The 57,671-nt window shown below is 32.8% G+C and carries 46 protein-coding genes and 3 tRNA genes (1 of these 49 running past the window's edge); 27 read left to right on the top strand and 22 right to left on the bottom strand.

Annotated features, from left to right (window positions below):
• The 5 genes from FNW38_RS09710 to FNW38_RS09690 form a co-directional block, all read right to left on the bottom strand.
• Window positions 1–248, bottom strand: partial view of a (Fe-S)-binding protein gene (locus tag FNW38_RS09710; protein ID WP_143387840.1) — the start only. It extends 544 nt beyond the left edge of the window; the window shows 248 of its 792 coding nt (coding positions 1–248); its start codon is at window positions 246–248; its stop codon lies off the left edge, out of view.
• Between the two features lie 74 nt (window positions 249–322).
• The gene (locus FNW38_RS09705) at window positions 323–769 is read right to left on the bottom strand and encodes an LNS2 domain-containing protein (RefSeq protein WP_143387839.1); all 447 of its coding nucleotides are present in this window, start codon (window positions 767–769) and stop codon (window positions 323–325) included.
• 103 nt (window positions 770–872) lie between these two features.
• The gene (locus FNW38_RS09700; protein ID WP_143387838.1) at window positions 873–2,204 is read right to left on the bottom strand and encodes a (Fe-S)-binding protein; all 1,332 of its coding nucleotides are present in this window, start codon (window positions 2,202–2,204) and stop codon (window positions 873–875) included.
• Between the two features lie 4 nt (window positions 2,205–2,208).
• Window positions 2,209–3,174: an MlaD family protein gene (locus FNW38_RS09695; RefSeq protein ID WP_143387837.1), complete on the bottom strand. Its 966-nt coding sequence runs from the start codon at window positions 3,172–3,174 to the stop codon at window positions 2,209–2,211.
• Window positions 3,175–3,224: 50 nt separating this feature from the next.
• The gene (locus FNW38_RS09690) at window positions 3,225–4,391 is read right to left on the bottom strand and encodes an N-acetylmuramoyl-L-alanine amidase family protein (protein WP_144066683.1); all 1,167 of its coding nucleotides are present in this window, start codon (window positions 4,389–4,391) and stop codon (window positions 3,225–3,227) included.
• A gap of 83 nt (window positions 4,392–4,474) precedes the next feature.
• Between FNW38_RS09690 and FNW38_RS09685 the strand changes: the two genes are divergently transcribed.
• Window positions 4,475–7,219, top strand: a complete 2,745-nt coding sequence (locus FNW38_RS09685; protein WP_144066684.1) for a putative LPS assembly protein LptD — start codon at window positions 4,475–4,477, stop codon at window positions 7,217–7,219.
• Window positions 7,220–7,367: 148 nt separating this feature from the next.
• A complete protein-coding gene (locus tag FNW38_RS09680) occupies window positions 7,368–7,748 on the top strand; it encodes a RidA family protein (RefSeq protein ID WP_143387834.1) in 381 nt (126 codons plus the stop codon).
• On the opposite strand, the gene FNW38_RS09675 is transcribed toward FNW38_RS09680, so the two are convergent.
• The 5 genes from FNW38_RS09675 to FNW38_RS09655 form a co-directional block, all read right to left on the bottom strand.
• Window positions 7,729–8,103, bottom strand: a complete 375-nt coding sequence (locus tag FNW38_RS09675; protein WP_143387833.1) for a methylglyoxal synthase — start codon at window positions 8,101–8,103, stop codon at window positions 7,729–7,731. The two genes, FNW38_RS09680 and FNW38_RS09675, sit on opposite strands and share 20 nt — an antisense overlap.
• Window positions 8,104–8,108: 5 nt before the next feature.
• Window positions 8,109–8,960 carry an N-acetylglucosamine kinase gene (locus FNW38_RS09670; protein ID WP_143387832.1) on the bottom strand — a complete coding sequence of 284 codons (852 nt, stop codon included), beginning with the start codon at window positions 8,958–8,960 and terminating at the stop codon, window positions 8,109–8,111.
• Between the two features lie 134 nt (window positions 8,961–9,094).
• The gene (gene gap / locus FNW38_RS09665; protein ID WP_143387831.1) at window positions 9,095–10,099 is read right to left on the bottom strand and encodes a type I glyceraldehyde-3-phosphate dehydrogenase; all 1,005 of its coding nucleotides are present in this window, start codon (window positions 10,097–10,099) and stop codon (window positions 9,095–9,097) included.
• Window positions 10,100–10,165: 66 nt separating this feature from the next.
• Window positions 10,166–11,152: a 6-phosphofructokinase gene (gene pfkA / locus FNW38_RS09660; RefSeq protein ID WP_143387830.1), complete on the bottom strand. Its 987-nt coding sequence runs from the start codon at window positions 11,150–11,152 to the stop codon at window positions 10,166–10,168.
• Between the two features lie 373 nt (window positions 11,153–11,525).
• Window positions 11,526–15,953 carry a translocation/assembly module TamB domain-containing protein gene (locus tag FNW38_RS09655; RefSeq protein WP_143387859.1) on the bottom strand — a complete coding sequence of 1,476 codons (4,428 nt, stop codon included), beginning with the start codon at window positions 15,951–15,953 and terminating at the stop codon, window positions 11,526–11,528.
• A gap of 211 nt (window positions 15,954–16,164) precedes the next feature.
• On the opposite strand from FNW38_RS09655, the gene tsaD reads away from it, so the two are divergent.
• The 8 genes from tsaD to FNW38_RS09615 all read left to right on the top strand — a co-directional run bounded on the left by tsaD (window position 16,165) and on the right by FNW38_RS09615 (window position 23,098).
• Complete coding sequence (gene tsaD / locus FNW38_RS09650) at window positions 16,165–17,187, top strand: tRNA (adenosine(37)-N6)-threonylcarbamoyltransferase complex transferase subunit TsaD (RefSeq protein ID WP_143387829.1); 1,023 nt, start codon at window positions 16,165–16,167, stop codon at window positions 17,185–17,187.
• A 3-nt stretch (window positions 17,188–17,190) separates the two neighbouring features.
• Entirely contained in the window at window positions 17,191–17,898 is a 708-nt protein-coding gene (locus FNW38_RS09645) for a 16S rRNA (uracil(1498)-N(3))-methyltransferase (protein ID WP_143387828.1), read from the top strand.
• Window positions 17,899–17,923: 25 nt separating this feature from the next.
• A complete protein-coding gene (locus FNW38_RS09640; protein ID WP_143387827.1) occupies window positions 17,924–18,562 on the top strand; it encodes a DUF4159 domain-containing protein in 639 nt (212 codons plus the stop codon).
• Window positions 18,563–18,571: 9 nt separating this feature from the next.
• The gene (locus FNW38_RS09635) at window positions 18,572–19,072 is read left to right on the top strand and encodes a TrmH family RNA methyltransferase (protein WP_143387826.1); all 501 of its coding nucleotides are present in this window, start codon (window positions 18,572–18,574) and stop codon (window positions 19,070–19,072) included.
• 151 nt (window positions 19,073–19,223) lie between these two features.
• The gene (locus FNW38_RS09630) at window positions 19,224–20,174 is read left to right on the top strand and encodes a zinc metalloprotease (protein ID WP_143387825.1); all 951 of its coding nucleotides are present in this window, start codon (window positions 19,224–19,226) and stop codon (window positions 20,172–20,174) included.
• A 76-nt stretch (window positions 20,175–20,250) separates the two neighbouring features.
• Entirely contained in the window at window positions 20,251–21,342 is a 1,092-nt protein-coding gene (locus FNW38_RS09625) for an AI-2E family transporter (RefSeq protein ID WP_143387824.1), read from the top strand.
• 11 nt (window positions 21,343–21,353) lie between these two features.
• On the top strand, window positions 21,354–22,526 hold the full coding sequence (locus FNW38_RS09620; RefSeq protein WP_185963122.1) for a class I SAM-dependent methyltransferase: 1,173 nt from the start codon (window positions 21,354–21,356) through the stop codon (window positions 22,524–22,526).
• 2 nt (window positions 22,527–22,528) lie between these two features.
• Complete coding sequence (locus tag FNW38_RS09615; RefSeq protein ID WP_143387822.1) at window positions 22,529–23,098, top strand: hypothetical protein; 570 nt, start codon at window positions 22,529–22,531, stop codon at window positions 23,096–23,098.
• On the opposite strand, the gene FNW38_RS09610 is transcribed toward FNW38_RS09615, so the two are convergent.
• The 4 genes from FNW38_RS09610 to FNW38_RS09595 form a co-directional block, all read right to left on the bottom strand.
• A complete protein-coding gene (locus FNW38_RS09610; RefSeq protein ID WP_143387821.1) occupies window positions 23,095–23,754 on the bottom strand; it encodes a M15 family metallopeptidase in 660 nt (219 codons plus the stop codon). The genes FNW38_RS09615 and FNW38_RS09610 overlap by 4 nt on opposite strands.
• Before the next feature lie 92 nt (window positions 23,755–23,846).
• Window positions 23,847–23,920: transfer RNA gene (locus tag FNW38_RS09605), tRNA-Arg, on the bottom strand.
• Between the two features lie 22 nt (window positions 23,921–23,942).
• Window positions 23,943–24,017: transfer RNA gene (locus FNW38_RS09600), tRNA-Pro, on the bottom strand.
• 19 nt (window positions 24,018–24,036) lie between these two features.
• Window positions 24,037–24,120: transfer RNA gene (locus tag FNW38_RS09595), tRNA-Ser, on the bottom strand.
• A gap of 230 nt (window positions 24,121–24,350) precedes the next feature.
• Here FNW38_RS09595 and FNW38_RS09590 point away from each other — a divergent pair.
• Together FNW38_RS09590 and FNW38_RS09585 are read left to right on the top strand one after the other, a co-directional pair.
• On the top strand, window positions 24,351–25,529 hold the full coding sequence (locus FNW38_RS09590; protein ID WP_144064839.1) for an acetyl-CoA C-acyltransferase: 1,179 nt from the start codon (window positions 24,351–24,353) through the stop codon (window positions 25,527–25,529).
• A 70-nt stretch (window positions 25,530–25,599) separates the two neighbouring features.
• Window positions 25,600–26,361, top strand: coding sequence for a C40 family peptidase (locus FNW38_RS09585; RefSeq protein ID WP_143387819.1), 762 nt, complete (start codon window positions 25,600–25,602; stop codon window positions 26,359–26,361).
• Window positions 26,362–26,403: 42 nt separating this feature from the next.
• On the opposite strand, the gene FNW38_RS09580 is transcribed toward FNW38_RS09585, so the two are convergent.
• The 3 genes from FNW38_RS09580 to gyrA all read right to left on the bottom strand — a co-directional run bounded on the left by FNW38_RS09580 (window position 26,404) and on the right by gyrA (window position 31,758).
• Entirely contained in the window at window positions 26,404–27,468 is a 1,065-nt protein-coding gene (locus tag FNW38_RS09580; protein ID WP_143387818.1) for a tetratricopeptide repeat protein, read from the bottom strand.
• 348 nt (window positions 27,469–27,816) lie between these two features.
• Window positions 27,817–29,085 carry a tetratricopeptide repeat protein gene (locus FNW38_RS09575; protein ID WP_143387817.1) on the bottom strand — a complete coding sequence of 423 codons (1,269 nt, stop codon included), beginning with the start codon at window positions 29,083–29,085 and terminating at the stop codon, window positions 27,817–27,819.
• A 48-nt stretch (window positions 29,086–29,133) separates the two neighbouring features.
• Window positions 29,134–31,758, bottom strand: a complete 2,625-nt coding sequence (gene gyrA / locus FNW38_RS09570) for a DNA gyrase subunit A (RefSeq protein WP_143387816.1) — start codon at window positions 31,756–31,758, stop codon at window positions 29,134–29,136.
• 256 nt (window positions 31,759–32,014) lie between these two features.
• Here gyrA and FNW38_RS09565 point away from each other — a divergent pair, with 256 nt between their 5' ends.
• The 8 genes from FNW38_RS09565 (at window position 32,015) to FNW38_RS09530 (ending at window position 40,068) form a co-directional block, all read left to right on the top strand.
• On the top strand, window positions 32,015–34,561 hold the full coding sequence (locus tag FNW38_RS09565) for an ATP-dependent Clp protease ATP-binding subunit (protein ID WP_143387815.1): 2,547 nt from the start codon (window positions 32,015–32,017) through the stop codon (window positions 34,559–34,561).
• Window positions 34,562–34,699: 138 nt separating this feature from the next.
• Window positions 34,700–36,070 (top strand): 30S ribosomal protein S6--L-glutamate ligase, encoded by a 1,371-nt coding sequence (rimK, locus tag FNW38_RS09560; RefSeq protein ID WP_143387814.1) that lies wholly within the window; start codon window positions 34,700–34,702, stop codon window positions 36,068–36,070.
• An 83-nt stretch (window positions 36,071–36,153) separates the two neighbouring features.
• The gene (locus FNW38_RS09555) at window positions 36,154–36,669 is read left to right on the top strand and encodes a DUF421 domain-containing protein (RefSeq protein WP_143387813.1); all 516 of its coding nucleotides are present in this window, start codon (window positions 36,154–36,156) and stop codon (window positions 36,667–36,669) included.
• A gap of 56 nt (window positions 36,670–36,725) precedes the next feature.
• Window positions 36,726–37,322 (top strand): Crp/Fnr family transcriptional regulator, encoded by a 597-nt coding sequence (locus FNW38_RS09550; protein WP_394344757.1) that lies wholly within the window; start codon window positions 36,726–36,728, stop codon window positions 37,320–37,322.
• Window positions 37,323–37,411: 89 nt separating this feature from the next.
• Entirely contained in the window at window positions 37,412–38,290 is an 879-nt protein-coding gene (locus FNW38_RS09545; RefSeq protein WP_144064840.1) for a pirin family protein, read from the top strand.
• 211 nt (window positions 38,291–38,501) lie between these two features.
• Window positions 38,502–39,383 carry a pirin family protein gene (locus tag FNW38_RS09540; RefSeq protein ID WP_144064841.1) on the top strand — a complete coding sequence of 294 codons (882 nt, stop codon included), beginning with the start codon at window positions 38,502–38,504 and terminating at the stop codon, window positions 39,381–39,383.
• A gap of 5 nt (window positions 39,384–39,388) precedes the next feature.
• Window positions 39,389–39,781 carry an OsmC family protein gene (locus FNW38_RS09535; RefSeq protein WP_143387809.1) on the top strand — a complete coding sequence of 131 codons (393 nt, stop codon included), beginning with the start codon at window positions 39,389–39,391 and terminating at the stop codon, window positions 39,779–39,781.
• A gap of 5 nt (window positions 39,782–39,786) precedes the next feature.
• Entirely contained in the window at window positions 39,787–40,068 is a 282-nt protein-coding gene (locus FNW38_RS09530; protein WP_143387808.1) for a GNAT family N-acetyltransferase, read from the top strand.
• 102 nt (window positions 40,069–40,170) lie between these two features.
• Here the strand turns inward: FNW38_RS09530 and FNW38_RS09525 are convergent, their stop codons facing one another.
• From FNW38_RS09525 to hutH, 3 genes are read right to left on the bottom strand one after another with little or no spacing between them, the layout of a single operon-like run.
• Window positions 40,171–41,454, bottom strand: coding sequence for an inorganic phosphate transporter (locus FNW38_RS09525; RefSeq protein WP_144064842.1), 1,284 nt, complete (start codon window positions 41,452–41,454; stop codon window positions 40,171–40,173).
• A 31-nt stretch (window positions 41,455–41,485) separates the two neighbouring features.
• Window positions 41,486–42,130, bottom strand: a complete 645-nt coding sequence (locus FNW38_RS09520; protein WP_143387806.1) for a DUF47 domain-containing protein — start codon at window positions 42,128–42,130, stop codon at window positions 41,486–41,488.
• A gap of 49 nt (window positions 42,131–42,179) precedes the next feature.
• On the bottom strand, window positions 42,180–43,694 hold the full coding sequence (hutH, locus tag FNW38_RS09515) for a histidine ammonia-lyase (RefSeq protein WP_143387805.1): 1,515 nt from the start codon (window positions 43,692–43,694) through the stop codon (window positions 42,180–42,182).
• A 646-nt stretch (window positions 43,695–44,340) separates the two neighbouring features.
• On the opposite strand from hutH, the gene thrA reads away from it, so the two are divergent.
• From thrA to thrC, 3 genes are all read left to right on the top strand, one after another.
• Window positions 44,341–46,788, top strand: coding sequence for a bifunctional aspartate kinase/homoserine dehydrogenase I (gene thrA, locus FNW38_RS09510; RefSeq protein ID WP_143387804.1), 2,448 nt, complete (start codon window positions 44,341–44,343; stop codon window positions 46,786–46,788).
• A gap of 91 nt (window positions 46,789–46,879) precedes the next feature.
• Window positions 46,880–47,803 carry a homoserine kinase gene (locus tag FNW38_RS09505; protein WP_143387803.1) on the top strand — a complete coding sequence of 308 codons (924 nt, stop codon included), beginning with the start codon at window positions 46,880–46,882 and terminating at the stop codon, window positions 47,801–47,803.
• 40 nt (window positions 47,804–47,843) lie between these two features.
• Window positions 47,844–49,133: a threonine synthase gene (gene thrC, locus FNW38_RS09500; RefSeq protein ID WP_143387802.1), complete on the top strand. Its 1,290-nt coding sequence runs from the start codon at window positions 47,844–47,846 to the stop codon at window positions 49,131–49,133.
• A 232-nt stretch (window positions 49,134–49,365) separates the two neighbouring features.
• Here the strand turns inward: thrC and FNW38_RS09495 are convergent, their stop codons facing one another.
• Entirely contained in the window at window positions 49,366–50,655 is a 1,290-nt protein-coding gene (locus FNW38_RS09495) for an ATP-binding protein (RefSeq protein ID WP_143387801.1), read from the bottom strand.
• A 519-nt stretch (window positions 50,656–51,174) separates the two neighbouring features.
• Between FNW38_RS09495 and FNW38_RS09490 the strand changes: the two genes are divergently transcribed.
• Entirely contained in the window at window positions 51,175–51,831 is a 657-nt protein-coding gene (locus FNW38_RS09490; protein WP_185963121.1) for an ankyrin repeat domain-containing protein, read from the top strand.
• A gap of 289 nt (window positions 51,832–52,120) precedes the next feature.
• Here the strand turns inward: FNW38_RS09490 and FNW38_RS09485 are convergent, their stop codons facing one another.
• Window positions 52,121–52,660, bottom strand: coding sequence for a lipid-binding SYLF domain-containing protein (locus FNW38_RS09485; RefSeq protein ID WP_143387799.1), 540 nt, complete (start codon window positions 52,658–52,660; stop codon window positions 52,121–52,123).
• Between the two features lie 378 nt (window positions 52,661–53,038).
• Here FNW38_RS09485 and FNW38_RS09480 point away from each other — a divergent pair, with 378 nt between their 5' ends.
• The 3 genes from FNW38_RS09480 to FNW38_RS09470 all read left to right on the top strand — a co-directional run bounded on the left by FNW38_RS09480 (window position 53,039) and on the right by FNW38_RS09470 (window position 57,138).
• On the top strand, window positions 53,039–53,980 hold the full coding sequence (locus FNW38_RS09480; protein ID WP_143387798.1) for a class I SAM-dependent methyltransferase: 942 nt from the start codon (window positions 53,039–53,041) through the stop codon (window positions 53,978–53,980).
• 18 nt (window positions 53,981–53,998) lie between these two features.
• Entirely contained in the window at window positions 53,999–56,512 is a 2,514-nt protein-coding gene (locus FNW38_RS09475) for an FAD-binding protein (RefSeq protein WP_143387797.1), read from the top strand.
• A 116-nt stretch (window positions 56,513–56,628) separates the two neighbouring features.
• Entirely contained in the window at window positions 56,629–57,138 is a 510-nt protein-coding gene (locus tag FNW38_RS09470; protein ID WP_143387796.1) for a GNAT family N-acetyltransferase, read from the top strand.
• Window positions 57,139–57,671 lie beyond the last annotated feature (533 nt).

The following is a 57,671-nucleotide window of genomic DNA, read 5'->3' as shown; positions in this document are numbered from 1 at the left end:
ATCATGGCTTGCATTTGAAACAAGAACTCATTACCCGCTCTTTTGGCTGGATCGCCAGTACAACTTTCTTCTGTACCAAGCACTGCAAAAGAGACATTTGTACGATTTAAAATTCGTACAAATGCCTTGGTAATTTTTTTTGCTCTATCATCAAAACTTCCTGCACAACCTACCCAAAACAAAACTTCTGGTTGTTTACCTTGAGCTAACATTTCGGCCATAGTTGGCACTATCAAACTTTCTGACATATATTTTTGTTTAAAGTTTAAAGTTCAAAGTTTCAAGTTTTAAAATCTGAAATCTGAAATCTAACATCTGTGATCTATTCGTGTTGACCGTCGTCAAAAACTTGAATAGTAACCTCTTTATCAACCAAATCAGTAAATTTTCCTCTGTAACGAGTTGCTTTTACTAAATGGTTATCAATCCAATGGTAGTTTCCTCCTCTTGGTTTTCCCATTACCATTCCATGATATTTGAATCCAAATCTATTCAGCCATTCTTCAGTAACTTCTCTATGAGCTTCTGTTCTTGAAGTAAAAAAGAAAATAATATGACCTTCATCATACCATTTATTCAATGTAATTAATGCGTCAGGATATACTTCGGCAGTTGCCATTCTTTCTGGTTCTTCATTAGGAATATCATCACAAATTGTACCATCAATATCAATCAAATAATTTTTTACACCCTCTGGAAGTATTGGACTTATATGTTGTCCATTTTCTGTTGCTTCGACTAATTTTTTGTCTAAATCTTCTGTGTTCATCTTACGTTTTTTTCTAATTTATCTTTGTCTAAAAAATGATAAAAAAACTCCTAACCGCTTTATAGAAGCCTATTTATTTTAATCTAGACGTAATAAATAGCGTCTACTCGTTTTTCCAATTCAATCGGTCTTGCTGATTGTATTGCCAAGGTGCCCCGTTATTTTCTATATTGCTCATCATCGCATTTATTGGCATTGGAGCCGCACTTTGCTCCATTACTAAATAGCGTCGCATATCCATAATAATAGATAGAGGACTTATATTTACCGGACATTCCTCTACACATGCATTACAGGAAGTGCAAGCCCAAAGCTCTTCTGGTGTAATATAATCGTTCAATAATGATTTATTATCTGGTACAAAAATACCTTTATTGGCATCAATATTTCGTCCTACTTCTTCCAGTCTATCTCTTGTATCCATCATTATTTTACGAGGGGACAATTTTTTCCCTGTTATATTGGCAGGACAAGAAGAGGTACAACGACCACATTCAGTACAGGTATAAGCGTTCAATAATTGTACCCAATTTAAATCCTGAACATCACTTGCTCCAAACTTACCTGGTACTTCGTTTTCGTTAACTGGTGCTGCCGCAAATGGATCAGCGTTAGGATCCATCATCATTTTCACTTCTTTAGTAACTGATTCCAGATTATCAAATTGACCTTGTGGGTTTAAATTTGCAAAATAGGTATTAGGAAATGCCAATAATATATGTAAGTGTTTTGAAAAATACAGATAGTTCATAAAAATCAAAATACCCGTAATATGCAACCACCAAAATATTTCTGTAAGAAGCATCACTAATTCATTTGACATTCCGTTAAACAATGGTTCTATAAATTGACTTATTGGAAATGAACCTGCTTTGATAAAATGAGAAAAGCCACCGGGTATGTTTTGTAAGTGCAAATCGGAAGCATTCATTAATAAAAACAATACCATCAAAACAACTTCAAAATAAAGAATATAATTAGCATCCCTTTCTGGAGAACCTTTCAAATCCGTACTTGAAAATCGTTGCAATTTGATTATATTTCTTCTAATCCAAAAAGTAAAAACAGCTACTAAAACTAAAAGTGCCAATATTTCAAATGAGGCAATTAATACATTATATAAAGTCCCTAAAAAAGCAAAAACTCTATGAGTACCAAAAAGACCATCAATAATTATTTCCAACAACTCAATATTGATGATTACAAAACCTACATAAACAATAATATGAAGCACACCTGCAACAGGTTTTTTTACCATTTTAGATTGACCAAGTGCAATCATAGCCATGTTTTCCCAACGTGCTTTAGCGTTGTCTTTTCGGTTTATGGCTGCACCAAGATTTATATTTCGAATGATTTTTTTCACATTAATATAAAAATAACCAAACCCAATAGCTAATAATATGGCAAACAATATATTGTCTAAATAGCTCATTTTGTTAGTTTTTTTCTTTTATTATAGAATCATTTATCGGTGCAACATAAGGTTTATTTTTCTTTCCAAATAAAGAAACATTAACATACCTTGTTGGAGACAATCTTATATCTTGCAATAATAATTCTAATTCTCTGGTTGTTGCTTTTATATTTTCATAAAAAGCCTCATCGTTTAATAATTTACCCATAGAACCTTTTCCTGATTCCAAACCACTCATAATACCATCAACTCTAGCTAACGTTTTATTTAGATTTTTTACAGTTTTTCCTAGATCTGCTTTGCTCAATGAATCAGATATTTTAGAAAAGTCACCTGATATTTTATTAAAGTTCGTTACAGCTCCTTCTATTTTAGCTTTATTATCATCTAATAATGTATTAACACTTACGGTAGCTTTGTGAAATTGCTCAATAGTCTTACTTAACTCGGCTAAACTAACCTTCAAATTTTCTTGCCCGTTTTTATCCAAAACATTGTTAATACCTGATAATAGTTTATCTGTGTTAGCCATTATCTTTTCTAATTTTTCCTGAAGAGGAGCTAATTTATCCCCAACTTTATCAGTAAGTCCTAATTTTGTGGTTCCCTGTAATTTTTGACCATCAACAGCTAGGGTTTTATCATTAAAATTCGGATTGATTGCAATTTGTTTTCCACCAATAAATCCAGGCTCATAAATAGAAGCGGTACTGGATTTAGATATAGGGAAATCCGTTTTTAATTGTAATTCAACCAATAATATTCCTGTATTTTCATTTATTGTAATACTGTTTACTTTACCTATAACCAAGCCGTTTAGTGTTACAGGTGCCGATGTAGCTAATCCTTCTACACTTTCATATTCTACATAAAATGTTTTGTAATTTGTAAAAAGATCCCTTCCTTTTAAAAAACTGTAGCCCCAAATGAATAATAAAATAGATGCAATGACTAATATAGCAGTTTTAATTTCTCTTGTTATTTTCAAAATATAAATGTTTGTGCAAAATTAATATAAAATATTTTAACTTGTTATTATTATTTAAGTGCTTCTTGAATACTAATTTTTTCTCCATTTTTAAATGCAATTAAAAAAGCCGAATCATATCCTTTTTCTTTTGCTTCCTGCAATTGCTTTTTTGCCTCATCATAATCCGGAGTTTCTCCGTACATGTATTTGTAGACTCTGTTATCATATGCTACAGAAATATTTTTCAATCCTTTAAAATTTTTAGGCGCTAATTCCACTTTTCTAACACTGGCAGAAAGTTGCACTTTGAATAAAGCCGATGAATTATCTGCGTTTTTTATTGTTTTTTTAACTTCCGAAGAATTTAAATTTACTTTAGGCTTTACCGGAGATGAAGTATCTTTTATTGGCTTATCAATAATTTTCTGTGATGGTTTTTCATCAAAAATCTCAGTTTCTCCATTTCCATAATAATCGCTCTTATAACTTACAATAGCATCTGCAATGGCTTTAGCGATTTCATTTTGACCTTCCTCCGAATTTAAAGTATTTCCCTCAATAGAATTAGAAATAAATCCCATTTCTATTAATACTCTTGGCATATAGGCCTTATGAAGTACCATAAAAGGGGCTTGTTTAACTCCTCCTCCTCTAATTTTTTTACCTAAATCAGCAAACTCTTCTTCAATTTTACTTGCAAGAGAAATGCTGTTGTCTAAATATTCCTCTTGCATCAAAGTCATTCCTATCATCGTTTCTGGAGAGTTAGGATCGAATCCTTCGTATTTTTGTTTGTAATCTTTTTCCAAAGTAATTACAGAGTTCTCTTTTTTCGCGGCTTCAAGGTTAGAAGCTACTTTATTCATACCCATAACATAAGTTTCGGTACCATCAGCTGCAGTATTTCTGTTTGCATTACAGTGAATCGATACAAAAATATTAGCGTCAGATCTATTGGCTATATTTGCCCTTTCAATTAAATCAATAAATACGTCCGTTTTTCGCGTATATGTAACACTAATTTTAGGTGTAGCCTCTAATATCTTCCCCACTTTTAAAACTACAGCCAAAGCAATATTCTTTTCTACACGACCTTCATATACGGCACCAAAATCATGTGCTCCATGACCCGCATCTAAGGTTACTCTAAATATATTGGATTGGCTATACGTTGTAAAAGAAACTGTCGTTAGAAGTAGAATGAATATTATTTTTATTTTATATATGATACGCATAAATCTAAAAGTTAATTTTAATTAAAACACCAAGGTTATAAATTCTTTATTTGATTATTTTTGACAAAAAATTATATGTAAGTTTGACATCTCAAAAAACAGGCCATAATTTTACAAAAATAGCATTTAAACCTTTGCATACAAACTTATTTAATATCGTTTTTTTATCAATTTTCCTAACAATAGGATCTGCTAAATTATATTCACAAGATATAACAAAAAAAACAACAGCTATACCTACTAAAAAACAAACAGATAACACCAAAACTGTTGCTGGGGATCCTGAAAAATCAACTACAGATTTAAAAAAAGAAACAGATTCGATAAAAAAGGATACCGTAAAACCTAAAAAAGCATTTCTTGACGGTAAAGTAAAATACACGGCTGAAAACTATGCCAAAATTGATCAAAAGAAAAAACTCATCACCTTATATGATAAAGCAGAACTTTATTATCAAGATGTTGAATTGAAATCAGGGATTATAGTCATGGACTATGAAAAAAACGAAGTCTATGCTGGTCGAATAAAAGACTCCACAGGAGCATACACACAATATCCAAATTTCAAACAAGGTACCAATGTCATAGAACCAGATTCCATTCGTTTCAATTTTAAAACTAAAAAAGCTTTGATTTGGAATTCAAGATCGGATCAAGGAGAATTTAAAATAAAAGCAGCTGTTACTAAAAAAGAAAATGATTCAGTCTATTTTCTCAAAAAAGCAAAGTTCACGACTTCAAAAGATGTGGATAATCCAGAATATTATTTCCAAACCAATAAAGTCAAATTTATTCCTGGTAAAAAAGTAGTTACCGGCTTAACCTATATGGTTATTGCCAATGTGCCAACTCCTGTTGCTTTACCTTTTGCTTTTTTTCCAATGAGTAAAGAGACTAGCGTCTCCGGATTGATTTTACCTAGTTATAATGATTCTAATACAAGAGGTTTTTCTTTACAAAATGGAGGATATTATTTTGCCCTTAGCGATAATTATGATTTAACTGTTTTAGGAGATTATTATACTAATGGTAGTTACGGAATGCGTTTTGAATCGAGTTATGCGGAACGCTATAAATATCGTGGTAATTTGAATGTACGATTTGAAAATTTAATTACCAGTGAGAGAGGCTATCCTGATTATTCAAAACAGAAAATTTACAATATACAATGGTCGCATTCCAAAGATTCAAAATCGAATCCAAACTCAAGTTTTTCTGCTTCGGTAAATCTTGGAAGCAGTAAATATTTTAAGCAATCTATAAATCAGGCGAATATAGGTTCAAATCTTAATAATACATTAAGCTCATCCATCTCTTACAGCAAAACATTCAATTCAGTTCCACAGGTTAGAATGTCATTGACTGCAACACATTCTCAAAACACACAAACCGAGGAAATCAATATGACTTTACCGACACTGCAAGTAAGTGTGGATCGTTTGTATCCTTTTGTTGGAAAAGATGGTGTCAAAAAAGGTTTTTTTAAAAATATCAATCTACAGTATAATTTAAGCGGTAAAAATAGCATTGTAACCAACGATTCCTTATTCTTCAAACCTCAAATGTTTAGAGATACGAAAACGGGTATTGAACACACTATCCCGTTAAGTACAAATTTTAAATTATTCAAATATTTTAGTGCTTCATCATCTTTTAATTATAAAGAAGTTTGGTACACAAAAACTATTAATAGAAGTTATGATGCTGACCAAAGCAAAGTAGTCGATAATACTGTAAATGGATTTGATGCTTTTAGAACCTACTCTTTTTCATCAAGTTTAGGAACTACTATATACGGGACATTTAATTTTGGAGCCGATAAAAAAATAAAATCTATTCGACACGTCATGCGTCCATCGGTTTCGTATGGTTACACTCCAAGTTTTGAGAAATATTATGATACCTATGCCTCAGATGCAACTGGAACTATGATAAAACAATACTCCCGATTTGAAGGTGGAATTTTTGGAGCGCCAGGTATATCAAACTCAAATAATTTAGGTTTTGATTTAAGCAATACTTTTGAAGCTAAAGTCACTGATAAAGACAGTACTAAGATTGAACCAAAAAAAATAATGCTGCTTAATAATTTAAATCTTTCAACTAGTTATAATCTTAATGCTGACGGGGTAACTTCTCTTGCTTTTTCACCCGTTAGAGTCAGTGGAGGAACTCAACTTTTTGCCAACAAAATGAATGTGAATTTTGGTGCAACTTTAGATCCTTATGCTATTGATAATTCAGGCACCAGAATTAATGTTTTCAATATAGATAATGGAGGAAGTTTATTTAGAATGACAAGTGCTAATATGACTTTAAATTATGCTATTTCGAGCAAAGAAAAAGATAAAACCAAGAAAGACAAAAACGTTCAAAGTGAGAGAAATGGTGGCAGGGAAGATGATTTATTTGGAACAAATACTGATTTAAGCGATAATAGAAAAAGTCAATTTGACGAAAATGGAGAAGGTGAAGATGTTATTTCAGAATTTTTCAGCTCAAAACTGCCATGGGATATGACTTTTGCCTATTCCCTCACTTATGGAAACAACAACAGAGAGAAAAAAATTATTGGAAATTCCATAATGATTTCTGCTAATGCAGACATAACTCCTAAATGGAAAGCAGGTGTATCAACAGGTTATGATTTTGTACAAAAAGGAGTTACATTCACCCAACTTCGTTTCGAAAGAGATTTATTAAGTTGGAGAATGGATTTCAATTGGACACCATTTGGTACAAATGCCAATTGGGGTTTCTTCATTGGTATAAAATCTGGTGTATTAAGTGATATAAAATTCGACAAACGAAGTAGCACAAATAGATAATTACCTGTTAACCAGTCTTGAACAAACTAAATATTCAAAATTTTAATTCTATTTAATAGAACCCATTTTAAGAAGACTAAAACAAAAAATTGATACATATAATTTTATAATTATTCCATTCAAACAATAAATTAATACATCCATTTTTATGAAAAAGATAATTTTTACCGAAAATGCTCCTGCACCAATTGGTCCATACAATCAGGCTGTTCTTAAAGTAAACACGCTTTATACATCTGGTCAAATTGCAATAAACCCAACAACTGGAGAATTAGTTACCGCTACCATTGAAGCCGAAACCGAACAAGTGATGCAAAACATGAAAGCAGTTTTAGAAGCTGCAGGAATGACGTTTGAAAGCGTAGTAAAAACTACAATATTCATAATGGATATGAATGATTTTGGAAAAATAAATACTATATATGGTTCTTATTTTAACGAAAAAACCGCTCCAGCTCGTGAAACGGTTCAAGTGGCTTGTTTGCCAAAAAATGTAAATGTAGAAATTTCTATGATTGCAATGCTATAGCATTTAACAGTAATTGTGCCGTTGCCTCATTAGTAGCCAATGGCACATTATGTACGTCACAAACACGAATAAGCATATTGATATCAGCTTCATGAGGGTGGCTTGACAATGGATCTTTAAAAAAGAAAACCATTTGAGTTTTACCTTCCGCAACTCTGGCTGCAATTTGAGCATCACCTCCTAAAGGACCTGAAAGCATTTTAGCTACTTTGAAACCCGAATTTTCAGCTTTGCCCCCAGTTGTACCAGTTGCAATCAACTGTATTTTTTCTTCTTGTAAAATAGCTTTGTTTTTTTCCAAAAATTGAACCAAGTCAGCTTTTTTACCATCATGTGCAATAATTGCAATTTCCATAAAAATTATTTATTAGCTATATGATACGCAATAAGTCCATCAATTGGTCTTCTCAATACGTTCCCTAATCTTAATTCATATTTATCAAAAGTCTCTTGCAGTTCTTCTTTCAAATAAAATGCAATTGAGCCTACAAAGTGAACGGGAACCTCTTTGCAATTATCATATTGTTTAATATAATTTTTTACAAAAGATTTCATTCCTTTGAATATTATTTTTCTACAAAACTCAGTCTCTTTATGTTGAATTAAGAACTTGGCAAATGTTGCTAAATAAGCATTTGGATTTGGTTCTTTGTATAATTTACTTTTAACGTAGTCTGGATCTAAATCGTACTCTTTTTCAAATTCTAATGCCAATTCTTTTGGCATTTTATTGAAATAATACTTTCTGATTAATTCTTTTCCAAAAACATTACCGCTACAATCATCCATAACTATGTAACCCAATGATTGTACTTTTTGATGCAATTCTTTTCCATCAAAATAGCTACAGTTAGATCCGGTTCCTAAAATACTAACAATCGCTTTTTCACCTTTAGGTGTTGTAGCATATACAGCTGCATAAGTATCTTCTTCCACTACAATAATTGCATTTGGAAAATAGTTTTGAAAAATTTGTGAAAGTGAAATTTTCATTCTTTCGGTTCCACAACCAGCACCATAGAAAAATAAATGGGTGGCTTCTTTTTTATTTTGTAAAATATCAAAACGATCATTTAAACGTTCGATAATTTCGTCTCCATCTAAAATTTCTGGATTCAACCCTAATGTTTGTGTTGTGAACAATACTTTTCCGGCATCGTCTATCGCAATCCAATCGGCTTTGGTAGAACCACTATCAACTAATAATCTCATTTTTTTGGTTTTTTTGGTTTTGTGTATGTTATACTTATTTAAAATGTGTGCAGTATAAAATTTACATTAAAAAAAGTGAACAAAAAATAAAATCCCGTTACTATTACTATAACGGGATTTGTAAATATAAAGAATTATTTTAAACCTGCAATGTGTACAGATAAATCAATCAATTTGCTAGAATAACCATATTCATTATCATACCAAGAGATGATTTTGAAGAAAGTAGAGTTCAATCCAATTCCAGCATTAGCATCAATGATAGATGTTCTTGAATCAGAAACGAAATCTTGAGAAACAACTAAATCTTCAGTATATCCTAAGATACCTTTCATTGTAGTTTCAGAAGCATTTTTCAATACAGCCATAATTTCTTCGTAAGTAGTTTCTTTTTCAACTTTTACAGTTAAATCAACTACAGAAACATCAGTTGTAGGAACACGCATTGACATACCTGTTAATTTTCCGTTCAATGAAGGAATAACTTTCCCTACTGCTTTAGCGGCACCTGTAGAAGATGGGATGATGTTACATGAAGCAGCACGTCCACCTCTCCAGTCTTTTCTAGAAGGACCATCAGTAGTCATTTGAGTTGAAGTTGTTGCGTGAACAGTAGTCATTAAAGCTTCAACAATTCCAAAGTTATCATTAATAACTTTAGCTAATGGAGCCAAACAGTTTGTAGTACAAGATGCATTTGAAACAACTGTATCAGTTGCCAAAGCTTTGTCATGGTTTACTCCCATTACAAACATTGGAGCATCAGCAGAAGGAGCCGAAATAATTACTTTTTTAGCACCACCTTTGATGTGCTCGTTTGCAGTTTCAATAGTTGTAAAGAAACCTGTACATTCAGCAACAACATCAACCTCTACTTCATTCCATTTTAAGTCTGCAGGATTTCTTTCAGCCGTAATACGGATGTTTTTTCCGTTTACATAAAGTTTTCCTTCTTTTACTTCAACAGTTCCATTGAAACGACCGTGAACTGAATCATATTTTAATAAGTAAGCTAAATGATCCACTTCTAATAAATCGTTGATAGCTACAACTTCTACATTATCTCTGTTGAAAGACTCTCTGAATACAATTCTTCCAATTCTTCCAAAACCATTTATTCCTAATTTTACTTTTGACATTTTATTTTAATTTTTGTTTGTATTTATTTTATTTATATAAAGTCTAATTTTAAACTTCAACCAATTCTATGTTGACATTATATCTGAAACTCTTAATAACTCTCTATCAATTTCTGTTTTTCCTTTTATAGCTTGTTCTAATGGCGTCAAGGTAACTTTATCACTTTGTAAACCAACCATATAACTTGATTTCCCTTCCAATAATGATTCTACAGCTTTCACTCCTAATCTACTGGCCAAAACCCTATCAAAACATGATGGTGAACCACCACGCTGCATATGACCCAAAACAGAAACTCTCACATCATACTCAGGCAAATTAGCTTCAACATAATCTTTTAATTCGAATACGTTTTTACCAATTTTATCACCTTCTGCGATAACTACTATACTGGATGATTTTCCTGAAGCTTTACTTTTTTGTAATGATTCTAATAATCTTTCCAATCCTAAATCTTCTTCTGGGATTAGAATTTCCTCTGCTCCAGCTCCAATTCCTGCATTTAAAGCAATATGACCGGCATCTCTTCCCATTACCTCTACAAAGAATAAACGGTTATGAGAACTTGCAGTATCCCTAATTTTATCAATTACATCTACTACAGTATTTAATGCGGTATCATATCCCAAAGTATGGCTTGTACCAAAAATATCATTATCAATAGTACCTGGAATTCCCATAACTGGAAAGTCAAATTCATTATTAAATATCAAACCTCCTGTAAAGGTTCCGTCACCTCCTATTACAACTAAGGCATCAATCCCAGCTTTTACAAGATGTTCATGTGCTCTCTTTCTGCCTTCAGGGGTTCTGAATTCTGTAGAACGAGCCGATTTTAAAATCGTCCCTCCTTTATTTACAATGTTGTTTACACTACGAGGGCCCATTTCTTTGAAGTCACCTTCAATCATTCCTTGATACCCTCTGTATATTCCTATGCATTCTATATTATGATAAGCACATGTTCGAACAACTGAGCGTATTGCTGCATTCATTCCTGGTGAATCTCCACCCGAGGTTAGAACACCAACCTTTTTTATTGTTTTTGGCATTATTTAAGTATTAAAGTGTAAAATTAGCAAACATTCAGCACTTTTAAAGCTGCATTTTTTATAAATTAGTAAAGCGCCCTAAATTCAAACGTTTTCGTTAATAAGTTTTTAAAAAACCAAAATAAAACCTATTTTATTTAACAAAATTAAAAAAAAATCAATTATTATTTGATAATTAACAATTAATAAGATTTTTATCCCCAAAATCGGGATTAGTTTTAGGTAGCTATAACTATCAGTAATAATATATTTTAGTTAAAGCGTTATCATAATTTATTCAAGAAAATTACAAAATAATTATATAAGTATTTATAAAGTAGTTCTTATATATCTTCTTTATAATTCAGGCATTTAAAACATTAGACAAAAAGTATTAATCCTCTTTAGGAATTACAGCTTCCTGATTTGCTTTTTGTTTTTTTTTAGTTGTTTTTTTAGATTTCAAAAAATTAATATAATCCGGAGATAAATTAGAATCTTGATCTTCTGCTGCTGATTCAGTCTGAATTTCGAGTTTATGTTTTTTAAATATTTTATTTACCAGTTCTTTAAAAGTATCAAAATCTACTTCATAAGAAACCCCTAAACCTTGCGTATATCCTATTCCCTGACCGATGTAATTAATATCGTTTTCTTTATTAAAAAGACGTAAATTCATGGTTCCATCTTCATTAACTCTATAAAGCACCTCTAAATCGCCTACAATTGCGGATTCATTTATTCCTCCAAAAGGAACCCCAACTTTACCATTAATTGTAATCCTTTCATTAATCTTTGATGAAATAGTCGCCACAAATCTTCCGTCAGTTTCTCTTCCTATTCTTTTATCTGCAGAAACAAAATTAATCCCTACTTTGAATTTTTCATTATCCGTTTGAATTATCCCCCCTAATAAGCTTGTTGCCGTTTCAAATAAACTTGCCGAAAAATCAGATTGATTTACTCCTTCAGGACTTAAAAAGCCACCAGATGACAATAAATACAATGCCTGGGTTTGCCTAACATCCTTATCATTTAACTTGTATTGAATTTCTGATTTCAAAACATTACTAACCGTTGGAAATTCTATGTTAAAATCAGGCTCAGGACTTGTTAAATCGCCACGAAGACCTATAATTACTTCAACAGGAACTTTAGTGTTAAAGGAAGAATTTTCTAATAATACCGCAGGATTTGCAGTAGTTTTATAGACAGCCTCCAAGTTTAATTGCGCTTTCATAGGATTCCCTTCCCAAGAAATTGAACCTCCTTTTTTTACAGCAAACTTTTTATCAATAAATCCCCCGTATTTAAAGTTATAGGTTCCTTCATAAGCCTGAAAATCGCCCCACATATTGAACTTGCCTAATGTGTTTATCTTAAATAATAAGGATCCGAAACCTTTCCCTTTCATTCCGTGCCCCGTATTTCTATCTAAAATAACTTCCACTTCAGCATTTGGTGTAATATCAAAATCAAACTCTAATTCAAGCCCATTATAATTTCTGGTATTCTCAAAAATACCTTTTTCGATATTATACTTCTCTTTAACGGTCACAAAATGAATAAATTTATTATCACTTACACTTTCAGCATTATTAATTGGGATTTTTATAGCAGTTCCTTTTTCTGATTTCGCATCAACTTTAATAAATAAAGAATTTGTCGGTCCTTTTATCGTTGCGGTACCATCAATAAAAGCGGTACCATAATAAGCGGCATCGTCACTGTCTTTTGTATCTAAAGCTAAAAGTCTTTTCGAATTAATAGTTAAATCTAATTTCCAATCAGAAAAATTATTATGTTCGACACTTCCATTCAAAGTTCCTTTGGTTCCGTATTTTGTATCTGTTAATATATTATTTCTAAACAAAAACTTTTCATCGGCCAAATCAATGATTGTTTTGTCTTTCAATTCATAATCCACATTCAAATATGGAACAGTCACTCCTGCATTATCAACAAAAAGACGTCCATTAATTTCAGGCTTTTTAAGGTTTCCTTGAATAACCGAATTCCCTGATACTGATCCTCTAATATTCGATAAAACTTCACCACCCAGTGAGCTCAATGTTCCCAAATTGAATTTTTCGAATTTTAGTTTTAAATCCAGAATTGTTTCCTTATTTACGATTTCAAAACTTCCATTGGCATTAAAAGATTCTAAATTTTCATTTTCGATATTGGAATTTATTGTAAATTTTCTGAAGTTTTCGTCTCCTTCGATATTAAAATTCAAAATACCTAAATCCGTATTATTTACATTCAAATGATCAATTACAATGGAAGAAGTTGGCTGGTAAACATTTTTATCTTGCTTATAATTTACTTCCCCATTTATATTTCCTTTAAAAACAAACTTGTCGTTATCAGGTGTAATTTTATTTAGATCAACATCTTTAAAACTCAGTTTTAAATCTTTATAGGAAGTATCTTTTAAGTCCCCCATCAGTGAAATTTCCTGGTCTTCATGGGACAATATGATATTATCAATATTAAAATTTTTAAATGCCTTATCAAAAACTATTTGATTATCAGGCGTCTCTTTTGCATTCAAAAACCATAAATAATCCTTAAATTTAACTTCAGATTTACTAATTCCAACAACATTTTTATTGGCTGCATTTATGGTATGATATAAATTTAAATTATAATAATCTTCCCCATTCGCACCTCCTTTAAATTCAGAACGAAAGTACAATGTATCTTTCATAGTTACATTTATCAAACTAAAATCTCGAACTTTATAATATTTAGTTTTTATACTATCCAACTCTATATAAGCATTATAAAGCGGGTTTTTATTATCGACTGAAATTCTGATATTATCAAAAGTATTATCCGATGCAATGATTTTAGGCGAATTAAAATTGAGTTTGAATTCTTGATTATCCGAGTTTATACTTCCTTTGACTATGGTATTTGATCCAATAGAAATTTGAGGATAAAATATTTCAATAATTTTATTATAAATAGTAAAATCAAATTTAAGAAACTGCCCTTTTTTTACCTTAGTTGGTTTGTAATTTGTATAAAGACTTCCCAAAGAATTAGTAATTATGTTTTTCAACTGACTGAATTCATATTTACCTACAATCTCACCCTGAACAATATCAGGAGAATTTACGGTTATGGTTCGTATTCTATTTTGATCAAAAGTTGAACTTATGGCAAAATCATCAAAATTATAAGTTCCTTTTACATTTTGATAAGAGGTTTTATTGATGTAAACATTTCCCTGAAAATTTTCTATAGTATTTCCTGAAGCCTGAACCACAACATCACCTTTAAAAACAGAAACGGAATCTTTTACTAACTTTAATTTAGATAAATCTGCATTTTCAACATTAATATGAAAATCATATCGGCTGTCTTTTTTACTTAAATCTAATAAACCGTCAAAAGTCATACTCAAATTGGGGTCATTTATAGAAACCTGACCTTTGTAATTCGGCAATTTGAAAGTACCATTTACAACAACATTTGTGTAGGTATAATTATTATAATCTATTTTGCTGATATCACCTTTAATAGCGGTGTCTAAATATTTTTGTTTAAACCCTTTTCCATCAACATCAATATTCAAAGTTACCCTGCCAAGTTCTTTTCTTTCGAATAAAGTGCCGACATCAAAATTTTCTAAAACAACATTACCTATATAAGAAGCTTTATCAATTACATCTATATTTTGTATTTCTAAGTTAGAAGTTACTTTTCCTAATGCGGTGATCATAGAAAAATCAGCTTCAACCGCAGTGGTTGAAACACTTGAAGTTCCTGAAGCTGAAAATCTACCTAATTTTTTTAAAGAGGTAGGCAATTTATTTCCTAAAATATTGGGCAATATGACTATCAAATTCTCGTAGCTGGAGGTTAACTTATCAAACTTAGCATACATGGAGAATTTTTGACCCTTTTTGGCAAACAGATTTTTAAAATTGATATCACCGTTGATTTGTGTCTTTCTGTCATCAACTAATTCTAAGTTTTTAAATTCCAAATCATTAAGAGTTCCTTTAATACTTGTCTTAGTATAGAAATGTTGGTTTTTACCTAATTCTTTATAAAAATAGCGAATATCATTTGAAGCTATGGAAGCCGAATTCAATTTGATATCAAACTGTACTTTATCCGTAAAATTAGAGAAATCTTCAATTTTATAATTTAATACGACAGTCCCATTTAATGTTGATTCCTTTGTTAACAAATCAAGCTTTTCCAGTTTTATATTTTTTTTGGAATAGCTGAATTTTGAGCTTAAATTTTTTACATACAAACCGCGAAAGTCTAAAAATGACATCTTGTTTATGTTGGTAGTCACATCTGGTCCGAATATTAAAAAATCAGTTACAGAAGCGTTAAGTTTAGTAAAATCGAGATCTTTTGGATTTTCCCGATTATCATCTGTCAAAATAAAATGTCCGTCGTAAATTTGCAGCTTATTCGCTTTCAGCAAAAACTTCTTAGTTGATGGTTTACCAGTTTCAAAGGCAATGATAAATTTGTCTAGGTTGGATTCTTTTTCATTTTTATAAGTTCTCAAATTAAAAAGTAATCCATGCAAATCCAAATCATCAAAAATTAAATCACCATCTAACATTTTTTTTCCTTCCAAAATTGTAGTTTTTATTCTATCCGCATAAATAAGAGTGTCTTTATGATGGTCACTTATCAATACTTTTTTGAATTTCACACCACCAAAAACAGATACCGAAACTCCATCAATAGCGATATGGGTTCCAAAATCTTTATTTATACTTCGAACAAAATATTGAGCAATTTTTGTTTGAACATAAGGCGTAGAAAGTGCTATACCAAGCACCAATAAAAGTAGGATAAGTCCAAGTAGAGAACGAAATACTATTTTTTTAAACTTTTTGATACTTATTTATTTGTTTAATTTTTTTATAAAATTTTATTTTGCTTTTGGAAACAACAGTAGCTTTAATAAAAATTCTTTAATTTTGGCTTTTATGTAAAAAGAACGTTTTTACATAGGATTGTCAAATATAATTCAAAATTTGTGCCTTTTTATGCAAAATCCCGAGGTTTTTATTCTTGCTATCGAAAGTTCTTGCGATGATACTGCAGCAGCTGTTTTACAAAAGGACAAAGTATTGTCAAACATAGTAGCTAATCAACTGATTCACAATCAATATGGCGGTGTAGTTCCTGAACTTGCCTCTCGAGCACACCAACAAAATATAGTTCCCGTTATTGATGCGGCCCTTCAAAAAGCAAATATACAAAAAGAACAGTTGTCAGCAATTGCTTTTACCCAAGGCCCGGGATTGATGGGCTCACTTTTGGTAGGAAGTTCATTTGCCAAATCATTGGCATTAGCTCTGAAAATCCCTTTGATTGCCGTGAATCATATGCATGCCCATATTTTAGCGCATTTTATTCATGAAGAAGGATTTGAAAAGCCTACCTTTCCCTTTTTGGCGTTGACCATAAGTGGCGGGCATACCCAGATTGTGAAAGTGAACGATTTCTTTGATATGACAATTATAGGAGAAACCACTGATGATGCCGTAGGAGAAGCTTTTGACAAAAGTGCAAAAATACTTGGACTTCCTTATCCTGGTGGACCTTTGATAGATAAATACGCTCAATTAGGGAATCCTAAAGCTTTTGCTTTTACAAAACCAAAAGTTCCTGGGTTAGATTTTAGTTTTTCAGGTTTAAAAACCGCTATTTTATATTTTATTCAAAAGAAAAAATTAGAGAATCCAAATTTTATTGACGAAAACCTAAATGATATTTGTGCCTCAATTCAATACACAATTATTGAGATTCTGATGGATAAGTTGAAATTAGCCGTAAAGGAAACAGGAATAAAACAAATAGCAATTGGCGGAGGAGTTTCGGCTAATTCAGGAATAAGAAACGCTTTGGCGGAAGCCAAAAACAAATACGGCTGGAAAACATTTGTTCCTAAATTTGAGTACACAACGGATAATGCTGCAATGATTGGAATTGTAGGTTACCAAAAATTTTTAACTGGAAATTTTGAAACTTCATCTGTAGTTTCTAAAGCAAGAATACAATTCTAAATTATGCAATTATTTTATAATCCAAATATCAACGAAACCACTGAAAACTTTTCTTTTGACAAAGAAGAAAGCAAACACATCATTAAAGTATTACGTAAAAAAGATAGTGATATTTTATATGTTACCAATGGTTTAGGGTATTTATTCAAAACTGAAATCACTTTAGCTTCTGACAATAAATGTACCGTGAAAATCATTTCTTTCGAAAAGTCGGCACCTTCAAAATTTCATTTGCATTTAGCCGTTGCTCCTACTAAAATGAATGATCGTTTTGAATGGTTTTTGGAAAAAGCCACTGAAATTGGCATCCATGAAATCACACCAATTATTTGTGATCGTTCCGAACGAAAAGTTATTAATAACGAAAGATTTGATAAAATTATATTGGCTGCAATGAAGCAATCGAATGAATTGTTTCTACCAAAATTGAATGAAGCGATATCTTTCAAAGAGTTTGTAAAGCAAAAACAGGAAGGCTTAAATTTTATTGCTCATTGTGAGGAAACCAATAAAAAAACATTAAAATCCGTTTTAAAGCCAAGTAAAAACATTACGTTACTAATAGGACCTGAAGGCGATTTTACAGAAAAAGAAATCGAATTGGCACTTGATACTAATTATATTCCGGTGTCTTTAGGCAATACGAGATTGCGAACAGAAACTGCAGCAATTGTAGCGTGCCATAGCGTAGTTTTTGTTAATGAAGAGTAAGAATTAATGATTCTGAATTATAGTTATGAAAAAAATATATTATTTATTGCTATTAATTTCTGTTACCTCATTTTCGCAGGAAATCGCTTTATTAAAATATAGTGGTGGCGGTGATTGGTATGCCAATCCTACTTCATTACCTAATTTAATCAAATATTGCAATGCAAATATCAATACCAAAATAAAACTCAAACCCGGAACTGTAGAGCCAGGAAGTCCGGATTTACTTTCCTATCCATTCGTTCATATGACTGGTCACGGAAATGTTGTTTTTAGTGATGCTGATGCAATCAATCTTAGAAATTATTTGCTGGCGGGAGGTTTTCTTCACATTGACGATAATTATGGCATGGATCAATACATTAGAAAGGAAATAAAGAAAATATTTCCAAATAATGATTTAGTCGAAATTCCTTCCAATCATGCTATTTTTCAAAAACCATATCTTTTCCCCAATGGATTACCAAAAATACATGAGCATGATGGCAAACGGCCGCAAGCTTTTGGAATATTTATAGAAAATAAATTAGTGCTTCTTTACACTTTCGAATCTGATTTAGGCGATGGTTGGGAAGACCCTGAAGTAAATAATGATCCAATTGATGTTCGCGAAAAAGCACTAAAAATGGGTGCTAATATTATCCATTATATCTTTAATAATTAATCTGAATCCGTGCAACTGGAACATAAAGATATCCCTTTTGATAAAAAGACATTTCCCATTACATTAGTATGTGATAATATTTATTTCCAACAGAATATCGGCTCACTATTTAGAATTAGTGAAGCATTTGGAGTTGAAAATATCATTTTTATTGGAAAAAATATTCCATTGAATTTAAAAAAAATAAACAAAACCTCTCGTAGTACACATTTACATATTCCTTATTTAGTAATTGAGGATACCAAAGATATAATTGCTTATTTACTGGAAAATAATTACGAAATTATCTCATTAGAAATCACCAATACCAGTAAACCACTTAAAGAAGTATATATTCCTCCCTCAAAAAAAATAGCTTTAGCAATAGGAAGCGAAATAAATGGCATTTCTAATGAAATTTTAACTATCTCAAATCAGACAGTTCATATTAATATGTTTGGGAAAAATAGTAGCATGAATGTCGTACAAGCTACAAGTATCGCCTTGTATGAACTTACAAATAAAAAGTAATTTATAAAAAAACTTCTTAAAGGCCGTCAACTACAACGTTATAGTTAATTGTTTATTTTTTTCATAAAATTTTTTTTATTGAAAAATTTGTTATAAAATTGCAACATTATTAACAAAAACCAATATTTTATAACAAAACCCCCAAATTATTATGAAAAAAATTCTTTTAACTGCAACAGCATTTTTGATGCTTTTCTCATGTCAAAATGACCAAACAGAATCAACTGACTCTGCAACCAATGCAGTTGCGCAACGAGGTTGTGCTTCTCAAGAAGTACTTGAAGCACAATTAAAAGCTGACCCTACATTAGCTTTAAGAATGAACCAAATTGAAGCTTTTACAGAAAAAGCAATGTTAACTGGTCGTTTAGTAAACGGTAAAGTTGAAATTCCAGTTGTAGTGAATGTATTATACAAAACTGCTGCAGAAAATATTTCTGATGCTCAAATACAATCTCAAATTGATGTATTAAATCAAGATTTTAATGCAACAAACTCCGATTTCAATACTGTTCCAGCTCTATTCTCAGGAGTTGCTGCAAATGTGGGTATCACTTTTGTTTTAGAAACAATTAACAGAAAATCTACTACTAAAACATCTTGGGGTACCAGAGATGCTATGAAAAAAACAAAACAAGGAGGTTTAGATCCTACTTCACCAACCACAAAATTAAACATGTGGGCATGTACTATCGGTGGAGGAATTTTAGGTTACGCACAATTTCCTGGTGGAAGTACTGCTACCGATGGAGTTGTAATTGACTCAAAATATTTTGGATTATCAGGTTCAGGTGCCTATCCTTACAATTTAGGAAGAACTGCAACTCACGAAGTGGGTCACTGGATGAACTTACGTCATATCTGGGGTGATGCAACTTGTGGAAGCGATTTAGTTACTGACACACCTACACACAACACCGCTAATTATGGTGTTCCTGCTTATCCTCATTACAGCACTTGTACTGGAACTCCAGTAGAAATGACTATGAACTACATGGATTACACAGATGATAGAGGAATGTACATGTTCTCTAACGGACAAAAATCAAGAATGGATGCTATCTTTGTTTCAGGTGGAGCTAGAGCGAGTTTCGGAATATAATTTTTTTAGTTTTTAGAATTCAAAACTCGCTACTTGTTAGCGAGTTTTTTTTATCTTTATAACCTAAAATAAAGACATGAATACATCAAAAACCCTTTCAAATGGTATTCTTCGAGCATTATTGACAATCGTTGTTAGCGGTTTAATTTTGTTCTTTTTTTATCAAATTCAATCCGTGCTGATTTATCTTGTTGTATCTTTTATACTTACATTAATTGGAAATCCTATTTTAGACTTTTTCAAAAAACGATTAAAATTCAATCACATTTTTGCGACAATAGTAACTTTGCTTATTTTCATGTTAATCATATTCGGTTTCATAATGATGTTTATTCCTTTGATTTTATCCCAAGGACAAAACTTATCGCTTCTTAACACATCAGCAATCGAAAATAATATAGTCCAGTTGATAAATCAAATTTCCGTATTCTTAGAAAGTCATCATATTGATTCCTCACAAATACTAAAGGAAGCAAACATTACTTCTAAAATAAATTTCAATATTATCCCTAATTTTTTAAATGCAATCCTTGATACAATCAGTAGTTTTGGGATAGGATTAGGTGCAGTACTATTTATTACTTTTTTCTTTCTAAAAGATCAATTAAAATTCATACTAGGAGCAAAAAAATTAATTCCAGATAGTCATGAAGACCAAATTCTGAACTCTTTAGAAAAAATAAACCACTTACTGTCCCGTTATTTCATTGGATTATTACTTCAATTATTTATAGTATTCTTATTATATCTGATTGTTTTAGTGATTTTTGGAGTTCCAAATGCTCTTGTTATTGCCTTTTTATGTGCGGTCTTAAATATCATTCCCTATATTGGTCCGCTAATCGCATCCATTTTAGCTGCAATTTTGACAATGATGAGTAATCTAGGAAGTGATTTTCAATCTGAAATTTTGCCAACCACTATCTATGTATTAATTGGTTTTTGGATTGTTCAGATTATTGATAACAATTTATCTCAACCTATTATTTTTTCTAAAAGTGTAAGTTCACATCCTTTGGAAATATTTCTTGTCATCTTAATTGCGGGTTTTCTTTTTGGTATATTAGGAATGATAGTAGCAGTTCCTTTATATACCATAATTAAAGTAATGGGTAAAGAATTCTTCCCGGAGAACAAAATTATTGTACTATTAACTAAAGATATTTAATTTTGGATTTAATGATTCTAGATCCCAAAATTCAACAATTTATCAATGCAAATATTGGTAGAAGCATCTCTAAATTAGCACTTCAAAAAAATCCGTTTCCAGATGTTGACTGGATTTCTATTTTGAACCAAATTGAAGCCAAGACAAAAGCAAAAGACAAATTGCCTAATTGGTTTACAGCCAAAAATATCATTTATCCAAGTAAAATCTCAATAGAACAAACTTCATCCGAAAAAACGGCTTCCTATAAAGCCTCAATTGTTTCGGGTGAAAATTTAATTGATTTGACAGGAGGTTTGGGAGTTGACGATTATTTTTTTGCAAAACAAATAAAAACGGTTGTGCATTGCGAAATTAATCCAGAATTATCAAACATTGTAAAACACAATTTTGAGCAATTGAATGTTCCCAATATTACTTGCTATGCCGGAGATAGTTTAGCAACTTTGATTTCTTTAAATACAAAATGGGACTGGATTTATATTGATCCCTCCAGAAGAAATGATGCGAAAGGAAAGGTATTTATGCTCAGAGATTGTTTGCCCAATGTTCCTGAAAATCTAAACTTTTATTTCAATAATTCGAATGCTATTCTGATAAAAACTGCTCCTCTACTCGATATTTCGGCTGGATTATTGGAATTACAAAATGTTAAAACGATTCATATCGTAGCTCTCGAAAATGAAGTTAAAGAACTATTATGGGAATTATACAAAGGCTATTCTGGAAATATAACTATAAAAACAGTAAATCTTTTAAAAGACAAGAACGAAACATTCAACTTTGTTTTGGACGACCAGACTAAATTGCCGGTTTTTGGTTTCCCTCAAAAATATTTGTACGAGCCCAATAGCGCCATAATGAAATCAGGTGGATTTGATGAAGTGAGTTCATTTTATAACCTAAACAAACTACACAAACATTCCCATTTATATACTTCCGAAAATTTAATTCCCTTTCCGGGACGGGTTTTTGAAATTCAAAATGCAATTCCTTACAGTAAAACGGAAATGAAAACATATTTAGAAAATACCCAAGCCAATATTACGACCCGAAATTTTCCTGATAGTGTAGAAAGCATTCGAAAAAAATGGAAAATAAAAGACGGCGGAAATCTATATTGTTTTTTTACAACTGATGAAAATAATCATAAAATAGTTTTAATTTGCACCAAAATAAAATAAAAATGAAATCTATAATTACTAGTCTACTATTCTTATTCAACCTTAACTTATTTGCCCAAAAAACATGTGATTATAGCGTAAACGTAACCGATTCTATAGGAACATATAAATCAACTAAAGAATACATGATTTCCGAGAAAAATTTTGCTGGGAATTCCAGTTATACTTTCTATTCCTTAGCATTAACAGATGGTTTGCCAACATTGAATGTACAATTGATTCAAAAAAGCAAAGGATTTATGAAAGCGAATTGCTTTGATAAAAATTCAAAATTATTTTTACAGTTAAACAATGGAAAAATAATAACATTGCTTCACATAAATCAGGAGAATTGCGGCACTATGATTCGGGACGACAAAGATTTTGACAATAGAATAATTTCCGGTTCATTTATGTTTATGAAAGATAGCTTTGAAGATTTAAAAAGTTCTCCCGTATCCATGATGAGAATTAAATATCTAACGGATACTGAAGATTATGTTCTTAAAAAAGAATTTAAATCGGAGTTAAACAATGAGGTTTATGAACCTGAAACGTATTTCATTAACAACCTGCATTGCGTAGAAAACTAATTACAATCCCATTTAGCATTAGAAACCCGATCATTCAAACCCGATTTTAAATTATAATGCCACCATTCGGAATCAAAAGAATTGAAATTACTGCTAATCATTATTGTTTTTAATAATTTTCTATTTTCTTTTACTTGTTCCGAAACATTAGGATAGTCATGACTGGCTTCGATTCCAAAAAAATCAAAAGAAGTCCCCATGTCCAGTTCTTTTCCGTTATTGTCGACTAGAGTAATATCTACCGCTCCCCCTCTATTATGAATAGAACCTTTAGCAGGATTGGCAACATACTCTGGGTTAGGAACGATTTCCCACATTTTTTTTTGAATATCTAAAGGTCGGTAACAATCGAAAATTTTGATTCTATAGCCTTTTTCAATGAATTTTTTATTGGCTTCTACAAGTCCATTAACGGTTTTTAAGCGTAAAAAACATTCCGCGCAATCGTACACTTTTGCTTTTAGAAAATTATCTATTGTTGCATACTTCATATCAAACACAAAATCTTGGCTGTACTCTTTTAAATTTACAAAAGTAGTGTCATTGATAATTGGACTGTTTTTCTCTTCAATAGTAGAAATAGCAGCTTGCGATTTACAGGAAACAATCCAAAAAAGAGAACAAAAGATTAACAATGATTTGAAGTAGCAAGTCATAAATACTATTTTTTATAAAAATAAGATAAATTAAGGATTTACAATAGATATAAAAACAGAAAAACCGATACTAATTAAAGTATCGGTTTTTGTGAAGGCAGAAGGATTCGAACCTTCGACCGCCTGCTTAGAAGGCAGGTGCTCTATCCAGCTGAGCTATGCCTCCATTGCTCATGTAAAAAATCTAGTCGGGGTGGCAGGATTCGAACCTGCGGCCTCCTGCTCCCAAAGCAGGCGCGATAACCGAGCTACGCTACACCCCGAAGTACAAAAATTATTAAGCGGAGGGACAGGGACTCGAACCCTGGCATCGATTGCTCGATGACAGTTTAGCAAACTGCTCCATTACCACTCTGGCACCCCTCCAAGCTCAAAGAAACGTGTCCTGTTTTGCGGTTGCAAATTTAAGACATCTTTAGACTTCTCACAACTATTTGAGGTATTTTTTTTTAATCTTTTTTGTCATTTTCACAAAAACACTTCACAATCAAACATATAGAATGAAAATAAATTTAAAAAAAGATAATGACATAATCTAAATTTGAAATTGTTTAAAAAAGATTAAATTTGCTTCATAAACCAACATTTTATAAGTTATGAACAAAAGAGTTGTTATCGTTTCTGCCGTTAGGACACCTATCGGAAGTTTTATGGGGGGATTATCTACAGTTACTGCTCCAAGATTAGGTGCGGTCGCAATAAAAGGTGCTTTGGAAAAAATAAAATTAGATCCAAATTTAGTTGACGAAGTATTTATGGGCAATGTAGTTCAGGCTGGTGTAGGACAAGCTCCTGCTCGTCAGGCAGCTCTATTTGCTGGCTTACCAAATACCGTTGCTTGCACCACAATTAATAAAGTTTGTGCTTCTGGAATGAAAGCTGTTATGTTGGGTGCGCAAGCAATCCAATGCGGAGATGCTGAAATTGTAGTAGCCGGAGGAATGGAGAATATGAGTTTAATTCCACATTATATGCATTTGAGAAACGGAACTAAATTTGGTCCTGCAACCATGATTGACGGAATGCAGAAAGACGGACTGACTGACGCATACGATAACAGCGCTATGGGACTGTGTGCTGACTTATGTGCCGCAGAATATAAATTTACCCGTGAAGATCAAGATAACTTCGCTATTCAATCGTATGAGCGTAGTGCAAAAGCTTGGGATTCTGGAAAATTTGATAATGAAATAGTTCCTGTAGCTGTTCCACAAAGAAAAGGAGATCCTATTATAGTTTCCAAAGACGAAGAATACACTAATGTGAAATTAGATAAAATACCGTCATTAAACCCTGTCTTTACCAAAGATGGAACTGTAACTGCAGCGAATGCTTCAACGATAAATGATGGTGCAGCAGCAGTAGTATTAATGACCGAAGAAAAAGCAATAGCTTTAGGACTAAAACCGTTAGCTTATATTAGAAGCTATGCTGATTATGCTCAAGAACCAAAGTGGTTTACCACAAGCCCTTCAAAAGCCCTTCCTAAAGCATTAAAAAAAGCAGGATTATCGATAGATGATGTTGATTATTTTGAATTCAACGAAGCTTTTGCTGTTGTTGGTCTTGCTAATGCAAAAATCCTAGAATTAGAAGACGATAAAATAAATGTAAATGGTGGTGCAGTATCTTTAGGACATCCGTTAGGTTGCTCTGGAGTAAGAATCATTGTTACTTTATTGAATGTTTTAGAACAAAATAATGGCAAAATCGGCGCTGCTGCAATTTGCAATGGTGGTGGTGGTGCTTCGGCAATTGTTATTGAAAAAGCCTAAATAATTATAAGTCATGAGTTACAAGTCTTGAAACTTGTAACTCATGATTCTTAACCATAAATTGACCTAAATGTTTGGAATTTGCAATCTAGCCATAATACCACTTCGCTTTGAACCAAGTGACAGAAGCGAAATCGTTTCTCAAGTTTTGTTTGGTGAACATTTTGAAATTTTAGAACAGCTAAAACAATGGTCTCGAATCAAAATGCAATATGATGATTATGAAGGCTGGATAGATTCTAAACAATTCCAACTGATTTCCGAGTCAAGTTTCAATCAATTGTCTGAAGACGCAATCATTCTGAACGCTGATTTAATAGAATACATTACAGCACCAAATAATCTTTTAATCCCAATTCCATTAGGTTCATCTATATCATTTTTAAATTACAATGATATCAACACTTCAAATTTTGATTTTGAAGGAACTAAAATCAGCGGTATCAAACCCAAAGAAGGTTTAATCAATACCGCTTTTTTGTATCTAAATGCTCCTTATCTATGGGGTGGAAAAACGCCTTTTGGTATTGATTGTTCCGGTTTTACACAAATGGTTTATAAACTCAACGGATATAAATTATTACGCGATGCGTCACAACAAGCAACCCAAGGAGAGCCTTTGAGTTTTATCGAAGAAAGTGAACCCGGAGATTTAGCTTTTTTTGATAACGAAGAGGGCAATATCATACATGTTGGAATCATCATGGAAGACAACTACATCATTCACGCTAGCGGAAAAGTACGGATTGACAGATTAGATCATCTAGGGATTTATAATGCCGAAATAAATAAACACACTCATAAACTTCGAGTGATTAAAAAAATTATATAAAAAAACCTATCTCGAATTAATTCTTGATAGGCTTTTTTTAAATTAAATCCTCGCTTTTAACGCATTATACTCTGTTGTTAAATCTAAAGCTCGATACAAGTTTAATAACAGTTTTGTAACATCAGTATCTTTAGGATTAATACGATTTCCTTTTTCAAGATAAGAAACAGCATTTTTCAATACCTGATCCTTTTTTATCTTTAGTTCATCGTAAATTTTCATATCCTTTGGAGAAGTCCCGAGAACACTCATTTCATCAACTAATTTTTTTTTCTTATCAAGGTATAAATAAGCTAAATTAGTATATGCATCAATACATTGAGGATCAAAATCAATGATCATTTTATAATAATCTTCTGCTGTGTTCAAATCGTCTTTTTCAGAATAAATAAAAGCTATGTTTTTATATATCTCCGTTTTTTTTGAAGGGGAAATAAAATTCCTTGGTTTCTCATGTAAACCCGCTTTTATATTCAAATCTCTTTCTTTTGGGGAAGAAAATTCTTCTTCAATTTTACTTTTTTTATTTATTCCATAGTAACTGATTCCCTTTCCTGAATAATTTAATGCTTTCAGCTCTTTATAACTTTTTAATGCTAAATCATATTCTTTGGCAATCATAAAGTAAGATGCCGAATTAAACAGATTCAAAGTATCCTTCTTATCCATTAAATATAAATGATACATTTTATTGGCACCATCTAAATGTTTATTGTTTTTGACATCTTCATAAGCGCTATTCGATAAATTATTTTTAATGTCTTTTATAGATGCTTTTGCTTGAACTGCATATTTTAAATTACCTGAAGCTACTTCTTCAGTTATTAACTCCTGGTAGACAGAAACAGCAAGGGAAAGATTTTTAACTGTTTCTATATTTTTGTCTGCCAAATTAGTCAGTACTTTGGCTTTTAAATTATAGAATTCCGATTTATCATCATCTTTTGCATTCACAATTAAATATTCAGAAGCTTTCAAAACGGTTAAAGCTTCTTGTAAATTACCATTATTAAATTGACTCTGAGCATACTTAATTTCGTTTTTTTGAGCTAGTGCTGCAATTGAAATAAATAATGACAAAGTAGGTGTTAAAAATTTATTCTTCATAATATTTAGGTTTGTTTGGGGCAGGTTAGTGATTTAGGGGTTTTTACTATTTTTTCATTTTTTTGAATATAATTTATTGATTATTTTAACTGGCAAAATAAATCATTATTTTTATTTATCAAATTAATTTAAAATAAAGTTTAATTTTATGTTACTATTTATTACGGATTAAATAATAAATGAGCATAAAAAATAATTTAACCGACTATTTAACAATATCAAATAATTTTTTAATTTGTCAAATGTTTTTACAACAAAAAAAATCCTGATCACCATATGTAGTAATCAGGATTGTAATTATTATTCCTAAATTTAATTTTAGAAAAGCTAAAAAATATAATTCAATTATTACATTTTAGCTTTCAATGCTTTTTTCTTTTCAGTCATTTCTAATGCTCCATAAACGTTCAACAAAGTAGCTTTAACCTCATTATTTGATGGATCCAATTCACTCGCTTTTTCTAAATACGGTAAAGCATCCATAAATACCGCTTCTCGTTGTTTTTTAAGAACTAAATAACGCTTATTATCTTTTTCTGAGTTTCCTAATTTATTCATTTCCTCAAAAAGCTTTTTGTCAGCATCTAGTTTTAAAATCGCTAAATTAAGGTAAGCATTTACATAATCTGGTTTTATTTCAATGGCTCTTTTATAATATTTCTCAGCTTCAACGGTGTTATTAGCAGTAGTACTTATAACTCCTAAATTAAAAACCAAATCAGCATCATTAGGATTTTTTTCTAATACTTCAGAGATTAATTTTTTATAAGTATCAAAATCTTTTGTTTCTAAATACAAGTTAGCTTCTGTCAAAATCAACGAAGTGTCATCAGGATTTGCAACTCTAGCCTCAGCAATAGCTTTTTTAGCTTCTTCAGTTTTTCCATTTTGAACCAAAATAAGAGCCATATTTTTATATATCTCTCCTCTTTTTGAAGGAATAGCCTCAGTTCTCGGTTTTTCATGAGTTCCTAGTTTCACCATTCTGTCTCTTTCTTGAGCTGTTGCAAAAACATCTTCTTCACTTGATAATTTATTCACCGCAAAATAACTCGTTCCCTTTCCAGAATAATTTAAGTTTTTCAACTCTTCATATAACTTAAGAGCCGAATCATATTCTTTAGCATTCACATAAGTAGAAGCTGCATAGTATAAATTAAGAGTATCTTTTTTATCTAACAAATAAGCATCATATAATTTTTTAGCGCTATCCGAGTGTTTCTCTATTTTTGAATCTGCTATCGCACTATTAATTAATTTAAATTTTATCTGTGTAATTGATGTAGCTGCTTGAGTAGAATACTTAACTTTTCCAGAAGTCTGTTCAACAGCAATCAAATCTTGATATGCTTTTGCAGCAAGAGAAAGATTCGTATTAGTATCAACATTTTTATTTGCTAAGTCTAATAAAGCATTTCCTTTTACAAAGAAAAATTGTGCTTTTTCAGCATCTGTAGCATTAGTAATCAAAGATTCAGCTCCTTGCAAAATTGTTGCAGCTTCTTGAGAATTTCCGCCTTTCAATGCTTTTTCGGCAGCTTTAATTTGATCTTTTTGAGCAAAAGTAGCTACTGATATCAATAATGCTGATGCAAGTATTACATATTTACTTTTCATAATATTCTTGTTTTTGTTTAATAATTATTCTTGTTTACATTCTTATTTTTATGCTTCATCATCAGAATCGTCGTCTTCAGCATCTTCTTCAGCCTCTTCACTCTCTTCAGAATCTTCCTCATCATCTTCTTCCTCAGTTCCTTCATCTTCAAGAACTTCTAATACTGGCTTAACTCTTTCGATAGCTTCAGATTCAATAACATTTCCGTCTTCATCAACCACCACTTCAGCTACATCATCTTTCATTACTTTTGTAACAGCAGCTATAGAATCATTTCCTTTGATGTTAATCAACTTCACTCCTTGCGTAGCACGTCCCATAACTCTCAAATCTTCGACAGCCATTCTGATAGTCAATCCAGATTTGTTGATAATCATTAAATCATCAGCATCTGTAACTGCATTTATCGAAATCAGTTTACCTGTTTTCTCAGTAATATTTAAGGTTTTAACTCCTTTACCACCACGATTTGTAATTCTGTATTCGTCAAGGCTAGAACGTTTTCCGTATCCGTTTTCGGCAACAACTAAAATTTCGCTGCTCATATCATTTACAGTAACCATGCCAATAACTTCGTCAGTATCATCTTTAAGGGTAATTCCACGAACTCCAGAAGCTGTTCTTCCCATTGGACGGGTTTTAGTTTCTTCAAAACGAACTAATTTACCAGATTTCACAGCCAAAATAATTTGACTTTCTCCATTAGTTAATTTTGCTTCTAATAATTCATCGCCTTCCTTAATAGTGATTGCCGCAACTCCATTTACCCTTGGTTTAGAATATTTCTCTAAAGATGTTTTCTTAACCTGACCTTTTTTGGTCACCATAATAAGGTTATGGCTGTTGATATACTCTTTGTCTTTTAAATCTTGGGTACAGATAAATGCTTTTACTTTATCGTCACTTTCAATATTCACTAAATTCTGAATCGCTCTACCTTTAGCGGTTTTACTTCCTTCTGGTATTTCATAAACACGCATCCAGAAACATTTTCCTTTTTGGGTAAAGAACATCATATATTGGTGATTCGTTGCCACAAACATGTGTTCTAAGAAATCTTGGTCTCTTGTTCCAGCACTTTTTTGACCAACTCCTCCTCTATTCTGCGTTTTGTACTCAGATAAATTAGTACGTTTAATATACCCCGCATGAGAAATCGTAATTACCACATTTTCATCGGCAATTAAATCCTCAATACTTACATCTCCTCCTGAATATTCGATTACAGAACGACGCTCATCTCCATATTTTTCACGAATTTCAGTCAATTCTTCTTTAATTAAAGCAATTCTCAAGTTTATGTCTGCTAATAAAGCTTTCAAATGCTCGATTAACTTCATGATTTCATCATATTCTGTTCTTAACTTATCTTGTTCCAGACCTGTTAATTGTCGCAAACGCATTTCTACAATTGCACGAGATTGAATATCGGATAATTTGAATCTTTCGATTAATTTTTCTCTTGCTTCTTCTGTACTTTTTGAAGCTTTGATTAAAGCAATTACTTCATCAATATTATCAGAAGCAATAATTAATCCTTCTAATATATGCGCTCTTGCTTCCGCTTTTTTCAATTCAAATTGCGTTCTGCGTGTCACCACATCATGACGGTGTTCGATAAAATAATGAATCAAATCTTTTAGATTCAACATTTGCGGACGCCCTTTTACAATTGCAATATTGTTTACACTAAACGAAGATTGTAATTGTGTAAACTTATAAAGTGTGTTTAAAACCACGTTTGGTGTCGCATCACGTTTTAAAATATAAACGATACGCATCCCGTTTCTATCCGATTCATCTCGGATATTTGCAATTCCATCAATTTTTTTATCATTTACCAAATCAGCCGTACGCTTAATCATATCGGCTTTATTGACTTGATAAGGAATTTCGGTAACGATAATACATTCTCTTCCGTCAACTTCTTCAAAACCTACTTTAGCACGCATTACAATACGTCCTCTACCGGTTTTGAATGCTTCACGAACTCCTTCATAACCATATATTATACCACCAGTAGGAAAATCCGGTGCTTTGATATGCGTCATCAACTCGTCAACTTCAATATCATTATTATCCATGTAAGCCAATGTACCATTGATTACCTCGGTTAAGTTGTGAGGTGGCATATTTGTTGCCATACCTACTGCAATTCCTGTTGCACCATTTATTAATAAGGTAGGAACACGAGTTGGCATAACTGTTGGCTCTTCTAGTGTATCATCAAAATTCAATTTAAAATCAACCGTTTCTTTATCTATATCCGCCAAGATTTCTTCCGAAATTTTACGCATTCTAGCCTCTGTATAACGCATCGCTGCAGGACTATCGCCATCTACAGAACCAAAATTACCCTGACCGTCAATCAATAAATAACGCATACTCCATTCTTGTGCCATACGAACCATAGCATCATAAACAGAGGTATCACCGTGTGGGTGGTATTTTCCAAGAACTTCCCCGACAATTCTTGCGGACTTTTTGTGGGCAGATCTGGAGTTAACTCCTAAATCATGCATTCCAAATAATACTCTTCGATGTACTGGTTTCAAGCCATCTCTAACATCTGGAAGTGCTCTGGATACAATTACAGACATCGAATAATCGATGTAAGCTGTTTTCATTTCATCTTCAATGTTAATAGGAATTAACTTTTCTCCTTCAGACATAAGTTGTTATATTAAAAAATTATATTAGTTTCAAAACGTGCCAATATACGGCTTTTTGAAATTTTTAAACCTATTTTAACCTACTTATTTCAATGATTTATTAACAAATTTTACTTTGGTTTTAGTTAATAAAATAAGTGGCTTTTTGCCTATATTCCCCATATTTTTTTGTCTATTAGCTGACAGCACTTGTTAAGGGAATGATTTTTGTTTTTCAATTACTAATTCACTAAATTTACGATATCAAATATATATTATGGATGATAATTTTTCACCAAGAGTAAAAGATGTTATTACCTATAGCAAAGAAGAAGCTTTGCGATTGGGTCATGACTTTATAGGAACTGAACACTTGATGCTGGGTATTTTAAGGGATGGAAATGGAAAAGCAATTCAAATACTGAATAACCTATCTGTCGATTTAGATCATTTACGCAGAAAAGTAGAAATCCTAAGCCCCGCAAGTCCAAGCGTAGACGTTAATGTTGAAAAGAAAAACTTACACTTGACACGCCAGGCAGAACGAGCGTTGAAAACCACTTTTCTTGAAGCAAAAGTATTTCATAGTTCGTCAATTAGTACAGCACATTTATTGTTATGTATTTTAAGAAATGAAAACGATCCAACAACCAAGCTATTGAATAAACTTAAAATTGATTATGACGTAGCTAAAGAACAATACTTAAATATGACTCCAAGCGAAGAAGAATTTTTAGAAAACTTGCCAAGAAGCGAATCGTATAATGACGATTCAGGACAAGATGACAGTCTTAAAGAAGGTGCTTTTAACAATCCTGCTAATAAATCAAACAAAAAATCTAAAACACCTGTTTTAGATAATTTCGGTAGAGATTTAACTGAAATGGCCGAAGAAGGAAAGTTAGATCCTGTTGTAGGACGTGAAAAAGAAATTGAACGTGTTTCTCAAATTTTGAGCCGTCGCAAAAAAAATAATCCACTACTTATAGGGGAACCTGGAGTGGGAAAATCAGCTATTGCTGAAGGTTTAGCTCTGCGAATCATCCAAAAGAAAGTATCACGAATCTTATTCAACAAACGCGTTGTAACATTAGATTTGGCGAGTCTTGTTGCTGGAACAAAATACCGAGGACAGTTTGAAGAGCGCATGAAAGCAGTGATGAACGAATTAGAAAAGAATGATGACATTATTCTTTTTATAGATGAAATTCATACTATTGTTGGAGCTGGTGGCGCAACGGGTTCATTAGATGCATCTAATATGTTCAAACCTGCTTTAGCAAGAGGTGAAATTCAATGTATTGGTGCTACAACACTAGATGAATACCGTCAATATATTGAGAAAGATGGCGCATTAGAAAGACGTTTTCAAAAAATAATTGTGGAACCAACATCTGTTGCTGAAACCATTACGATTTTGAATAATATCAAAAATAAATATGAAGATCACCACAACGTTACTTATACACAAGAAGCAATTGAAGCTTGTGTGAAATTAACCGACAGATATATGTCTGAACGTTTCTTGCCGGACAAGGCTATTGATGCATTAGACGAAGCAGGTTCAAGAGTTCACATTACCAATATTGAAGTTCCAAAACAGATTTTAGATCTGGAACGTCAATTAGAAGATGTTCGAGAATTGAAAAACGTTGTTGTTAAAAAACAAAAATACGAAGAGGCCGCTAAGCTTCGTGATGACGAAAAAAAGATCGAAAAAGATTTAGCAATTGCTCAGGAACAATGGGAAGAAGACGCTAAAAATAATCGAATTGAAGTTACCGAAGACAATGTTGCCGATGTGGTTTCCATGATGACTGGAATTCCGGTAAATCGTATTGCACAAACTGAAAGCAATAAATTAGCTAAACTACCGGAACTTATTGAAGGAAAAGTTATTGGACAAAAAGAAGCGGTAATGAAAATTGCCCGTTCCATCCAAAGAAATCGTGCTGGATTAAAAGATCCAAACCGACCAATTGGTTCCTTTATTTTCTTGGGGCAAACTGGTGTTGGTAAAACGCAATTAGCGAAAGTATTGGCAAAAGAATTATTCGATTCAGAAGATGCATTGATTCGTATTGACATGAGTGAATACATGGAGAAATTTGCAATTTCTCGTTTAGTTGGTGCGCCTCCGGGATACGTTGGATATGAAGAAGGTGGTCAATTAACAGAGAAAGTAAGAAGAAAACCATATTGTGTTGTATTATTGGATGAGATAGAAAAAGCGCATCCTGATGTTTTCAATATGTTATTGCAAGTTCTTGATGACGGTTATTTAACGGATAGTTTAGGCCGAAAAATTGACTTTAAAAACACTATAATTATTATGACTTCCAATGTTGGAGCCAGACAATTAAAAGATTTTGGTCAAGGTGTTGGTTTTGGTACCGCCGCTAAAGTAGCTCAAGCAGATGACAATTCGAAAAGTATCATTGAAAATGCATTGAAAAAAACGTTTGCACCGGAATTCCTTAACAGAATTGATGATGTAATTGTGTTTAATGCTTTAGAAAAACATGATATTGATTTGATTATAGAAATCGAATTGAAAAAATTATATGCCCGTGTTGCTGAATTGGGTTACCAATTAAACCTTTCGGATAAAGCCAAAGCTTTTATCGCTGAAAAAGGATTTGATAGACAATTTGGTGCAAGACCATTAAAAAGAGCTATTCAGAAATATGTTGAAGATGCACTTGCCGAAGAAATTATTACTTCAAAAATTACTTCAGGAGACGAAATTTTCATGGATATAGAGGATGGAGCACAAGAACTGACTGTGCAAGTTCATAAAGCTGGCGAACCAACGAATCCATAAATACTTCTAGTATAACACGAACTAAACCCGTTACGTTTTTATAACATAACGGGTTTATTCTTTATACAAATTCAACATTTTTTAAAAACAAATATTTACATTTGATTTTTAAAAAAAATGGTTAAATAAAATCAGTTTATGTCTCAAAACAAAGTTATCCTGGGTAGCGAAGAATGGTGTTCATTTCCAGAATTAGGAATTCCAACTATTAAAGCGCGCGTTGATTCAGGTGCAAAAACATCTGCATTACACGCAATAAATATTGCCCCTTTTATCAAGGATGATGCAAATTGGGTAAGGTTTGATATCAATCCTATTCAGAATAATCTAAAAACGGTAATTCATTGTGAGGCACCTTTAGTTGATAAGCGTTTTGTAAAAAGTTCCAGCGGATTTAGAGAACAACGCTATGTTATTCAAAGTAATCTAAAAATTGGAGACTCTAAATGGCCTATTGAAATGACATTGACCAATAGAGATTCCATGGGTTTTAGAATGCTTTTAGGTCGTGAGGCGATGAGTGGAAGAGTTCTTGTAGACCCGGAACAGAAATATCTTTTGGGACAACCAACCTCCGACAGTTTGAAAGAACTATATAAAAATTCTGAAAAAGCCAGCTCTGGTTTACGCATTGGTCTTTTAGCCAGTAACCCAGAATTATACAGTAACAAACGTATTATGGAAGCGGGTGAAATGCGCGGTCACGAAATGCATTTTCTAAACATCAAAGAATGTTATATGAAGTTGGATGCAAAAACACCGGAAATTCATTATCGTGGAGGAAAAATATTAAATCAATTTGATGCTATTATTCCAAGAATTAGGCCAAGCATTACCTTTTACGGATGTGCATTAACACGTCAATTTGAGGCATTAAAAGTATTTTGTTTAAATTCTTCAAATGCAATTACCCAATCACGTGATAAATTATATTCTTTGCAATTACTTTTAAATCATGGTGTGGAAATTCCTACTACAGGATTTGCAAATTCACCTTTAGATACGGATGATTTGATAAAAATGGTTGGAGGTTCTCCTTTAATTGTAAAATTACTCGAAGGGACTCAAGGTAAAGGTGTTGTATTAGCCGAAACCAAAAAAGCAGCAGAGAGTGTAATTAATGCTTTCAAAAGTTTAAATGCAAATATATTAGTTCAGGAATTTATCAAAGAAGCCAATGGTAAAGACATTCGTTGTTTTGTAATTGACGGAAAAGTAGTTGCTGCTATTCAACGGGAAGCGATGCCAGGCGAATTTAGAGCCAACATCCATCTTGGAGGAACAGCTTCAGTAATAAAAGTGACAGCTGAAGAAAAACGTATAGCGATAAAAGCTGCAAAAGCGATGGATTTAAAAGTAGCTGGTGTTGATATTATTCGTTCTTCAAAAGGACCATTATTGTTAGAAGTAAATTCTTCGCCTGGATTGGAAGGAATTGAAGGAGCTACTAATAAAGATATTGCGGGCGAAATGATAAAAGCCATCGAGAAAAACTTTAAACTGAAATAGTTTTAAGAGTGTTCAGTCGCAGTCGCAGTTTACAGTCTGCTATGTAACTGAAAACTGAGACTAAAAACTGAAAACTAAAAACAATGAATCCATATCTTGATATCATCATTCGCAGTGCCGCCGTTTATTTTTTTATGGTTATAGCTTTAAGACTTTTTGGAAAAAAAGAATTATCGCAACTCAATACTGCCGATGTCATTCTAATATTATTAATTAGCAACTCCGTTCAAAATGCTATGGTTGGTAACAATACTAGTCTTTACGGCGGCATGGCTGCAGCATCAGTACTTTTTACCATTAATTTCATCTTGAAGAAATTGATGTATAAGTACCAGAAGTTTAGTGATTTTATGCAGGAAAAACCAGAGATTTTAATTCACGATGGAAATCTGGATTTTAAAGCATTAAGCAAATTAAACATTTCTTCTGATGAATTAAAAGAAGCGATGCGCGAACATGGAGTTGAGTTTTTTAAAGATGTAAAACTCGCTATGCTTGAAATTGATGGAAATATCAGTATTATTTCTGATTTAGAAAATCTTCGCCAAACCCATTATAAACGAAGACGTATTCATAAAAATTTAGCTGGAATAAACTAGCTATAAACGAACTCAAAAATATTTTTTACATAAGTATTTCTGCAATTCTGAAAATAATTATGCTTGATTCATTCAAAACATACTTTCAATCCAAAACCAATCTAACGGAGGAGCAATTTCTTTCGATTACCGGGACGTTGCAATCCAAAAAAGTAGAAAAAGGTGCTATCCTACTTCATCAGGGAGCTATTTGCCATCATTCCTTTTTTGTTTCTAAAGGATTATTGCGTTCCTATACGATTGACGAAACAGGAAAGGAACATATCATTCAATTTGCGCCTGAGAATTGGATTATTTCGGACAGAAGCAGTTCTTATTTCAATGAGCCTTCTGAATTGTTTATTGATGCTATAGAAGAAACGGAAATTGTTTTTATCGATAAAAACTTCATTAATGCAGCCGCTGAGATTAGTGTTTCTTTTCGACAACAGGACAATATTGCTTTGCACAATCACATTCGTCAACTTCAAAAACGGGTAAACCTCTTATTGGGAGCTACAGCAGAACAACGCTATTTGGATTTTATAACTATTTACCCGAAGCTTACCTTGCGTATTCCACAATGGATGATTGCTTCCTATTTAGGTATTACACCTGAAACATTAAGCAGGGTTCGCAAGGAGTTAGCTAAAAGAAATTTTAAGCGGTATTAATTCCTTACCCATTCATTTCTTATTCTACATCAATGCATCTGATTTTAATCCATAGTAAATTTGTACTATAATTTAAATAAGATACAAAAATGAAAACAAAAAACGTCGAACTTGTATTGGCACCACCTCCTCCACACATGGTTGGTGACGGATTTAGAGTACATAACTTTATCCCGAGTGGATATCATTTGGATATGAAAAGAATGAGTCCGTTCATCATGATGGATTATAATTCTAAATTTTATTTTCCGCCAACAGATCAGCCCAGAGGCGTAAGCGTTCACCCACATAGAGGTTTTGAAACCGTTACGATTGCCTATCACGGAAAAGTAGCGCATCATGACAGTTCGGGAAATAGCGGTATCATTGGCGAAGGTGATGTACAATGGATGACTGCTGCTTCAGGAATTTTACACAAAGAATACCACGAAGCAGAATTCAGCAAAAACGGAGGCGATTTTCAAATGGTGCAACTTTGGGTTAATCTTCCTGCAAAGGACAAAATGTCAACACCAAAATACCAAGGAATTACCAATGACCGAATCAATAAATTGGAACTTCCTGAAAATGGGGGCGTGATTGAAGTTATAGCGGGACAATACGAAAATGTTAAAGGTACGGCTTCAACATTCACTCCTGTACATTTACTAAATGCCAAATTAAATAAAGGAGCAAAAGCATCTTTCAATTTTCCAGCGAATTATAATACCGCATTATTGGTAATTGAAGGAAGCGTAAAAGTTAATGATATCGAAAAGGTTCCTGCCGACCATTTTGCACTATTTGAAAACGAAGGCGAAGAATTTACCATTGAAGCAACTGAAAATGCAATAGTTTTAATTTTAAGTGGTGAACCCATCAATGAACCCATTGCAGCACACGGACCGTTTGTAATGAACACGGAAGCCGAAATTATGCAAGCATTCAATGATGTGAATATGGGGAAATTTGGTTATTTGGAAGAGTAATTTTCTTGCAGTTTTAACACAAAGCCGAATAATAAATACTACCGCAAAGACACAAAGACGAAAGGAAAATAAGTTTCACAAAATTTAAAATTATAATTTAATTCCAATAAATTAAAAAGGTTAAGGCTTAGTGTCTTTGTGGCAAAAAATAAAGGTATTTGTAGTATCTCAGTAGTTATATTTCCTAAATTTATTGTTTAAAACAAAAAACATGTCAAATATCAAATTGATAATAGAAGAACGCCCAAGCAATATTGGTAACTTTATGGTTGGGCGGTTACTTCCCTTTCGAGAAAAAAGAATGGTTGGACCGTTTGCATTTATTGACCATATGGGACCTACCTGCATGAGTGTTTACGAAAATTTAGATGTTCCGCCACATCCACATATTGGGCTTTCGACTTTGACCTATTTGTTTGAAGGAAGCATTATGCACAAAGATAGTTTGGGAACTGAAATGGAAATCAAACCTGGACAAATCAATTGGATGACCGCAGGAAAAGGAATTGTCCATTCGGAACGAACCCCCGCGTATTTACGCAGTTCCGATAAAATGCTACACGGCCTTCAAATTTGGGTCGCATTACCCAAAGCATTGGAGGAAATGGAACCTTCGTTTTTCCATGTCCCAGAAGATCAAATTCCAGAATGGAAAACGGATAACATTGCTTTCAAACTTATAGCTGGCGAAGTGCTTGGCAAAAAATCACCCGTTCCCGTTTACAGTCCGCTTTATCTTTTAGAACTAAAAAGCACTACCCGTCAAACGGTGACTATAGGCAAATACTTATTTGGCGAAAGCGCTTTATACATTTTAGAAGGAAGTATAGAAAGTGAAGGTACCGTTTTTGGACCAAAGCAAATTTTGATTGCCAAAGACAGTAAACTCTGCACCTTCGATATGACAGAAAACACAACCATTTATATTTTTGGAGGAGAACCTTTCCCCGAAGAAAGAATTATCTATTGGAATTTTGTCGCTTCAACCAAAGAACTGATTGAAAAAGCAAAAGAGAAATGGTTGGCACAAACTTTTGATAAAGTTCCGGGCGAAAGTGAATTTGTTCCACTTCCGGAGCAAAATAAAAAATAACAATTATGATTAAAATAGTAGCGAAAATTGGTGAAGAACTCTATAAAACAGAAATAGAATCGGCTAATAATATGATTATTTCAGATGAACCAGAAAGTAATGGAGGAAAGGATTTAGGCTTTGCGCCAAAAGAATTACTCGCTTCCTCCTTGGCAGCTTGCACATGCATCACTTTACGCATGTATGCTAACCGAAAAGGATGGGATTTAACGGACATCAAAGTTGAAGTCACTTTTGATAAAGATTCAACGGAAAACAAATCCAAGATGATTTGCACTATTCAATTATTTGGAGATTTAGACAATGATCAAAAAACAAGATTATTAAGCATTGCCAATAAATGTCCAATACACAAAATTCTAACCAGCGCTATAGAAATAACCACAGAATTAAATTAGAAATCATGATAATAGAACAAATAAACGAAACTAAAAAAGGATGTTTTAGAGCTGCTGCTAATGAAATAGAAGCAGGAAGAATGACCTATACTTGGGCAGGAACTGATAAATTCATTATAGATCATACCGAAGTAAATTCTGATTTTGCAGGGCAAAGTGTGGGCAAAAAAATGGTACTGGAAGCAGTCCAATACGCAAGAAAAAATAATTTCAAAATTTTACCATTATGTCCTTTCGCTAAAAGCGTATTCGACAAAATGGAAGAAATACAGGATCTTTTATTTTAAAAAAATTGAACATTCAGTATTCGTCCATTGAATATTTCAAAGACATAAAAAAACCATTCGCCGCTACGAATGGTTTTTTTATATGAATTTTAAACTCTAAAATTATAAAAACAAACTAAGGAAATAGTAAACCAATGCCGCTAAAATGGCCGAAATAGGAATAGTTAGCACCCAAGCCCAAACTAAACTCACCGTCACACCCCAACGAACTGCAGAAACACGTTTCGTTAAACCAACTCCAATTATAGAACCAGTAATAGTATGTGTTGTACTTACAGGAATTTTTAAATGTTCTGTAAAATACAAGGTTAAAGCTCCTGCTGTTTCAGCAGCAACACCTTCAAAAGAAGTTACTTTTGTAATTTTAGAACCCATTGTTTTTACAATTTTCCAACCTCCACTTAAGGTTCCAGCCGCAATAGCAGAATAACAGGCTAAAGGAATCCATGCAGGCATTTTAAACGTTCCGTCTTCTTTAGGAAGTACTACGTCTAACCAGCTTGGTAAACTTTCCTGCGCAACTCCACTGGTATGAATATAAACCGCAACTGCGGCGGCTATAATACCCATTACTTTTTGGGAATCATTTCCACCATGTCCTAAACTAAAGGCCGCAGAGGATAATAATTGCATCTTTTTTAACCATTCAGTAGCCTGACTGAGATTTAAACTACTAAAAATCAAACAAAAAATACTAACAGACAAAACAATGAATGCTACTAAAAACCATTTGATATTATGTGCCTCAAATACAACACTCCAAAAAGGAGAATCGAAACGAGGTTTTTCAATCTGATCATAATGTAGCATTTGACTTTCAACAAACTTGATAGTCAATGCTATAAGAGATAGCGTAAATAGTTTTGGATAAATACTTTTTTTGGAAGAACTTAAAAGCCAAATGGATATTAAATAGGAGATCAAAGCACCTAATAACGGTGCCAAAATAATGAAAGCAACAATTATTAAAACACCTGAAGGCATTCCGCCATCTTTCCCTCCCTTATACCATGATACAACTTCAAAACCAGCATGGGCAATTGCTGCTCCAGCAAATCCACCAATTAAAGTATGAGAAGAACTCGAAGGTATTCCAAGCCACCAGGTCAACAAATTCCAACAAATAGCAGCGATTATACCAGCGAGAATTACAACCAAATTGATGTCCATTGTATTCGCGGTTTTAGCAACTGTATCAGCAACTCCAAAACCAAAAACCCAATACGCCAAAAAATTAAAAAAAGCAGCCCAAAGTACCGCTTGAAAAGGCGTCAAAACTTTTGTGGCAACAACTGTAGCTATAGCATTTGCCGCATCATGAAAACCATTGATGTAATCAAAAATTAAAGCCAGAACTATAATAACTATTAGTAAAGTAAATTCCATAAAATAGTATTTCAGAATAAAACTGATTGAATTAAGAATGCTTTACAGCGATTGATTCTAAAACACTTGCCACACTCTTACATTTATCAGTTGCCGATTCTAAAACTGACAATACTTCTTTATATTTAATAATGTTTTTTGCGTCGGTTTCATTTTCAAATATTTCGAATACGGCTTTATTATAAACAGTATCGGATTTATTCTCCAACTTGCTAATTCTTGCACAAGCATCTGTTATATTCTTGATTTTCTTAAAACTTTTCAGCTCTTTTACCGCAACATCAATATTTTGACACGCTTCAAGATTTATTTCTGTCAATTTTCTGATAGATTTTGTAATCTTATCAACCTGATACAATCTCATTCTACTGGCAGCACCGTGAAGATTATCAGCAACATTGTCTATTGAAGTAATCAAAGAGTGAATATCTTCTCTATCAAAAGGAGTAATAAAATTTCTACTTAACTCAAGATTTGTCTGACGTGTAATGTCTTCTCCTTTTTGTTCCAATGTATCTATTTTTTGAAAAAGAACTTCTCTTTCTTTCAATGGAAGATTTACTGCTTCATGTAAGTTTGAAGCCAATTCAATTAAATTACTGGATGCTTCTTCAAAAAGAGGAAAGAATTTTTTGTCTTTTGGAACTAAAAATTGGAAAATACTATTTATTGACATTTTATTAGATTTTAGAATTGCAAAAATAATTTATTATTTTCTGTAAATGTTAATTTGTTAATAACAAATCGTCTTCTATTTGAAAACTGTTCAGAAAAGAAACTGTTTTTTCAATGTCATAATGCAAAATTCGATCTTCTTTTACCAAAGGAACTTCCTCGCGATAGGCACTTAAAAACATTTCAATGAAATCACTGGATTGCAATGGTCTTCTATATTCTATTGCTTGTGAGGCATTCATCAATTCTATCGCTAAAATCCGTTCCAGATTATCCATAACACGTAAAGCTTTTGTGGCGCCATTTGCCCCCATACTCACATGATCTTCCTGCCCGTTACTAGACACAATACTATCAATACTGGAAGGTGTTGCGAGTTGCTTGTTCTGACTTGCAATACTGGCAGCGGTATATTGTGGAATCATTAAACCCGAATTCAATCCAGGATTATCTACTAAAAATGCCGGAAGATTTCGCAAACCTGAAATTAATTGATAGGTTCTTCGTTCAGAAATACTTCCTAATTCCGCCAAAGCAATTGCCATAAAATCCAATGCCAACGCTAATGGTTGACCATGAAAATTACCTCCGGAAATGATTTGGTCACTTTCTATAAATATATTAGGATTATCCGTCACCGAATTGATTTCCGTTTTGAACACTTTTTTCACATAATCAAAAGCATCTTTTGATGCACCGTGAACCTGTGGCATACATCTAAAAGAGTACGGATCCTGAACATGCGTTTTTTCTTGCTCAATGATTTCGCTTCCTTCAAGAAAACCTTTTATACGATTAGCCGTAATAATTTGCCCTTTGTGAGGACGAATAAAATGAATCAACTCATGAAAAGGTTCAATCCTGCCATCAAATCCTTCAAGAGAAATAGTTCCTATCAAATCAGCTAAATAAGAAAACTTATTCGCTTTCATTAAGATATGAGCTCCATAAGCACTCATAAATTGAGTACCGTTCAATAAAGCCAAACCTTCTTTAGATTGCAAAACGATTGGTTCCCAATTAAAACGCTTCAAAACTTCACTGGAATGTACTTTTTTACCTTCAAAATATACATCGCCTTCTCCCAATAAAGGTAAAGATAAATGTGCCAAAGGAGCCAAATCGCCCGAAGCACCAAGTGAACCTTGAGTATAAATTACAGGCAAAATATCATTATTATAAAATTCAATCAATCGCTCCACTGTTTGCAATTGAATTCCGGAATGTCCATAACTCAACGATTGAATTTTGAGCAACAACATTAATTTAACAACTTCATTTGGAACTTCATCACCTGTTCCGCAAGAATGAGATTTTACTAGGTTTTCTTGTAATTTCGATAAATTTTCATTCGAAATTTTCACATTACAAAGCGAACCAAAACCTGTATTAATTCCATAAATAGGTGCTGAATGCGTGGCCATTTTTTTATCCAAATAATCCCTGCATTTTTGTATATTTATTTTTGCTTCATCAGATAATGCTAATGTTTTATGATGCGCTATAATCTCGTTTAAAACTTCTAACGAAAGTACTTCAGTGCTTATATAATGTGTATTTTCCATCCCATTTGTATTTAAGTGACCAAAATTGAATAAATCAATATTAAAAAGCAACATTTTTTAATAATAATTTAAATTTCATGTTTAAAAAAACCTTAATAATAGATTTCATGCAAATTAACCTATAGCTATTGATTTAAATCCCTAGTTTAGAATACCTGTTAAATTTCTAATATGAAATAATTTATTGGCATAAAATTAAAGAAATACAATACTCATTAAATGTAAATAGAGATTAATTTAGAATTAAAGTTTAATAAAAAGTGTGCAACAATAACTTAACAGTATTGTAAAATTTGTAGAATTACAAGAATAGCATCAACAAAAAGCCATTTTATTAAAAAATATTTATTTTTAATCCAAATGCGCTTGAATTTTTAAAATATTCGCAAAAACCGAATTTAATGTTTTGGTTTTTATAAAAAACTGTACTTTTGGGGAATCAAAATGGTAAACAACAGATCAACATATCAATCTTCGATAACAACTCAAAACTGGGTTGCAATTTCTGTTACATTTACTACAACAACTACAACTACCCCTTAGGGGTATTCATTTTACATATAATCCTATTATTATACTTTTTCCTGAAGGGAGAAAGATTTTGGATGTATAAAAAACATTGCATTTTTAAAATAAAACATATACAATGAAAGTATTAAAATTTGGCGGAACTTCGGTTGCCAATGCACAAAATATAAAACTAGTTCTAGATATCGTCATCAATAAAGCAAAAGAAGAAAAATTAGTAGTCGTGGTTTCTGCTTTTAGTAAAGTTACTGACATGCTTCAGCTTGCTTCCCAAAAAGCGGCTGCCGGAGATGAAAGCTTCAAAGATATTCTTGCCCAAATAGAGAAAAAACATTTAGATGCCTTAAAAGAATTTATTCCTGTAAGCGAGCAAAGCAGTCTGTTAAGCCATATAAAAAGAATTATAAATCATCTTGAAACGTTACTGGACGGTTGTTTTCTTTTGGGGGAATTATCAGCCAGAACTTCCGATACAATTTTAAGTTTTGGTGAATTATTGTCTTCTTACATCATTTCTGAAGCATTAAAACAAAATCTAAAAAACAGCAGCTATAAAGACAGCCGCGAATTAATAAAAACCGATAATCATTTCGGAAAAGCTACCGTAAATTTTGAAGTTTCAAATCAATTAATTGCTGATTTTTTTGCTTCGAATGAGAATCAAGTGGTTGTAATGCCCGGGTTTATTGCCGCATCACTTGATGGTATCAACACTACTTTAGGTCGTGGTGGTTCCGATTATACTGCCGCAATTATCGCTGGAGCAGTGAATGCATCTGACTTGGAGATTTGGACCGATGTAAACGGAATGTTTACTGCTAATCCGAAGATTGTAAAACAAGCACAGCCTATCGCCTTCATTTCCTATCAGGAAGCGATGGAGTTATCCCATTTTGGTGCCAAAGTTTTATATCCGCCAACCATTCAACCGGTATTGAGAAAGAATATTCCAATTCATATCAAAAATACTTTTGAACCGGAAGCCGAAGGAACTTATATTTCAAATCAAGAAATGGCTCACACTAATCCTGTAAAAGGAATTAGCCATATCGATAATATTACTTTGATTACACTTGAAGGACCAGGAATGATTGGTGTTACAGGTTCGTCTAAAAGACTTTTTGAAGTACTATCGCATGAAAGCATCAATGTAATTTTCATTACTCAAGCTTCATCGGAGCATTCAATCTGTATTGGAATTCTAAATTCGGATGCTGATATTGCTGAAGAAGCCATCAATAAAGCTTTTGAAATTGAGATTTTACAAAACAAAATTGATCCCTGTATCGTTGAAAAAAACCTGTGCATCATTGCTTTGGTTGGCGAAAACATGAAAAATCACCAAGGTTTGAGCGGAAGAATGTTTAGCACTTTGGGGAAAAATAACGTAAACATCCGAGCGATTGCTCAAGGTGCTTCCGAAAGAAATATTTCGGCGGTTATCAACGAAAGAGATGTTAAGAAAGCATTGAATACATTACACGAAAACTTTTTTGAAGAAAACACCAAACAATTAAACCTGTTTGTAATGGGCGTTGGAAATGTGGGGGAGAAATTCATCGAACAAATTCACCAACAAAAGAAATTCCTAAAAGACAATCTGAAAATAAACCTGCGCGTTATCGCTTTGTCAAATTCACGAAAAATGTATTTTGATGAGGATGGAATCTCTCTAAAAGAATGGCAATTTTTATTGGAAACCGGGGAACCTGCCGACAAAGAAAAGTTCATTTCGAATGTAAAAGCACTCAATTTACGCAACAGCATTTTTGTTGATATTACTGCAAATGAAAGTGTATCTAAAACGTACGAAGAATACCTTAGACAAAATGTTGCCGTAGTAACTTGTAATAAAATTGCCTGTGCTTCTGAGTACGACAATTATAAAAAACTAAAAAAACTATCCAGACAATTCAACGCCCCTTTTCTATTTGAAACCAACGTTGGAGCTGGATTACCGATTATTGATACCGTAAAGAACCTGATTGCCTCAGGTGATAAAGTGAATAAAATCCAAGCTGTTTTATCAGGAAGTTTGAACTTTATCTTTAATAATTTTGATGAAAACAATACTTTTCATGATGTCGTTAAAGAAGCTGGCGTACAAGGATTCACAGAACCGGATCCTAAGATTGACTTAAGCGGAATTGACGTTGCCAGAAAGATATTAATCCTGATCAGAGAAAGTGGTTATAAAATGGAAATTGACGAGATTGTCAACGAATCTTTCATGCCTGCTGAATCTTTAGATACTACATCAAATGAAGCGTTTTTTGAATCTTTACTGAAACACGCCTCTCATTTTGAAGCTATTTATAAGGAAGCGTTGAGCAAAGAATCCCGTTTGAAATATGTAGCGCAATTCGAAAACGGAAAAGCAAATGTTGGGTTGCGATTCATTCCTAAAGACCATCCTTTTTACAATCTGGAAGGAAAAGACAATATCGTATTGTTTTTCACTGATCGTTATGTAGACCAACCGCTATTGATAAAAGGTGCCGGTGCCGGAGCTGCAGTTACCGCTTCAGGTATATTTGCTGATGTAATCAGAATTGGAAACGTTTAATTAGTGGTCAGTGTTCAGTCGCAGTTTTCAGTTTGAAAATGGATAAAAAACAGTGTGTCTTTGTGCCTTAGTGGCAAAAAAAATAAAAACTATGAATGAAATAAAAATATTTTGCCCCGCCACAATCGCCAATCTATCCTGTGGATTTGATGTCCTTGGACTGTGTTTAGAAACTGCGGGTGACGAAATGATTATTAGAAAATCAGACATAAAAGGGATTCGTATCACTAAAATTGTGGGTGCCGATTTGCCTTTGGAAACCGAAAAAAATGTTGCTGGAGTATCTGCTTTGGCGATGTTGGAAGCCATTGAAACGGAATTTGGATTTGAGATCGAAATCTACAAACACATCAAAGCCGGAAGCGGAATTGGCAGTAGTGCCGCAAGTTCAGCCGGTGCTGTTTTTGGCATCAATGAATTATTGGGACGTCCGTTTACGCGAAAAGAATTGGTTTTATTCGCTATGCAAGGCGAAAAATTAGCCAGTGGAAATGCCCATGCCGATAACGTTGCTCCTGCCCTTTTGGGTGGCTTTACGTTGGTAAGAAGTTCGAATCCTTTAGATATTATCAAAATAGAAAGTCCTTCCGAATTGTACGCCACTGTGGTTCATCCTCAAATTGAGTTGAAAACATCTGATGCGCGTTCCGTATTAAAACAAACCGTTTCCTTGAAAAGTGCTATTACGCAATGGGGAAATGTGGGCGGATTAGTAGCTGGATTATACACCAAAGATTACGATTTAATCGGACGTTCGTTACATGATGAAATCGTGGAACCGTTGCGAAGTGTCTTGATTCCTGGTTTCGATTTAATCAAAAAAACAGCTTACGAAAACGGAGCTTTAGGTTCAGGAATATCAGGTTCAGGTCCTTCTATTTTTGCTTTAAGCAAAGGAAAGGAAACCGCTGATAAAATCGCCAAAGCCATGAGCGCCGTATACGATGAAATGAATTTACCGTATGAAATTCACGTTTCAAAAGTGAATGATGAAGGGATTAAAATAATTAGTTAATAATAAAGGAGATTGCTTCGTGCCTCGCAATGACAAAAAAATGAAATATTACAGTTTAAACCATAACGCACCCAAAGTTTCTTTTCAAGAAGCCGTAATACAAGGATTAGCAACAGATAAAGGATTGTATTTTCCGGAAACAATTAGCCCTTTAGCTCCCGCTTTTTTTGAAACTATCGAAAATTTAAGCAACGAGGAAATTGCTTTTGAAGCGATTCAACAATTTGTGGGAGACGAAATCCCGGAAGCTACTTTAAAACAAATCATTGCCGAAACTTTGTGTTTTGATTTCCCAGTGGTTGAAGTGGAAAAAGGCATTTATTCACTTGAATTGTTTCATGGTCCAACGATGGCTTTCAAAGACGTTGGCGCACGTTTCATGTCACGTTGTTTGGGTTACTTCAATAAAGACAACAAAGACAGTAAAAACACCGTTCTTGTAGCGACTTCCGGTGATACCGGTGGTGCTGTAGCCAGTGGTTTCCTTGGCGTAACCGGTGTGGAAGTGATTATCCTGTATCCATCCGGAAAAGTGAGCGATATTCAGGAACGACAATTGACCACTTTGGGACAGAATATTAAAGCGCTTGAAGTGGATGGTGTTTTTGATGATTGTCAGGATATGGTGAAAAAAGCATTCTTGGATGAAAGTCTAAAACATAAAAATCTGACTTCGGCGAATTCGATTAATATTGCGCGCTGGTTGCCACAGATGTTTTATTTCTTCTTTGCGTACAAAGCATTAAAAAAACAAAATAAACCATTGGTTTTCTCTTGCCCAAGCGGGAATTTCGGAAATATTTGCGCGGGTATCATTGCCAAAAAAATGGGCTTGCCTGTTGAACATTTTGTGGCGGCTACGAATGTGAATGATACGGTTCCACGATTTTTAGAAAACGGAGTTTACGATCCAAAGCCTTCTATCGCGACGATTTCGAATGCGATGGATGTGGGGAATCCAAGTAATTTTATAAGAATTCAGGAAATGTACCACAATGATTTGGAGCAATTCAAAAAAGATTTTTCTTCTTTTACTTTCAGTGATGAAGAAACCATTGCAGCGATGAAAACCATTTATAATGCAGACGGTTACATTGCAGAACCTCACGGCGCAGTTGGTTACCTCGGATTGAAAAAAGAATTACAAAACCACCCAAATGCGATTGGTATTTTCTTGGAAACTGCCCATCCGATAAAGTTTTTGGACACGGTAGAACCAACATTAAACGTAAAACTGCCTATTCCTACACAAATTGAAAGCGTATTAGGAAAGGATAAAGTGAGCGTGAAAATTAAAACCTACGAGGAATTGAAAGCGTTTTTGGCATAAAATAGGCTTTAAATTTACTGGGAAACATTCTTACTATTTTGTCATTTCGACGAAGGAGAAATCACATAAATTGCTCGCTATGTGATTTCTCCTTCGTCGAAATGTCAATTTTCTATTTTATTAAATTTTATACTAAAGTGATATAACTGCACTTTTTCGAAGGAATAACTTGATTTCACTACCCCAAACTCAAAAATGTTTTTCCAATATTCGCAATAACTAAGAATAAACACTAACTAACAATTCCATCAATTGCATATAAAGGAACGTTTGTCAACCAATTTTCTGTTCGGAATTTGCTCATAGAAGTTCTTATGGCGTTTTTATTTTCAAATTTATCTACAAAAACTTTTAAACTTTTTGACTTTAAATTTTCTTCCGCTTTTACTTCTACGGGTATAATTTCGTTTTGATCTTGCAACACAAAATCTATTTCGGCTGTTGCATTTGGGGCAACCCAATAATAAATGTCGGTTTTAATCTTTAATTGCTGACAAACATATTGCTCCGTTAACGCCCCTTTATATTCCGTTAAAATGGAGTTTTTTTCCAATAGTATTTTTTTATCCAAATTTCCAATGGCATTTAACAAACCAATATCCACCAAAAACAATTTAAAAGCATCAAAATCAGCATACGCATTCAATGGCATTATGGGCTTTTCAATTCGGTTTACTTTTAAAACCAAACCGGCGTCCACTAGCCAGTTAATAGCCATTTCAAAATCTTTTGCTCTTGTTCCTTTTTTGATTTGTCCGTAAATGAATTTCCTGTTTTCTTTTGCTAATTGGCTAATCAAGGAATTCCATACGAGTTTTATTTTTGGAACAATTTCATTGGGTGCATATTTGGCAAAATCATTTTCATATCCAATAACTATTTTTTGTTGTAATGTTCTTACGGTTTCTAAATTTTTGTTTTCCAAATAGTTTGCAACAACTTCGGGCATTCCTCCAATGAAATAATACAAGCGCAATTCATCCGTCAACTTTTCATGAAAGGAACTAATCACATCCCAATTTTTATTTTCCATTTGTTCTGCCAATCGTTGTTCCCCGCTGTTTTCTAGAAATTCCATAAAACTCAATGGGTACAATTTCATGAAATCAACTTTCCCAACTGGAAAAGAATTATTTTTTTGCAACGAAATACCAAGTAACGAACCCGCAGCAACTATATAATACTGCGGTGCTTGCTCTTGAAAATATTTTAAGGCAGTCAATCCTTTTTCTACTTCTTGAATTTCATCAAAAATAAGCAAAGTGGTTTCGGGAATAATTTTCTGATTGGTTTCTATTTCTAGAATTGCTATAATTCTTTCTATATTAAAATCGACAGAAAACAAATGGCTTAATCGGCTGCTGCTTTCAAAATTGAGGTACACCACTTGTTCAAATTCCCGCTTTCCAAATTCTTTCATCAACCATGTTTTTCCTACTTGTCTTGCGCCTTGAATAATTAATGGTTTTCTGTTTTTGGAATTTTTCCAGACAACCAACTCATTTAACAATAATCTATTCATAATCAAATATTTAAAATATAAACACACTGCAAATATACATTTATTCATTTGAAAAAGTGTACTATTTCACACTTTTTCAAATGAATAAATGTAATATATCACATTTTTATGGAGGAATAAAAAAATTATAGAGACGTAAAACTGCCTATTCCAACACAAATTGAAAGTGTTTTAGGAAAGGAAAAAGTGAGCGTAAAGATTAAAACGTACGAGGAATTGAAAGCGTTTTTGGCGTAGTATTTAAAAATGCACACTAAAATATAAAGACGACTGAGAAGTGATTTTCAGTCGGTTTTTTTTATGGGAATTAGTCAGATTATTTTTATTGTTAGATTAGTTTTCTGTAGGTAAAATCATTAAGTTTGTTGAGCATAAAAAAACAAATTATAGCGCAAAGCCACCCAATATAGGCAGATATGCGCTATTTTATAGCGAGTATATATAAGTTGGGCGTCATTGTAGGACGACCACTACGCATTAGGACAAGAAATTATTACAAACAAAATAAATACAATGAATATGGAAGAGATTATTGAACTTATAAAGACAGGTAAAAACGACCTCTTGGAAAAGAAGTTAAATGACAATCGTTCACTTGCGGACATCAAAACAGAACAGGGAATTTCTCTTTTACAATTTGCTGCTTATTGCAGAAACAATTTCGCTGTTGACATTCTAAAAAAGCACAAACAAAAACTTGACATTTTTGAAGCTGTCAGTATTGGGGACACTGAAACAGTCAGCCAATTATTGGACAAAAATCCTGAACTTTTAAATTCATTTTCCTCTGACGGGTTTACCGCTTTAGGACTTGCTTCATTCTTTGGACATTTATCTCTTGTAAAACTACTTCTCGACAAAGGTGCAAACCCGAATATTGCATCGAATAACCAATTTAAAGTTGCACCAATTCACTCTGCCTGTGCAATTTCTCACTTCGACATTGCAGAACTCTTAATAAAACACGGTGCAGATGTAAATGCAAGACAGATGCAAGACGTTACTCCATTACATTCAGCCGCTCATAACGGACAGACAAAAATTTCAAAACTTCTCATAGACAATGGTGCAGACATTAATTCAAAGATGGGTAACGGACAGACACCTTTGTTTATGGCAAATGAAAAGAATTTTAAAGAAACAGCAGAATTAATAATTAAACACGGTGGACACTAACGAACGGAAATACATTTTATCGGCTGACAATCTCGCAACTCTTCTTCGCTGTGCATCGACCCGATCGCTCGGATATATACAATTTCTCTCGGTTCGATAGCGCGGAAATCTTTTCCGTGCCCACAACAATGAGACCTCCGCTAGTGCCAGCGCAAAGTCATTAAGATTAAGGAATAATCTCCATGATTTTGTCATTCCGACGAAGGAGAAATCTCAACAAACGTGAGCAACAAACAGAGATTCCTCCTTCGTCGGAATGACAAATAAACTTACATTTATAAAAAGAGTGTTACAATTTATTAAACTTAAACTTCTGTCCACCAATCGAAGCCTCGTACATGAGTCCTCCTTTCTGCATGGTGAACACCATAACGCCATTAGTATACTTTACATTTGCTGAGGCACCAGCTGTTACAGCCACTGCTGAGGCTTGTGCGGAAAACTCGAATCGGCTCTGTTTAAATCGTTCCAATTCCTTTTTTGTCTCAAAAAATATTACTTCACGATACGCTTGTCCGCCTGCCTGAAATCCTATACTTAATTGTGACAACTTTGCCATACCTACCATCGTATTATGTTCATAGACAACCCCGTTACCAGCTGCTCCTCCAATGCCGAGTCCTGCTTTGCCTACATTGGGAAAGATGACATAGCCGGACGCTTTTTCAAAAAGTGCTTTCATAAGAGGATCACTTTTAATGAACTCCGCCTTTGCTGTATGGCTGTCAGCAATAATTTTATTCTTTCTAGCGGTCGATTGTCCCAATATAGGTGTTATGTTTAGTACACAAGCCATCACTACTACCCAAATAATATTTAAATTTTTCATAATTATAGCTATTAAATTGTTGTAAATTTTCTTTATTCAAAGGTAACACAAATCCCTTATTTAATAATAAATAGAACTGATTATCAGTACTATGCATTATTTCATTATTAATTTATAACGTGATTTATATTTTCAAAAAAAGAAGTGATTTACTCCTTTTTTTAATTTCCAATATGCTTGCAATCCCAATCGCTCGGATATCAATAATTTCTTTCGGTTAGACAGTACTAAAACAATTATCCTCGTAAATTTTATAACCTTAACTATACCGAATTGGATTTTTTTGAGGTAATTCAAATAAAATAATGTATAATTTTTGAATTAAGTCCTATATTTACATTTTAACAAGAAATCGATTATTATATTATTGATCAAACTATGAAGAGACGGAATTTTATTAAAACAACACTACTTTTTATCACATCTACACAGTTGTTTTCCAACAACATATTCGATTCAAATTCAGTAGTTAGAAGTAATTTCAAATATATTTATACCAACATCAAACTCAAGAATGAGTTTTTTTTATTTCTTAAAAATGTATTCAATTTATATCCTGAAAAACAATTCCATAAGTTAATTTATGACAATACCATTTTAAAAAATACGGATAAAGAAATTTATACTACTACCCAATCAAAGTTAGAAGACATCTCTCCTATTTTATCAAGTATTCGATATCAACTTCCCGCTTTGATGCATCAAAAAAATGAAATGTCCAAAGAAACAGTTTCCTTACTTGGAGAAGGCAGTACTTATAATGGCTATTTAGAAGTAGGTTCTTCTGGAAGATATTTAGATTATCTTGAAGAAAGTGTCTCTATTAAAGGGAAAAGATATTATGCTGATGGCAGAAAACCAAAATACTCCTTTACAGAAATGGTTGAGCGCGGACAAATTGCTGTAGGAGCCGAATATATCCAATTTACTAATTACAAAACCAAATTTTCCGATCACATACCCGCTAATAGCTTAGATCTTGTAACCATATACATAGGCTTCCACCATTGCCCATTGGATTTACGAGTTCCTTACATCTCTTCGATCAGAGATACCATGAGGGTTGGCGGAAAACTCATATTAAGAGACCATAATTGTGATACCGAAGATCAAAAAGTTTTAGTTGCTCTTGCTCACGATGTCTTTAATATGGGGGTAAATGAATCCTGGGAATATAATAGCAAAGAAATTAGAAACTTTTACTCGCTGGACTTTATTTGCAAATTTGTTGAAACAATTGGATTTAAGTTTAATAAAAAAACACTGTATCAAAAAGGAGATCCTACCAAAAATGCCTTAATGATATTCACAAAAATCTAATCACTGCACTACGCTTTTATGAAAAAAATTTTTACTTTAATTCAATTACTTTTTACCTATTTTATACAAACTATAAAATTTATTTACTCTGGAATTAGGAAATTGATTCGATTTATTAATAGCAAAAAAATTATATCAATCCCTTTCTATAGTCTAATTGCATTTGCTATATACACTTTCTTATTAATAAAATTTTCGGGCGATCCTACATTTAATAAGGCTCTTGACAATAAGACCCTAAATGATATTACTCAAATAAATCCTATTCAGGTTAATAAAATCATTAAACCAAAAACGGTAAATGAAATTGTTTATGCCATAAAAAGTACAACTGGACCAATTTCTATAGGTGGAGGTAAATACAGTATGGGAGGGCAAACTGCTTTTGAAAATAGTTTGCATATTGATATGAGGTCTTTTAATAAAATCATCAATATTGATAAAACTAAAAAACAAATTACAGTACAAGCAGGAATTAGATGGAGAGATATTCAAAAGAAAATAGACCCTTTGGATTTATCCATAAAAATAATGCAAACCTATTCTAATTTCACTGTAGGAGGAGCTATATCTGTAAATTGCCATGGCAGATACATTGGTCATGGCCCAATCATTTCATCTGTTTTAGAATTAAAAATAGTTACTGCAACAGGTGCTATAATAATAGCCAATCGAAAAATAAATCAAGCCATTTTTGATACTGCTATTGGTGGATATGGCGGAATTGGAGTCATCGTTGAAGCTACTTTACAATTAGTTGACAATGTAAAAGTAGAAAGACATAACCAAGAGATGAACGTTGAAGACTACAAACCTTATTTTGATAAAAACATTAGAAATAAAGATATCGTTTTCCAAAATGGTGATTTGTATCCACCAAACTATGATAAAATAATGAGTGTTTCATGGTCAAAAACAACAAAACCATTAACAGATGAAGAGCGATTACTATCAGACGATGAAAATTATTGGCTTGAATCAAAATTATCAAAGCTTGTTTCTTGGGGCAATTCTGGAAAATGGATACGAAAAAACATAATAGATCCATTGGTTTATTTTCCTAAAATAGTGCGATGGAGAAACAAAGAGGCTAGTTATGATGTAAAAGAATTAGAACCTTCCTCTAGAGATAAAGAAACATATGTTCTACAAGAATACTTTATTCCTGTAGAAAATATAAAGTCATTTATTCCGAAAATGAAAATCATATTTCAAAAATATGATGTTAATGTGATCAATGTTTCATTGAGACACGCTTTACCAGATAACGAAAGTTATCTTTCTTGGGCAAATAAAGAGGTGTTTGCTTTTGTAATCTATTATAAACAAAAGACAAATCAAGAGGCAAAAGACAGAGTAAACAAATGGACACTTGAAATGACTGATGCTATTTTAAGCGAAAATGGAGCTTGGTACCTACCCTATCAACCTCACGCAACTATTGAGCAGTTTCAAAAAGGGTATCCAAATAGCATTAAATACTTCGGATTAAAAAACAGACTAGATCCTAATCAAAGATTTACAAACAAGTTACTGGACAAGTATAATCCTTATGCAAAAAATAAGCTGTCTCAAGAAAAAAATAACAAAAACGAATACTTCAGAGCCGAAGAACAAACGATTCTTACAATTCCGGAATGGTATTTAGTCTTTAATCCAAAAGAGTATTCTGATTATCTTGAAAGTGGTAAAAACCCTTCTGACTTTCCATTCTATAAATCTATAGATGAATATTGGACCCTTTACGACCGTTCCACAACATTGACCTCAAAAGCATATCCTGAAAACAGTGAATATAAGACGATGCTACAAGTCATTGGTGTTAGTATGACCATGGAATATGGAGCGAAAATCATTTATGAAAATACAATGGGGAGATTGTTCGCTCTATTTTCGGAAGAAAAAACGTCTAAAAAAGAAGAAATCATAATTGAAGCTCAAAGAGCGTACAGTGACTTTATTTATCAAACTGCATGGTATGAATTTAAGTTTTTACCGTGGATTAAAAAAGTTTGGAATACTTCAGAAAAATCAAATTGTAGTGTGATTAGAAAATGGGAAAGAACATTGTTTTTTACATTCGAGTTTTCATTCAAAGCTTTTTATTCGCAACTCATTCAATGGGCTGCAAACTCAACATACGAAACTCCAGCTAATTCTATTTATTTAATTGTTTCTAATCTTGATTCCGTTAAAGAAAATAAAAACTTAAAAATCATCAAAAAAGATGGTAACAAAATGATAATTGCTGTTACTCGATGGGAAGCATTTACAAATGAAATAATTAAGCTTTCGAATCAAAATGTGAAAATTTATGAAATTTCTGGAAATGATGAAATTGCAGTTTCTGTAATTATGAATAACTCTCAAGAAATAAATTCTAAAAATAGTACGTTATTGTACAAATCAAGAATAGTAACTAATGACAACTTAAAAAGAAACATTTACTTTTTACCAGTTGACAAACTATTGCCTTTTATTAAAAATGCAATAAATAAAAATACTACGATTGAACATGTTTATGATTATTAACCCAATCACTTGAATTTTATAATCTCTCTCGGTTGAATAGCAGGAAAAAACCATTTTGTAATCCTTTTTTCTACCTTTGAGAAATACAAAACAATATCCTAAGAAATATATTACGCATGATCACAAAAGCAACAATAGAAGACGTTTCTGCATTAAGTAGATTAATCAATTCAGCTTATCGCGGGGAATCTTCTAAAAAAGGATGGACCACTGAAGCCAACTTATTAGAAGGACTCCGAACCACTGAACAGGAACTGACTGAAACCATTCAGAATACTAAAAATACCATTCTAAAATTTACGGAGAATGAACAGATTATAGGTTGTGTATTGTTGATTGAAAAAGAGCAACAATTGTATTTAGGAATGCTAACGGTTTCGCCTGAGTTGCAAAACAGTGGTGTTGGAAAAAAATTATTAAAACAGGGTGAAATTCATGCTTTGGCATTAGGCTTGCCCAAAATTGCAATGACCGTGATATCTGTTCGGGAGGAATTGATTTCATGGTACAAACGCAACGGTTATGCAGATACGGGAGCAAGAGAACCTTTCCCGGCAAGCGACGTTCATATTCCAATCTCAGAACAGTCTTTGGAATTTATTGTATTGGAGAAAAGGATTGGATAGTTTTTATTTGCTCGGTTAATCATGAATTCTCTGTAAATTCAAGTTAATATCATTAAGACAAGAGATTTTTGAATGAAGATTAACGATTCTTGATTGCAGATTCCTGCAAATCTTTAATATTACGATTGATGTTTAAATAAAACGTCTGTTATCAATGAAGTAATCTATCCATAATTACTTACAAATTGAACATAACCTGTTGGGTGCAATTATTAAAAACGTCAGTTCGAGTGTTTTTTGTGGAGTAAAACGGAACAAAAAATGTATCGAGAACCATTTTTAATACTAATTTTCTAGTTCTCGATATAATTTTCTGTCGAAAATCACTCGAACTGACGAAAATCATCATCAAGAACTAATTCTAACTAACGTTTTTGTTTATACTTAAAATCAAGTAGTTGAAAAATCTAAATCTTCTGACTTTAGATTGAATTTAGAAACTTGTTTTCTAATTCTTTTTACAATTCCTAGTTTTCTTTTTTCATCTAAATATAAATAATTTTCTGGATTATAGTACGGGATGTTTTTTACCA

The organism is Flavobacterium gawalongense, assembly GCF_007097265.1.
GTDB classification, from domain to species: Bacteria; Bacteroidota; Bacteroidia; order Flavobacteriales; family Flavobacteriaceae; genus Flavobacterium; species Flavobacterium gawalongense.
Note: the sequence above shows the minus strand (reverse complement) of the source record. Positions and strands in the feature narration are given on the sequence as shown.

Excerpts from the sequence above, each read along its gene's own strand:
- FNW38_RS09485 (WP_143387799.1), bottom strand. The coding sequence starts at position 52,660 with ATGAAAAATTTAAATATTATTTGGGTAGTAGTGATGGCTTGTGTACTA.
- FNW38_RS09675 (WP_143387833.1), bottom strand. The coding sequence starts at position 8,103 with ATGGAAATTGCAATTATTGCACATGATGGTAAAAAAGCTGACTTGGTT.
- FNW38_RS09505 (WP_143387803.1), top strand. The coding sequence starts at position 46,880 with ATGAATGAAATAAAAATATTTTGCCCCGCCACAATCGCCAATCTATCC.
- FNW38_RS09585 (WP_143387819.1), top strand. The coding sequence starts at position 25,600 with ATGTTTGGAATTTGCAATCTAGCCATAATACCACTTCGCTTTGAACCA.
- FNW38_RS09545 (WP_144064840.1), top strand. The coding sequence starts at position 37,412 with ATGAAAACAAAAAACGTCGAACTTGTATTGGCACCACCTCCTCCACAC.
- thrC (WP_143387802.1), top strand. The coding sequence starts at position 47,844 with ATGAAATATTACAGTTTAAACCATAACGCACCCAAAGTTTCTTTTCAA.
- FNW38_RS09690 (WP_144066683.1), bottom strand. The coding sequence starts at position 4,391 with ATGCGTATCATATATAAAATAAAAATAATATTCATTCTACTTCTAACG.
- gap (WP_143387831.1), bottom strand. The coding sequence starts at position 10,099 with ATGTCAAAAGTAAAATTAGGAATAAATGGTTTTGGAAGAATTGGAAGA.
- tsaD (WP_143387829.1), top strand. The coding sequence starts at position 16,165 with ATGCAAAATCCCGAGGTTTTTATTCTTGCTATCGAAAGTTCTTGCGAT.
- FNW38_RS09625 (WP_143387824.1), top strand. The coding sequence starts at position 20,251 with ATGAATACATCAAAAACCCTTTCAAATGGTATTCTTCGAGCATTATTG.
- FNW38_RS09565 (WP_143387815.1), top strand. The coding sequence starts at position 32,015 with ATGGATGATAATTTTTCACCAAGAGTAAAAGATGTTATTACCTATAGC.
- FNW38_RS09530 (WP_143387808.1), top strand. The coding sequence starts at position 39,787 with ATGATAATAGAACAAATAAACGAAACTAAAAAAGGATGTTTTAGAGCT.
- rimK (WP_143387814.1), top strand. The coding sequence starts at position 34,700 with ATGTCTCAAAACAAAGTTATCCTGGGTAGCGAAGAATGGTGTTCATTT.
- FNW38_RS09705 (WP_143387839.1), bottom strand. The coding sequence starts at position 769 with ATGAACACAGAAGATTTAGACAAAAAATTAGTCGAAGCAACAGAAAAT.
- FNW38_RS09630 (WP_143387825.1), top strand. The coding sequence starts at position 19,224 with ATGAAAAAAATTCTTTTAACTGCAACAGCATTTTTGATGCTTTTCTCA.
- thrA (WP_143387804.1), top strand. The coding sequence starts at position 44,341 with ATGAAAGTATTAAAATTTGGCGGAACTTCGGTTGCCAATGCACAAAAT.
- gyrA (WP_143387816.1), bottom strand. The coding sequence starts at position 31,758 with ATGTCTGAAGGAGAAAAGTTAATTCCTATTAACATTGAAGATGAAATG.
- FNW38_RS09520 (WP_143387806.1), bottom strand. The coding sequence starts at position 42,130 with ATGTCAATAAATAGTATTTTCCAATTTTTAGTTCCAAAAGACAAAAAA.
- FNW38_RS09620 (WP_185963122.1), top strand. The coding sequence starts at position 21,354 with ATGATTCTAGATCCCAAAATTCAACAATTTATCAATGCAAATATTGGT.
- FNW38_RS09590 (WP_144064839.1), top strand. The coding sequence starts at position 24,351 with ATGAACAAAAGAGTTGTTATCGTTTCTGCCGTTAGGACACCTATCGGA.
- FNW38_RS09540 (WP_144064841.1), top strand. The coding sequence starts at position 38,502 with ATGTCAAATATCAAATTGATAATAGAAGAACGCCCAAGCAATATTGGT.
- FNW38_RS09700 (WP_143387838.1), bottom strand. The coding sequence starts at position 2,204 with ATGAGCTATTTAGACAATATATTGTTTGCCATATTATTAGCTATTGGG.
- FNW38_RS09670 (WP_143387832.1), bottom strand. The coding sequence starts at position 8,960 with ATGAGATTATTAGTTGATAGTGGTTCTACCAAAGCCGATTGGATTGCG.
- FNW38_RS09680 (WP_143387834.1), top strand. The coding sequence starts at position 7,368 with ATGAAAAAGATAATTTTTACCGAAAATGCTCCTGCACCAATTGGTCCA.
- FNW38_RS09615 (WP_143387822.1), top strand. The coding sequence starts at position 22,529 with ATGAAATCTATAATTACTAGTCTACTATTCTTATTCAACCTTAACTTA.
- FNW38_RS09535 (WP_143387809.1), top strand. The coding sequence starts at position 39,389 with ATGATTAAAATAGTAGCGAAAATTGGTGAAGAACTCTATAAAACAGAA.
- FNW38_RS09575 (WP_143387817.1), bottom strand. The coding sequence starts at position 29,085 with ATGAAAAGTAAATATGTAATACTTGCATCAGCATTATTGATATCAGTA.
- FNW38_RS09580 (WP_143387818.1), bottom strand. The coding sequence starts at position 27,468 with ATGAAGAATAAATTTTTAACACCTACTTTGTCATTATTTATTTCAATT.
- hutH (WP_143387805.1), bottom strand. The coding sequence starts at position 43,694 with ATGGAAAATACACATTATATAAGCACTGAAGTACTTTCGTTAGAAGTT.
- FNW38_RS09470 (WP_143387796.1), top strand. The coding sequence starts at position 56,629 with ATGATCACAAAAGCAACAATAGAAGACGTTTCTGCATTAAGTAGATTA.
- pfkA (WP_143387830.1), bottom strand. The coding sequence starts at position 11,152 with ATGCCAAAAACAATAAAAAAGGTTGGTGTTCTAACCTCGGGTGGAGAT.
- FNW38_RS09480 (WP_143387798.1), top strand. The coding sequence starts at position 53,039 with ATGAAGAGACGGAATTTTATTAAAACAACACTACTTTTTATCACATCT.
- FNW38_RS09640 (WP_143387827.1), top strand. The coding sequence starts at position 17,924 with ATGAAAAAAATATATTATTTATTGCTATTAATTTCTGTTACCTCATTT.
- FNW38_RS09645 (WP_143387828.1), top strand. The coding sequence starts at position 17,191 with ATGCAATTATTTTATAATCCAAATATCAACGAAACCACTGAAAACTTT.
- FNW38_RS09475 (WP_143387797.1), top strand. The coding sequence starts at position 53,999 with ATGAAAAAAATTTTTACTTTAATTCAATTACTTTTTACCTATTTTATA.
- FNW38_RS09525 (WP_144064842.1), bottom strand. The coding sequence starts at position 41,454 with ATGGAATTTACTTTACTAATAGTTATTATAGTTCTGGCTTTAATTTTT.
- FNW38_RS09495 (WP_143387801.1), bottom strand. The coding sequence starts at position 50,655 with ATGAATAGATTATTGTTAAATGAGTTGGTTGTCTGGAAAAATTCCAAA.
- FNW38_RS09610 (WP_143387821.1), bottom strand. The coding sequence starts at position 23,754 with ATGACTTGCTACTTCAAATCATTGTTAATCTTTTGTTCTCTTTTTTGG.
- FNW38_RS09490 (WP_185963121.1), top strand. The coding sequence starts at position 51,175 with ATGGAAGAGATTATTGAACTTATAAAGACAGGTAAAAACGACCTCTTG.
- FNW38_RS09555 (WP_143387813.1), top strand. The coding sequence starts at position 36,154 with ATGAATCCATATCTTGATATCATCATTCGCAGTGCCGCCGTTTATTTT.